The sequence below is a fragment of the Streptomyces profundus genome (genome assembly GCF_020740535.1).
Taxonomy (GTDB): domain Bacteria; phylum Actinomycetota; class Actinomycetes; order Streptomycetales; family Streptomycetaceae; genus Streptomyces; species Streptomyces profundus.
Genome location: NZ_CP082362.1, coordinates 3595520 through 3652042, shown reverse-complemented (window position 1 = coordinate 3652042; position 56523 = coordinate 3595520). Strand labels below are relative to the sequence as shown.

Here is a 56523-nt window from a genome sequence, read left to right as displayed (position 1 = left end):
CCGCCGCTCGGGCCGCTTCGGCCGCTCGGGGTGCTTCCGGGGCGTGCGGGGCCCGCGACAGCGGCTCGCGGCCGGCTGCGGTCGGGTCGCCGGGGATCGGGCCGCCGGGGATCGGGTCGCCGGAGCGGGGCGGGGGAACGGTCACGGCCGGGCCTCGTTCCTCGACGCCGCGGTGTCGTCGGAGTTGGTGGCGTCGGCCTCGCCGGGCCCTGGGACCCCTTCGGGCCGGTCGTCGGCGGTCACCGTCCACCACTCCAGCTCCTGGGTGACGGGCGAGGTGTCGTAGTCCTCCGTGCGCCAGCTGGGCGGCGGGACCCGGGTGGTGACCACGCGCAGCTGGATGCGCTCGACGCCGCCCAGATCCATCCGCTCGTCGAGCCGCTGGAGGGCGATCCGGTGCAGATAGCTCGCGGCGACCTCGCCACGCATCCCGATCGGCTCCCCGTCGTCGTTATGGACCTTGTCGTAGAAGTCCCAGCTGCGACGCAGCATGTTCAGATGTGAATGGCTGGGCAGCGGGTTGTGCCGAATCTGCTCGATATCCATCGCGGTGAGGTCGATCCACTCCGTGATCTCCGGGTCCTGGCCCCACTCCTCACTCACCTCGGCGCGGGCCTCGACAACGGTGTCGCGCTGCATCGGGTTGGGCGCGAAGAGCTTCCAGTTCTGCTCGAACTCCGGGTACATATAGCCGCCCACGACGCCCCAGTGCTCCTCGCGCACGGTGTTGGACGGCGCGACGAAGAGAAAGATCATCGCCAGGTGCCAGCAGGCGAAGACACCGATCCCGCTGATGGCCACCGCGAGGACCGCCCGCGCCCTGAGCGACAGCGCGCCCAGGTTGACGGACTCAAGCTCCCCCTCGGGCGGCGCGGTGTCCGCCCGCTTCCCGTCGTCGGCCGCGCCGGCCGACCCGGCCGCTGTGTCGGATGGCAACATCTCGGCCCGCTCCCCCGCGCCGCCACCACGGCGGCGCCACTCACTCGCTCTGACCCGAGCACCGTATCGCCTTCGGCGCGCGTCCTGACACCTCGGCCGCCGACCCGCGGCCGGCCCTGGGCCACCGGGCGGCGGGTCCCTATCGTGTGGGGATGAGCCGAGCGACCGAGACCTCGATCTTCACCGAGATGACCGAACTGGCCCGCCGCACCGGGGCGGTCAACCTCGGCCAGGGCGTGCCCGACCTGGACTCGCCGGGGGCGCTGCTCTCCGACGTGGCCTCCGCCGTGCTCGCCGGCGCCAACCAGTACCCGCCGGCCACCGGCCACCCGGCGCTGCGCGCGGCCGTCGCCGAACACCAGCGGCGACGCTACGGGATCGCGCTCGACCAGGACGCCGAGGTGCTGGTCACCACCGGCGCCACCGAGGCGCTGGCCGCCGCCGTCCTGGCGCTGACCGGCCCCGGCGACGAGATCGTCACCTTCGACCCCTGCTACGACGCGTACGCGGCGGACGCCAGGCTCAGCGGGGCGACGCTGGTCACCGTGGGGCTGGCCATCGACGGCGACGGCTTCGCCCTGGACTCCGACGCGCTGCGCGCCGCGCTCACCCCGCGCAGCCGGCTGCTGCTGCTCAACTCGCCGCACAACCCGACCGGCAAGGTCTTCACCCCCGACGAGCTGGGCCGCATCGCGGAGCTGTGCCGGGAGCACGAGCTGACCGTGCTCACCGACGAGGTCTACGAACACCTGGTGTACGACGGCGCCCGGCATCTGCCGATCGCCACGCTGCCCGGGATGCGGGAGCGCACCCTGACCGTCTCATCGGCCGGCAAGACGTTCAACGTGACCGGCTGGAAGGTCGGTTGGATCAGCGGCCCGGCCGAGCTGGTCGCGGCCGTGGCCGCCGTGAAGCAGTGGCTCACCTATGCCTCCGGCACCCCCTACCAGGAGGCGATCGCCGGCGCCCTGGGCGGCGTCGAGGAGTGGGCGAAGGAGCTGCGCGGCGTGCTCGCCTCGGGCCGCGACCTGCTGGCCGGCGGCCTGACGGCGGCGGGGCTGCGCCCCTACCGCGCGGACGCCGGCTACTTCCTCCAGGCCGACATCCGCCCGTGGGGCTTCGCCGACGGGCCGCGGTTCTGCCGGGAACTCCCCGAGCTGGCCGGCGTGGTGGCGATCCCGACCAGCGCGTTCCAACAGGGCGTCGACACCGCGCCCTGGCTGGTGCGGTTCTCCTTCTGCCGCCGGCCCGACGCGCTCCGCGAGGCCGTGACGCGTCTGTCGGCGCTCACAGCACCGTCGGCTCGCCCCGATCGCTGACCAACGGCCGGCCGGCGGCCTGCCAGGCGTGCATCCCGCCGTCCACGTTGCGGGCCGTCACGCCCTGCTGTTCGAGGAAGGCCGTCACCTGCGCCGAGCGCCCGCCGGCCTTGCACACCACGTGCACCGGCCGCTCCCCCGCCAGCTCCACGATCTCCGGGAGCCGTTGGACGACCTCACCCATCGGAATGTGCACGGCCGCCTCGGCATGCCCGGCGGCCCACTCGTCCGGCTCCCGGACATCGATCAACAGGCCGTCGTCCGGCACCTCACCCGCGCCCACGGCGGGAACCCCAAAACTCATGCCCCAACCCTGCCACAACCCGCTGGGCGGCGGCCGGTTCAGGCCGTGAGGCGGGTGAGCTCGGCCTCCTTGGTGGCGATCTGCCGGCGCAGCCCCTCGGCGACCTCGGTGAGCAGTCCGTCCGGATCGTCGTCGGCCATGCGCAGCATGGCGCCGACCGCGCTGTCCTCCAGCGCGGCTGCGGCGTCCGCCAGCAGCTCCTTCCGCTGCGCCAGCCACTCAAGGCGGGCGTACAGCTCCTCGCCGGCCGAGGCGGGCTTCTCCTCGGGCCCGGCGCCGCCGGCCTCCCACTCCTCGGCCAGCTCGCGCAGCGCGTCCGCGTCGCCGCGCGCGTACGCCTGGTTGACGCGGGACAGGAAGGCGTCCCTGCGCTCCCTCTCCGTCTGGTCGGTGACCAGGTCGGGGTGGCAGCGGCGGGCCAGCTCGCGGTAGAGCGCCCTGGCCTCCTCGCCGGGACGGACGCGCGGCGGCTGGCGCACGGACTGGTCGGTCAGCATGGCGTAGCCCTCGGGCGAGAAGCCGTCGCCGTCCAACCAGCCCTGGAACAGCTCGGAGACCAGCGGCATCGGGGTGACGGCGGCGCGCGCCTCCTGGGCGCGGCGCTGGTCCTCCGGATCGCCGGTGCGGGCGGCGACCGCCTCGGCGAGCTGGGCGTCCAGCTCCTCGACGCGGGCGTAGAGCGGGCCGAGGCGCTGCTCGTGCAGCCGGGAGAAGTTCTCCACCTCGATCCGGAAGGTCTCCACCGCGATCTCGAACTCGATCAGCGCGTCCTCGGCGGCGCGCACGGCGCGGGCCAGCCGCCGCGTGCCCTCGTCCGCATCGCCCGGGGCTTCGCCCGTCCGGTCCTGCCCGTTGCTCGTCGCCTCGTCCGCCGCATCGCTCACCTGGTCAGCCTAGGGCACCTCTGCCGGATGGACGGTTGGCCACCCGGGCGGTCAGCCGTCGATGCGGGGACAGGCGGCGCCGGCGGCGCCGAGGTGTCCCTCGGCCCAGCGGGTCAGCTCGGCCAGCGCGGGCCGCAGGTTCTCGCCGGCCTCCGTGAGCCGGTAACTCACGCGCAGCGGGGGCCCGTTGTGCACGTCCCGGTGGACCAGGCCGGCCTCGACCAGCTCGCTCAGCCGGTCGGAGAGCATCCGTTCGCTGATCCCCGGCACCGAGCGGCGCAGCTCGGCGAAGTGTCCGGGGCCTGACATCAACGAGGCGATCAGCAGGCCCGTCCAGCGCTTGCCCAGCAGCCCGAAGACATGGTGCACGGCGTTGGCCGGCGCCGCGCACCCGCCGTCGGGGTGCCGCGCACCGGCGGCCGGCGGCATCTCGTCCCTGCTTCCTCGCATGTCCTCCAGACTACTTGCACCCCACCAAAAAAGAGTTACTGTAGAAAAGTAAGCAGCTGCGTTTACGCTTGCCACTTCTTCTGCCGCACCCACTCACCTCAGGTGAGCTCCCACACCCACCGTCCCCGGAACCCCGTGGACCCGCCCCGGAGGCATCACCCTCATGGCCACACTGCTGCACATCGACTCCTCGCTGAACGGGGAGAACTCCGTCTCCCGCGAGGTGACGAGGACATTCCGCGAGACCTGGGAGAAGCAGCACCCGCGGGGCACCGTGATCTACCGCGACCTCGACGCGGAGCCGCTGCCCCATCTGACCCGGGTCAGCCACTACGCGGCGGCGGTCCCCGCCGAGGAGCGCACGCCGGAGCAGCGGAGCGCCTTCGCCGAGCGCGAGCGGCTGATCGTCGAGCTGGAGTCGGCCGACGCCGTGGTCATCGGCGCGCCGCTGTACAACTACGGCGTCCCGACGACGCTCCGCTCCTACCTGGACCACGTCATCGTGGCCGGGCGCACCCTCGGCCCAGACTCCACCATCGCCGGCAAGCCGGTCACCGTGGTGACCAGCCGAGGCGGCTCCTACGCCGCCGGCACCCCACGCGAGGGCCAGGACTTCAACGCGCCATACCTCGAACACCTGCTGGGCACGGCGCTCGCGCTCGACGTCCGGTTCATCGTCCCCGAGCTGACCCTGGCCAGGATCATCCCCGCCATGGCGGACCTGGTCGGCCTCGCCGACACCTCCCGCGCCCAGGCCCACGAGGCCGCCAGAACCCACGCCACGGCCCTGGCCGCCGCCCACCACGCGTAGCCCTACGCGGGCGGCGGGCGCCGCGCGGGCGGCGTTGGCCGAAGCGCGGTACGGAGCAGCGTCGGGTACCGGACGGGGGTCAACGGACGGTGGGGGTGCGGCGTGGCGGCAGCGCCCCCGCCCCGGTGAACGTGTTCGCGGCCGGCGCCTCGCCAGTCCGGCTCGGGGAGCGGGGCCCCGTCCGGCCGTCGCGAACGGCCGGGCCCGACGAGCGATGAGTTTCGGCGCCGGGATCGGTCCACCCGGTATGACTGATGCCGATGCCACTGACCGTACCGCGGTCCAGCCGCTCGATCTGCGGCCCGTCGCCGACCGGCTCGCCGCGCTGCTCGACGGCGTGCCGGACGACCGGCTCGACGCGCCGACGCCCTGTCCCGGGATGCCGGTGCGCCGGCTGCTGGAACATCTGCTGGCGCTGACGACAGCCTTCCGCGACAGCGCCCGCAAGGATCTTGGCCCGCTGACCGACACCGACCCCGACGACCCGAACGCGGCCACGCCCCCGCTCCCGGACGACTGGCGCCGCCAGCTGCGCGACCAGCTGGCGGAGCTGGCCGAGGCATGGCGGGAGCCCGCCGCCTGGCGGGGGGCGACCAGGGCCGGCGGGGTCGACCTGCCCGGCGAGATCGCCGGCGTCGTCGCCCTCAACGAGGTGCTGCTGCACGGCTGGGATCTGGCCCGCGCCACCGATCAGCCGTATGTCGCCGACCCCGCCTCGCTGCGGGCGTCGATCGATCTGCTCTCCCAGGACGCCGACGACCCCGACGCCCGCGCCCAGGGCCCGTTCGGGCCGCCGGTCCCGGTGCCGGCCGACGCCGCGGAGCTGGCCAAGGCGGTGGCGCTCAGCGGCCGTTCACCGTCCTGGACGCCACCCCCGGGGCCGTGATCGACTGCCCGTTGTGCAGGCGATCGTGGCAAGCGTGATAGCGGTGCTCGGCACCCTGCTCGGTGCCGGGGCCAACCACCTCTTCCAGCAGCGCGTCGCCGTGCGCGGTCAACTCCTCGCCCGCGAGGAGCGGTTGCGCGAGGAGCGGCTGGACGCGTACACCGCCTACGCCGCCGCGCTGGTCAACTACCGTCGCGCGCTGGTCCATCGGTGGTTCTGCCTGAACGAGGACCCACCGCCGGGAGACCCCGTCGAGGCACGCGCCCGCTCCTATGAGCGGCTCAACGAGGTCGAGGAGGCGCTCTTCCGCTGCCGCCTGCTCGCCGACCGGCCGACGGTCGGCGAGCGGGCGGCCGAGGTCCTGACGGAGGTCAAGAAGCTGCACGAGGCCACCGACCGGGCCGACCTCGACGCGCTCAGGGACCGCACCCGGGAGGCAATCGACGCCTGGGTCGACGACGCGGCCACCGCGCTCCGCCACCCCGCCCCACCCTCGTCCGACTGAACACGGCCACCACCCGAACCGACCCCGACCAGCCCCGTTCGATCCCGTTCGGTCCCGCTCGATCACCAAGGGTCCAACCGGGTCACGAACTCCAGCCGCGTGCGGTCGCCGGGGAGGGTGACCTCGGAGAGTTCGACCACCCGGTCGTCGACGTCCAGGCACCGCTGGCGGAGGTCGATCACCGCCGTGCCGGGGGCCATGGCCAACGCGCTCGCCTCCTCGTCGGTCGGCGGGCGCGCGGCGGTGATCTCCTCCACGATCCGCGCCACCTCGATGCCGACCGTGCGCAGCTGGCTCTGCGTGCCGCCGGGCCACGGCTCGTTGGCCGCGTCGAGCAGCTCGGGGTTGGCGGCCACCTGCTCGGTCACCAGGTAGGAGCGCGTGAGGTTGAACGGCGCCGGCTCCTCGACATGGCGGGTCCGGTACGACCGCTCGACCAGCGGCGTTCCCGTCGGCACCGCGAAGGCGGCGGCCAGTTCGGGGCCGGCCTCCACCGGCAGGTAGACCGCGCTGAACACCAGGTCGCCGACCGCGAGACCGGTGTCGTGCTCCGTCACCCCGGTGCCGGCCCGCACCGTGTGGCTCAGCCGGGCGCGGTTCTTCTCCCACTGGTGCCGCTCGTCCGCCCGCCGCACCAGCCGGCGCCGCGCCCGGACGGCGGGGTCGCCGTGCCGGGTCCGCCGCGGATCGTCGGGGACCTCCTCGTACCGCTCCGCCATCGCGCCTCGCACCTCTCGCTCGCCGGCTCCCGAGAGGACCACCCCTACCGGGGAGCGGCGGCCGATCCACGACGGCCCGCCGAACGTTCCCACCGCCGGCGGTCGCCCAAGGCCGAACCACGACGAAAAAGCCTCCGCCCAGCCTGGTCAGGACTGGGCGGAGGCCACGGGAACCGAGACCGCGCGGGGCGAACCCGCCCGTTTCCCACTCTCGGTCGTGCGCTTCGGATGTGGCGGTTACGGGTACAGACTGAACCGGACCGAAGGGGCGTGTGTGCGGGATGAGCCCTGCCGTGGTGGTTCTCACGGCAGGGGCCACCTCGTTCAACCGTCCTGAACGTCCCCCGTGGATCCAGGCCGGTGCCAGCCCGAGGCGCCAGGCCCGAAGACCGCCCGAAGAGCCGTAGACGCCTTGACTGCGGACGGGTACGACGCTACTCACGACAGGCACCCGTCAGCTACTCGCGAAACGCGGCGCTCGGCCGGAAAACGAGAAGCGAAGGAGACGTGGCCGATGGCACAGCTCAGCGTCACCACGGGCGACCTGAGCAGGCTGACGACGCTCGTGCGCAGCAGCGATCTCGAAGAGACCCAGGAGATCATCAGCCACGCCTACAGCCCGTACCAGCTGGACTGCCTGGGCGATCCGGACGAGTTCTCCGCCTGGTACGCGGAGAGCGGCTTCCCGGGGATCACCGTCTCCGGGCTGAGCTACGGACGCCGGGGCGGCCGGGCGGAGACCCTGATCCGACCGCAGCCGCTCGGCAGCTACCTGCTGGTCTGCGAGGTCACCCACGGCCGGGTGACGGTGAGCTCCCCCGGCCGGGAGGAGTACCGGGTGGGCCCGGGCGAGACCTATGTCCTCGACCCCTACCGCGGCTTCCAGGTGCACTGGTCGCCCGGCGCGCGGATGTTCACGGTGCGGCTCGACCGCGAGGTCGTGGAGCGGGCGGCGGCCGACTCCCTCGGCGTCGACGGGCCCGTCCGGGCCAGGTTCGCGCTGGGGAAGGCCATCTCACCGCAGGCGGCCCGCAGCTGGTCCACCATCTCGGGCGCGGTACGCCAGGAGGTGCTCGGCGACGGCGTCGCCCGCACCAACCCCCTGGTCGCCACCCAGCTCACCCAGGCCACGGCCAGCCTGCTCGTCGCGACCCAGCCACTGATCACCCGGGGCGTCCACGCGCGACGCGGCGGCACCGTCTCCCATGCGGCGCTGCGCCGCGCCATGAAGCTGATCGAGGAACACCCCGACCACCCCCACACCCTCACCGACCTGGCCACGGCGGCCCGCGTCAGCCCCCGCGCCCTCCAGGAGGCGTTCCGCGCCCATCTGGACACCACCCCCCTCGGCTACCTCCGCGAGGTCCGCCTCCGCCACGCCCACCAGGACCTCCTGACCGCCGCCAGCGACCGCTCCGCCACCGTCTCCGACATCGCCCACCACTGGGGCTTCTCCAACCTCGGCCGCTTCGCCGCCCAATACCGCCAACGCTACGGCCACCCCCCATCCGAAACCCTGACCGGCTGAGGCCCCGAACACCCCGGCCCGGCCTCCCTCGTGGGGGGCCGGGCCGGGGTGGTCCGGGTGCGGGTGCGGGTGGGTCAGACGAGGTCGTAGCGGTCGAGGTTCATGACCTTGGTCCAGGCGGCGACGAAGTCCGTCACGAACTTCTCCTTCGCGTCATCGCTCGCGTAGACCTCGGCCAGCGCGCGGAGTTCGGAGTTCGAGCCGAAGACCAGGTCGGCGCGGCTGCCGGTCCACTTGACCGCGCCGGTGGTGGCGTCGCGGCCCTCGAAGGTGTTGGCGTCCGCCGAGGTGGCGTGCCAGGTGGTGCCCAGGTCGAGCAGGTTGACGTAGAAGTCGTTGGTCAGCGAGCCCGGGGTGGTGGTGAGGACGCCGGTCGACGACCCCTGGTGGTTGGCGCCCAGCACGCGGAGGCCGCCGACCAGGACGGTCAGCTCGGGCGCGCTCAGGGTGAGCAGATTGGCGCGGTCGAGCAGCAGGTACTCGGCCGGCAGCCGGGTGCCCTTGCCCAGGTAGTTGCGGAACCCGTCGGCGGTCGGCTCAAGCGCGGCGAAGGACTCCACGTCCGTCTGCTCCTGCGTGGCGTCCACGCGGCCGGGCGTGAAGGGGACCTCGACGTCGAACCCGGCGTCCTTGGCGGCCCGTTCGACGGCCACGCCGCCGGCGAGCACGATCAGGTCGGCCAGCGAGACCCGCTTGTCCCCGGCCTGGGCGGCGTTGAAGGACTCCTGGACGCCCTCAAGGGCGCTCAGCACCGTCGCCAGCTGGTCCGGGTCGTTGACCTCCCAGCCGCTCTGCGGCTGGAGGCGGACGCGGGCGCCGTTGGCGCCGCCACGCTTGTCGCTGCCGCGGAAGGAGGCGGCAGACGCCCAGGCGGTGGAGACGAGTTGGGCCACCGAGAGGTCGGCGGCGAGGATCCGCGCCTTGAGGTCCGCGACGTCGTCGGCTTCGAGCGGCTGGCCGCTCGCCGCCGGCAGCGGGTCCTGCCAGATCAGCGTCTCGCTCGGCACCTCCGGGCCGAGGTAGAGGGCGGTCGGGCCCAGGTCGCGGTGGGTCAGTTTGAACCAGGCGCGGGCGAAGGCGTCGGCGAACTCGGCCGGGTTCTCCAGGAAGCGGCGCGAGATCCGCTCGTAGGCCGGGTCGAACCGGAGCGAGAGGTCGGTGGTGAGCATCGTCGGCGCGTGGGTCTTCGCCGGGTCGTGGGCGTCCGGCACGGTGCCGGCCCCGGCGCCGTCCTTCGGCCGCCACTGGTTGGCGCCCGCCGGGCTCTGGAACAGCTCCCACTCATAGCCGAAGAGGATCTCGAAGAAGCTGTTGTCCCAGGTGATGGGGGTGTCGGTCCAGATGCCCTCAAGGCCGCTGGTGATCGCGTCGCCGCCCTTGCCCGTGCCGTGGCTGTTCTGCCAGCCGAGGCCCTGCGCCTCGATCGGCGCGGCCTCGGGGTCGGGACCGACGGCGTCCGCCGGGCCGGCGCCGTGGGTCTTGCCGAAGGTGTGGCCGCCGGCGATCAGCGCGACGGTCTCCTCGTCGTTCATCGCCATCCGGCGGAACGTCTCGCGGATGTCGCGGGCCGCGGCGATCGGGTCCGGGTTGCCGTTGGGGCCCTCGGGGTTGACGTAGATGAGGCCCATCTGGACCGCGCCGAGCGGGTTCTCCAGCTCGCGGTCGCCGGTGTAGCGCTCGTCGCCGAGCCAGGTGGTCTCGGGGCCCCAGTAAACGTCTTCCTCGGCCTCCCAGACGTCGGCACGGCCGCCGGCGAAGCCGAAGGTCTCAAAGCCCATGGTCTCCAGGGCGACGTTGCCGGAGAGGATCATCAGGTCGGCCCAGGAGAGGCTCTGGCCGTACTTCTTCTTGACGGGCCAGAGCAGCCGGCGGGCCTTGTCGAGGTTGCCGTTGTCCGGCCAGCTGTTGAGCGGGGCGAACCGCTGCTGCCCGGCGCCGGCGCCGCCGCGGCCGTCGCTGATCCGGTAGGTGCCCGCGCTGTGCCACGCCATCCGGATGATGAAGGGGCCGTAGTGGCCGAAGTCGGCCGGCCACCAGTCCTGCGAGGTGGTCAACGCCTCGGCTATGTCCCGCTTCACGGCCGGGAGGTCGAGGGAGGTGAACGCCTCGGCGTAGTCGAAGTCCTCGCCGAGGGGGTTGGCCACCGCCGGGTTCTTGGCGAGGATCCGCACGTTGAGCCGCTCCGGCCACCACTGGCGGTTGCCGCCGCCCTGCGTCGGGTGCGGGGCGCGTCCATGCGCGACCGGGCAGCCGCCGGCGCCCTCCGTCTTCGCGTCGGTGACGATTGCGTCGGGATTCTCAGCCATGGGAAACCTTCCGGACTAGCGGATCACATTGCTCGGAAATGCGGGGGGAACGCTCGGCGAACTGGACGCGGTGAGGTGTCCGGGGCCGGGCCCCGGGGGTCGCGGCGGCCTCGCCGGCCGGGGCGCACGCGGGCGAGGCGGGGCCGGGGGTTCCGGGACGACCGGACCCCGCGGCGCGCGCATTCCCGTGCTGAACCGTCACGCCTTTTTCCCCAGTTGGTGTCCTGTGTCTAGGTTCCTCACCGGAACTGATCCTACAATGGACCAAGTCCAGGTCAATACGACAGCCAGACTGTAGCCAGAGCGTACGATTCATCCCATAGCCGAAGCACGATGAGGTTGGTGGCCATGAGTGACCTGCTGGAACGGCTTCGCGGACGTGGCTGGCGGATGACCGCCCAACGCCGCGTCGTCGCCGAGGTGCTCGACGGCGAGCATGTCCACCTCACCGCCGACGAGGTGCTCGAACGCGCCACCGGCCGACTGCCCGAGATCTCCCGGGCGACCGTCTACAACACCCTGGGCGAACTCGTCTCGCTCGGCGAGGTGCTTGAGGTGGCCACCGACGGCCGCGCCAAGCGCTACGACCCCAACGCCCACCGGCCGCACCACCATCTGGTCTGCTCGGGCTGCGGCGCCATCCGCGACGTCCATCCGGCCGGTGATCCGCTGGCCGACCTCCCGGACTCCGAACGCTTCGGCTTCACCATCTCCGATGTCGACGTCACCTACCGGGGCATCTGCCCGGACTGCGCCTGAACTACCGCCCCGCCAGCGCGGTGGCGATCGCCGCGCCGGTCTCGCGCGCCGTGAGATAGGGGCGCACATCATGGGCGCGTGCGCCGTTGTGCACGGTAACGTCCCGCACCCGCTCGCCAAACGTCGGGGCCAGCTCCTTGACCAGGGCCACCACATCGCCCCGGTCGACGATATTCGTCCAGTCCCGCACCGCCACCGGCCACCGCGCCGCCCCGCCCACCGGTGCCGGTTCGAGACGGTCGAGAACGAGGCCGCGGACGCCGAGCGGCGTTGGTGTGCCCCCGCAACGGCGGCCCGAGGGGTGTCCCGGTCAGCGCGGCGTCGACCGACCAGTGCCGCAACTTCTGCCGCACCCGCTCGGCGGCGTCGTCCTCACCGGGTGCGTTCGCCCACCTGGCCGGCGTCGCGCCGATCCCGGCATCCTCCGGCCGCACCCACCGACACCACCTCAACCGGGGCGGTGACGGTGGGTGCGAACAATGCCCTGCACACCATCGTGCTGGTCCGCATGCGCTACGACGAACGCACCCGCGCCTACGCGAACGCCGAACGCCGAACCAGGGAAGGACTGTCGAAGAAGGACATCATCCGCTGCCTCAACCGATTCGTCGCCCGCGAGATCTACCGCGCCCTGACCAGCACACCAACCGAACGAATCACTCAAACCGACCTCGCTCCTGTGGCAGGACATCCATGAGAGCATCCCACCCCTTCCCCCCCCGGCCCGGCTACCCACGCGTCGGCCCGGCCGGGGCATGGGGGGAGAGATCTCAAAGGCAGGGATCTTCCTCGGAGCACGCGGTGCGCTCCCCGTTTCCTCACCGACTTCGTCATCGCGGACCGAAACGTCCTCGGGAGATAGGACACTGGGACCATGCATGCTGCGCCGCCCTCCAGCCCTCAGGTCTCGGCACGCATGAGTCGGCAGGCCAACCGGGATACCGGAGCGGAGCGCGCGGTACGACGGCTCCTTCATGCTGCGGGGTATCGCTATCGGATACACCATCCGGTGCCGGGTATGCGCAGGCGCAAGATCGATATCGCCTTCACCGGCATCAAATTGGCCGTCCTCATAGATGGCTGCTTCTGGCACGGCTGTCCCGAGCATGCCACCAGCCCGAAGACGAATGCCGGCTGGTGGCGGCAGAAGCTCGATCGCAACGTTCAGCGGGACCGGGAGACGGACACACAGCTAAGGTCCCAGGGGTGGACGGTCCGGCGCTTCTGGGAGCATGAGTCTCCGGAGGTCGTCATGCGCCAGGTGGCCTCAGTCGTTGATCGCCGGAGGGCGACCCGGGATGGGCGGGCGGAAGGCGGTGAGGAGTGAGCGGACTTCGATGTGTCGATGTCTGCGCGGGAGCCGGGGGAATGGCCCTGGGACTGGAGCAGGCCGGCTTCGACCCCGTGCTGCTCCTCGACCGGAAGCCGGTGGCCTGCGACACCCTGCGGAGGAACCGCTCGGCGTGGCGGGTTCTCCAAACGGACTTGCTGGACTTCGCTCCTTCGAGGCACAGAGACATCTACGACGTGGACCTGCTGTCCGCCGGACTCCCTCGGGTGAAGGCCGGCGCGGTCGCTGCACCGAGCGGAGCGGCCCCCGAACTGCGCCTGGTGGAGGCAACCGTCTACCTGGTGCACGCAGTTCAGCCGCGTGCTCTGGTGATCGAGAACGTACCGGGTCTGGTGGACGCACCCGACCTGGAGCCGATGCGGGACTTCATCCGCGAGGAGTTGCATCATCTCGGATACCGACTCCTATGGTTTCTGCTGAACGCAGCCGACTTCGGGGTTCCGCAGCATCGGAGACAGGGCTTCCTCGTCGCCCTCAAAATGCCCTGGTTCGACGCCTTCCGGCCACCGGCCCCGACGGTTCGCGAGTCTTTCTCCGTCGGACGTGCTCTGCATCGCTCGATGGCCGCAGGGGGCTGGCCGGATGCGACCCGATGGGCTGGGCAGGCGGCAGGAGTGGCACCGACTCTGGTGGGCGGTTCGGAGAGCCGAGGGGGTGCGGATCTCGGGCCCACCGGAACGAGGAGGGCATGGGCCAGGATGGGGGTCGACGGGGGAACGGTGGCAGACGAGGTTCCCGGCCCGGACTTCCGCTGGGCGCCGGAGGCGGGGCGGCAGGGGATGGTTCGCATCACGACCGGGCAGGCGGCGCTCCTCCAGGGCTTTCCGGAGGACTGGGTATTCGCAGGGAAGAAGACCGCTCGCTATCGCCAGATCGGACATGCTTCCCCGCCACCGGTTGCCAGGGCGCTGGGCTGCGCGATCCGAGCCGCATTCGTGGGTCCTGAAAGCTCCCTCGACGGATACACTCCAACCCTATGAACAGCCCGGGAACACACGTTCGTCACCCTGACGGAATCAAGATGCTGGACCTCTTCGCTGGTCCCGGTGGACTCGACGTGGCGGCACGTTTCCTGGGATTCGACAGCATCGGGATCGAATGGGACCGGAGTGCTTGTGAGACCCGCTATGTTGCCGGCTTGCATACGATTCATGCAGATGTGAGCGTTATGCGCGAGACGCGCTTCGAGGAGATCCCCAAGTCCGTGGATATCCTCGCGGGAGGGCCACCCTGCCAATCCTTCTCTGTTGCCGGGCGAGGTGCCGGGCGACAGGCACTGGATACAGTGAAGGAATTCATTCATCGCCTGGTGTACGGAGAGGCCGAAGCCGAGATCGACAAGGATTTGCAGGCCATCGGCATGGACCCGCGTACAGCGCTGGTTCTGGAGCCGCTCCGCTGGTTGCTGAAAGCTATCGAAACAGAGGGCCGCGACCCGTACAGGGTGATTGTCCTGGAACAGGTGCCAGCGGTTCTTCCTCTCTGGGAAGTCTATGCTGAAGTGCTGCGCGGTGGTGAGGGGCGGCTTCGAGGCGTTAAGTATGAAGCTGCGTGCTGGGAGTTGAGGACCGAACAGTTCGGGGTTCCGCAGACACGCAGACGGGCGATACTCGTGGCCCGGCGGCCCGGAGAAGGTGCGATCGAGCCCTTGGAAGCAACGCATTCACGATTCAACGTGCATCGGGACAGGCGTGGTGTCGCACAAAGGGAGATCTTTACGAGTGATCCTTCGACTAATGGGCCGAAGCGCTGGCTTTCTATGGCGGAGGCCCTCGACGCGGCGAGCAGGTTGAGTGACTCGCCCGTTGACGTGGCCCGGCTCCGAACAAGAGGCGCGATAGATTTTTTCGTGGTTTCGAATTACGGCTCCGGGGGTGATCCGAAGAAAAGAGGGCGACGACTGTCCTCCGAGCCAGCCTTTACCGTGACCGGAAAAATCTCCCGGAACAAGGTCTACAGGAACAGTGAGGAATACGAGGCGGGAAAGCCCGATCGGTTCACGATCCCCGAGTCCGGCGTGCTACAGACGTTTCCGCACAACTTCCCCTGGTCGGGATACGACCAGGCACAGCAGGTGGGCAACGCGGTTCCGCCTCGGCTGGGGATGCACGTACTCAGCAAGGCCCTTCGCGGTACACCTCCCACGAAGGAGGAGTTGGCAGCCGCCACCACATGGCCGGCTGTGCCTGCGAGCACCACCGAGAATTTGCGGGTCATCGGGTGCGGCGATCACAGCCGATGCCCTCCGGACTCGCACAAGGTCAGCGGGGCTCGTCGGAAGCCTGCCCCCTGACCGGTGCATCGGCGAAGAGTTCCTCGAAGTGGGCGATCAGGCGCTGCACGGCGTCCTCCGGAACACGCTCCTCCTCCGGACCCTCCGGCAGCTCGTTCCTGGGAGCGGGGAGAGCCGACGCGGCTCCCGCGATCCACTCCCCCAGAGGTTCTCCATCGGGCTCCACGTCCGGGGCGATGACGTCGTACAAGAGGGTCGCAGCGGCCGCGTTGACCGCAGGTGTCAGCGCGTTGACTTCGCGACCGGTGCGGACGGCACCTCGCTCCAAGAGGCCGACCAGAGCCTGGGCGGTTGGGCGATGATCGACGATATCCAGTCGAAGTGCGGAGTTGAGCATGTCCTGGTTGCCACAGGCCACGACCACGGGTCGGTAGTCCGACCCGTTGCGGAACAACTCGGCCGCCCACCAGAGTCGGGCGAACGCCTGCTTGTAGTGCGCGCCGACGAACCTTTCGCGGGCCACCCGTCGGGGCCGACCCTCGGTCTTCGACTCCGGCATGTGCCGCCAGGCGACGTAGTCGGGTGCAACCCCCAGGGCCATATACGTCCAGAACCGCTTCTCGGCCGCTTCTCTGCGTGTCAGCCGTAGGGTCTCGTGCAGGCGCGGCGCCAGCCATGCGTCTGCCGTTGTCGGGCGGTCGTCCTTGAACTTGTTGAGGGCATCGTCGATCAGGTCTCGGACCCGGTGCAGTCGCATGCGCTCGTCGTCGCCCGCCACTGGCTCGGCCACCTTGTTGAGCGCGATGGAAGGGATGTCCTCGCGCCCCTCCAACAGCCCGGCCGAGATGTACTCGGCAGCCTGCGTGTCGGAGAGCAGGGCCAGCCGTTCCGGCAGGTGCTCGGGGCGGGACGTCATGGGTGCATCTCCTGATCGAGCCGTTGGATGTCGCGGACGGTGGCCGCCAACGCCTTCGGGACCTCGGCACGGCGGGCGGCCGCGTAGTGGACACGGGGTTGAAGGTCTGTCCAACTTCCCTCGCCGGTACGCCGGTTGTGCACCTCGCGGAGAGCATCCTCCACCGATCGCCCGGGGAGGATGTCGGGGAGCATTTCCCTGAGCACCGCACCCCGCCAGTCGGGCGGGAAGAGCGGAGTGCCGTCGTCCTCGATCTCCAGGTCGCCGATGGCGGAGTGGAAGACCGCGGTCCACACGTCGGCGCACATCTGGGCCAGCAGCATCTCGCCCATGATGTTCTCCGCCTTCGAGCCTCGGCCTTCCACCAGCGCCACAAGACCCTCGAAGTCCGAGTTCAGGCGCACGGTGGGCATCCGCCCGGAACTGTCCACCACCCAGGGCGCGTCCCGGAAGGCCCGCAGCCACTCGGGGCCCCGGGCGAAACTGACCGTGCTCACGTCGAGTTGTCGATCCCTGAGCGGGGCATCGGAAGTCAGGTCGATCATCCACTCCCGAGCAGTGGATGCGATGATTCGGCCTGCTATGCCCCCGACCGTTGCCACCACGTGGACGGCAAGGGAGGCCCGATCCAGATGACTGTCCCTTGTGAGTTCGATCTCTCCGCCCCAATCCCTGCCGCCGCCCGCATCGGGGCTCAGGCGCGCCACCGTTCGTGCGTTGGTGGCGCCTTCCGTCAGAACGGCTACAACCGTGACGTCGGACCAATGCCCCTTGGCCTCGATCTCGCGAGTGGGCACGGACACGGACAGCGTGAGCCGTGTGGTCTGCCAGTCGTGGCGCTCGGCTCTCCCCAGCGCCACGACTTCTTCGACAGCGGAGTACGCCCTGATGTCCAACTGCTCACGGTGATCGCCCGGCCCCCGCAGACGGACGGCAGTGACCCGTGCCGTCACGGGACCGGTCGGACGGGGGTACGGGTAGACCCTCACGCCAATCCCCCTCTTCTCTCCTGCAGCTCGACGACGAGCCCGGTCAGCGCTGCGCGGACCGGATGGGTGGTCACATCGGTGGTGCCTCGGAACACGGCGCGTCGTGTCCCCGAGGTGAACCGCAGCGCGTCATCCACCAGCTCACAGTTGCTCACGGGGACGAGTTCGGCCCATTTCACAACCGGACGAGGGCCGGAGCGCACCTCCAGCTTGGCAACCGGGTTCATCAGCCAGAACTCTCCTCCGGACGACACCTTGACCTCGGCGGTGATCTGCCACGCACCGGAGGGGGCGATCACCGCCTCGAGCTCGTCCAGCTTCGGAGCGATGACCGTCCCTCTGACCTTGGAGGGGCGCCTCCCCGAGATCTTGAGCCGCTTGCCGACTCTGCTCGCGCCGCTGGGGCTCTTCTCCTCGGGGAGCGCGACGAGCCCGTGCACCGCTCGGTTGGTCTCGGTCGTCAATGCCGCAATCCTCCGGTGGGCCGAGGGCGAATAGCGCAGCCGCAGTTCCTCGGTCCTGCCCCACTTGTTGTGCTCCGGCGGTTCGGAGGAGCGAAGAAACTCTTCGGCCTCGGCGGCGAACGACGCGGTGTCCCCGGCCGCCCGGCCGGCCAGCAGGACCGCCTGGAACGGATTCGTTCCCACGGGGAGGTTGGGCACCCGGCTGGTCCTCACGGTCATCCGGTTGCCGCGCATCGCGGTCACCTGGTTGATTCTGCCATCAGCGTCCGTAGCCTCGGTGACCAGCAGCACTGCCCGATGTTCACCGGCCGTGCCGGCGAGGCCATCCCGTTCGGGAACTTTCAACGGCACCGTGGTGAGGGCGACTTGCCCGGCTTCTGTGATGCGGTCCACTGTGCTGCCGCTCAGGAATGCGCGAAACGCACGCGTCCGCGCGGGCTGGTGGGTGTCCGGATCGACCCGCTCCTCTGCAAGATGCTCCACACCGTTGCGCAGAGTCCATACCGATGCCTCCAGCAGAGGCGTGTGGTCGCCTCCGGCGGTCATCGCGGCCCAGAAGTTTCGTCCGAGCGCACGAACCAGCCTCCGGTGCATACGCTCAAGGGAGTCCTCGTCGTCCCCGACGTCGCCGTCCTGATGTTGCCCGGCATCGGCAAGGCCAGCCACGTCATGCGCTCCGACAATCAAGAAGGACGTGCCGGGTTCGTCACTGTCACGGGTGAGATGGAGATTTTCGACAGTTTCCTTGTCCGCCCACCAGGAGCGCGCGATCTCGGGGTTCTCCGCGTGCACATCCGGTCGCCCAAGCCAGGCGGGACCGGCGAACCTTTTGCCGTCGACCTCCCGCCACGGCAGATCCAGCCGCCCGATCAGCCGCCGCCGGGTTCGTCCCTCGTGGGGTTCGGACAGCGTGGAGTTCATGAGGACGAGCCCGAGGCGGCTGGTTGCCCAGAGCGTCGCCTTTCCCAGACCGTACGAACCGCCCGCGCCGACATCCGACTTACGGCTCTCGAGTTGGCGGCGGACCACGGCGGCGAATCGACCGTCCTCGTAGTCGTCACCCGTCAACCCGTTCGCGTTGTAGTCGTCGACACGAAGGAGAACCAGCCGATCCTGGTCGAACATCTCCCGCAGCCCGGCGCCGATGACGCGCCCGACCTTCTGGTCCTGCACGGCGGCTGCCTCGTGATGCCGCTGGAGGTCGTCCCAGTGGATGGCAACTCGGAACCGGGCAAGGGCGTCACCGGTCAACTCGTGGAGTGTGTAACGGACCCTCACAGGGTGATCGTTGCGTCGGTCGCGCTCGTCGAGGCTGTTCTGGGTCGCCTCGCGAGCCAGAACCTCCAGATCCGCTTCGAAGGCGAAGGCGGCGGCATTGCCGAACTCGCGTCCCCCGTCGTCGTGCGCCGGTCGGTGGTACCAGGCGATTGGGAGTTGAGGGGATCGGTCCGCCGGTTCCTGATCGTCGGGTGGATCGGAGGGGGGCTCCTCCAGAGAAGCGAGGATCTGCCGTAGTTTCGCCAACTGTTCACGACGAGGAACGGAACGCCCCTCGAGCCAGGCCCCGATGAGTGCCGGTGTCACCTCCAGACGGTGTGCCAGTCGCCCTTCGTCCGTGCCGATTTTCTTCATCCGGTCGGCCAACCACGGACCGAATTCTGCTCCCTGCGAGTCCACCACGCCCTCTTTCCCATCGGCGTCACCTGCTTTGTTCGACGAGTCGTAACTCGACAACGAATCGCTGTCTCTCGCCTTCCTGCGCTCCACCCGATCTTTATGGAGTGAGGTTCTTCCAGCAGCCTCCCGGGCGATCTTTCGGGCCGCTCTCTTCCGGCGACGTTCCGTTTCAGGGTCCTCGGGATCGATCCCCGTATGGACTCTCAGGTCTTTCAGGGCGCGCTTCTCTACCTGCCGGATGCGTTCACGTGTGACCCCCAGCCGTTGACCGATTTCCTCCAAGGTCCAGGGCTTCCCGTCGACAAAACCGTGACGGAGTAGTAAAATCTCTCGGATCCTTTCGGTGAACATGCATTCCTCGAACAGCTGAAGCAGCCGCTCGCGCTCGAACACGGGCCACAATGCCTGTTCCGGCCCGACTACTTGGCCGACGTCCTTGATGAGCAGCTCTCCGGGGGGCGCATTCGGACCAGCGGGTTGATCCAGGGACAGCACGGTCTGCCGACCGAGGCGCAGGCACTCCTGCACCTTCTCAGGACTGAGCTCGCTGTGCAGCGCGAGGTCGTCCAGCTCCGGGATTTTGCCCTTCTCGCGAAAGGCGCGGTCCGCCTTTCGAACCTTCTCCATGTCCGTCCGGACATGGACCGGGATACGAATGGCCGAACCTTCGTTGATGATGGCCCGTGCGATTCGTTGCCGAACCCACCAGGTGGCATAGGTGGAGAACTTGCAGCCCAGGGTGACGTCGAACTTTTCCACGGCGCGAATGAGACCGATCACGCCGTGCTGAACGAGGTCGTCGTACATCGGGCTGTCCGGCGGATGTCCGGTTGCCTGGAGGATCTTGTGAACCAGACGCTGGTTGTGGACGATCATTGCGGTCAGCGCTTTGCTCTCCTCGCTGCCGGGTGGGAGAGCCGCAGAATATCCGTCCGGCAACGGCTCCGACGAGCCTCGGGAGCCTCGGAACAACAGACAGAGTCCGACTTCCTCCTCGGCGCTCAGCAGAAACCGATCCGGATTTCTCCGCCATCTATCTGCTTCCAGGAGCCGTAGGGCCGCACAACGAGCAGTTTGCATGTCGTCGATGCGGACCGTCCCTCGGAGGGATTCGAGATCGGGATGCCCCTCCTCCTCTTCTTCCTCCTCCCGCCGGCGCTCCGACTCCTCGGGGTCAGGATCGTGCTCGCCTGTCGCAGTCCGCGCGGAGCACTCGTCTTCTCCGCTGTGCTCGTCCTCCGGGCCGGCTGCGGTCACGGCTTCGCGCAGCGCATCCGCGTGCCGAGCATCCAGACGGGCGGCCCTCAACACCTGAAGCAGAGCGGTACGGCGGTCGATGCCCTCGGCCGTGAAGCGACGCACGAGGCGGACGAGGATATCCCAACCGGCCCTCCCCGCCCTGCTGTCGGAAGTATCCTCCGGTTCCGTTGTCATCTCGCCCCCGCGCCCACACCTCGTCCCTGTTCGTCGTAGTCCATCACTCATCGGCCGGTGCTGCCAGCAGTTCTCGCCAGAGGCTGTGCTCCGAGGGGCCGTCACTAGGTATGTTGAGGCCGTGTCGGTGTGACCATGGGGAGGGTGGATGCGGATCATTCCGAGTGAGATCTCGAGCAGTACCAAGAGCCGGGCGGAGCGCAGTGTGTTCACTGCACTCAAGGAGATGCCCGACACCCGGAGCGTCGCCCTGCACGCCGTTCATCTCCCCAAGCACGAGAGGAAGCGTGTCGGCGAGATCGATTTCGTTGTCATCATGCCCGATCTCCTGCTCTTCATCGAGGTCAAGGGCGGTCGGGTCGTGCACTGCGACGGGAAGTGGTACTACGGCCCGTCCGGCCGGGAAAGAGGGCCGAGCGAGAGCCCGTTCGCGCAGGCGAGCGGCGGCATGCACGAGTTCGATCGGATGATCGGTGATCGAATCGGCAACCTGCGAGACCATGGCGTCCCCAGCGGCTATCTCGTGATCACCACGGATGTGGATATACCGCGCACAACCGAGTTCGAGCCCGAACAGTATCTGGGTGCCAGCGCCTACGACGGTGGACGCGGGCTCTCCAAGGGAATCGAACGAACCACTCGATTCTGGCTGAAACGCAACAGGTGGGCCGATACCCCTGTCTCTGCCTCGCTGCGCGAGAAGGTGCTGCAGGCCGTCCGCCCGGACTTCGATCTCGTGCCCAACCTCCGCGCCCGGCTGTCACATCTCGAGGTGACCTTCGAACGGCTCACCAATGAGCAGCTCGACAGGCTCGACGAGTTGGAGACCAACGCGCGACTTGTCTGGACGGGAGGAGCCGGCACGGGCAAGACGTTCCTGGCGGCCGAAGCCGCTCGCCGGAAGTCCGCCAACGGCAGTGTTCTGTTCACGTGTTCGAGTGTCACGCTGGCCGCCCATATGGATCGGCTCCTCTCCGGTGAAGGGATCACCGTTCTGCCTTTCGACCGGTTGGACGAGGTGGTGGGCCGCCGCACCTTCGACCAGTTGATCGTGGACGAGGCTCAGGACCTGATGACGTTCGACAGCCTCAACATGCTGGACGAACTGGTAGCAGGTGGTCTTGACGGCGGCAGCTGGATCTTCATGCTGGACCAGAACAATCAGGTGCTCGCCCCGAATACCTACGACGATGAGGCATGGGGCTACCTGCGTAGTTTGGGCTTCGTGTACGGGCCCATGAAGCGCAACTGTCGCAACACCGCGCAGATCGTCACGCAGGTCCGCCTGTACACGGGGGCCGACCTGGGCGTTGCCTCCGCGGGCGAGGGCGAACCGGCGCGGTACGTCGAGGTGGCCACTCCTGCGGAGGAAGCAGCTCAGCTCGACAGCTATGTGCATGAACTGGTGGGCCAGGGAATCCCGTTGCGGGACATCGTGTTGCTGTCCGCCTCCGGGGACTGGACCACGAGCTCGGCCGCCCTCTCGCAGCGCGCATCCAGGATCGAGCGCTTCACCGATGTGGTGGGGACCGACCGGTCCAAGCAGCGTCTCACCTGGTCGTCGATTTCGGACTTCAAGGGCCACGAGAGCCAGGTGATCTGCCTGACGGACCTCGGACCCGAGCATCTTCAGGGGCGCCTCGATGCGCTCTACGTGGCCTGGACCAGAGCGCGCGCCCAGCTGTGGGTCGCCTGCCGGCCGGGCACACGACGGATATTGAGGAACCTGGGAGTCTCTGCAATGACACGGGAGGGGCGTCGCAGTTGAACGAGCTCGAACCACGACTCGATCGGCATCGAACGGAGTTTGTGCAGTACCTCCGCCGGCAGTTGGTCGGCCCGGCCCAGGCGGAGGACGAAGTTCTCGTCGACCCCCCGGACCGGCGTTATCTGATGGGCACGTTGTATCCGCGCGGCCCCTCCACTCTGGAGCACATGGGCGACGACGGCGGCCAGGATTCGCAGGGAGCGACGCCCGGAAACGGGGACGAGGACAGCTTCGCCGACGATCCGGTGGCGGAGGCGAATGCGTGGCTCCCGTCGTCGCTCGGCTTCTCCTTCTTCACCAACGCACGGCAGATCGAGGTCTGCTGCGCAGCCTCCCGATACGTGACGCACCGCGAAGGAGGTCGGCGCAGCTGGCGGCGGCAGCCGCGACTCGTCACGACGGAGACCGTCACCGTGGAGCTGGGGGATGCGCTGTCCGTGTTGGACGGACACGGGAGCCTTCACGTTCGGTGGCGTCCTCTCGGCAGCGGTCACCTCGTCACATGCGTGCTTTCGAACAAGCACCGGGAGGACGAGAGCGCGCACAAGGACCGAGATCTGATGCTTTTCCAGGTCGAGCTGAGCGCATCGACCGTCGACGGCACGATTCTCGAGTATCCAAGCACCCGTCTCAGCAGCCGTGACGAGGAGGAGCAGGAACTCCGCGTCCAGTACCGGCATATCGTGACCAGAGCGGTGGGGCACGGCTGTGCCGTCGAGTGGGACCACGACTTCGAGCGGGTCAACTCCGTGCGGGCCGAGGTGATGCCCCAACAGGTGGTGGAACGCATCAAGCCGGGTGGGCCCATCGACCTGCCGGTCCTCAAGCTGGCACACCTGTCCCGCGCGGGCCGGCCGGTGGGCGAGCTGCAGGCTGAATTGCACTCCTTCGTGAACGGCTATCGCGACTGGTTCGAAGCCCAGTGCTCGGCCGCAAGCGACCTGGGCTCCTGGGCCGGCGCACCCGCCGGGCGCATCCTCGGGCGCATCAGGACCGCGGTCGACCGTATGACATCGGGGGTGGAGGCACTCACCGCGCCCACCCCCGGCGGGGAAAAGGCACGTGAGGCCTTTCGCCTTGCCAACAGAGCCATGGCTCTCCAGATGCTCCACAGCGGATCGGAGTTCGCAGGAACTCGGCGCAGCAGGCGGGCCCCGGCCCTCGAACCGGGTGAGCCCAGCGATGCCTATGCCTGGCATCCTTTCCAGCTCGCCTATTTCCTGCTCGTGGTCGAGGGGTTGATGAACCCTCAGCACGAGGACCGGAAGACCGTCGATCTCATCTGGTTCCCCACCGGCGGGGGTAAGACGGAGGCGTACCTCCTCACCGCCTGCTTCGAGATCCTATGGCGTCGACTGCGGTTCGGCGCCGCGGGGGGCGGCACCGCGGTGCTGAGCCGATACACCCTGAGTCTGCTGACCACCCAGCAGTTCCAGCGCACGGCGACAGCTGTCTGTGCTCTGGAGCACATCAGGAGAGGTCATGACATTCCGGTCTCCCACGAGCTGGGAGAGGAGCCCATCACCATCGGGCTCTGGGTGGGCCAGGACACGACCCCGAACAGAATCGCGACCGCGCAGGAGAAGCTCGCCGAACTGAAGCAGCTGAGCCCACCCGATGGCCGCTTCCTGTTGGAGCGCTGCCCTTGGTGCGGTACCGAGATCGTTCCGGAACGGCATGGCCGGGACCGCGACTTCGGAATCCGCGCGGACGGCGTCAGCACCTCGTTCTTTTGTCCCCGCAGCACCTGTGCGTTCCACGAAATCCTTCCGGTGTCGGTTGTCGACGAGCAGATCTACAGCGAGCCCCCGACGTTTCTTCTCGGCACTGTGGACAAGTTCGCGAGGCTGGCATGGGAGCCGAAGGCGGGAAGCCTGTTCGGCGGATCGGGGAGGCGTGCGCCTTCCCTGCTGATCCAGGACGAGCTGCACCTGTTGGCCGGCCCGCTGGGGACCATGGTGGGCCTCTACGAGGCGGCTGTTCTCGAGTTGTGTTCATGGGGTGGTACGGTGCCGAAGGTCATCGCGTCGACGGCGACGATCAGACGTTCGCAGGAGCAGATCCGCGGCATCTACGGTCGCCCCGCCCAGTTGTTCCCCCCGGCCGGAATCAAGGCTGGCGACTCCTATTTCGCCGCGCCCGACAAGGAGCGGCCCGGACGTCTCTACGTGGGTGTCATGGCGCAGGGACATACAGCGTCGACTGCCACTGTTCATGTAGGTGCCGCCGCGTTGCAGGCGTCGGAGGAGATAGGTGACGACGAGGTCCGCGACTCGTACTGGACAACGGTCGCCTACCACAACAGCCTGCGGGAGCTCGGTCGGACCGTCACCATCGCCAGGGACGACATTCCCGCACGCCTTGAGCACCTGACTCAGGACGATTCCCGGCGTCGCAAGTTGAGCGACGAATCGGTGGTGGAGCTCACCAGCAACATTTCGCGATCCGCCCAACCACGACTCCTTGAGCGCTTGGGAAAGCGGTTCGACGACCGGGACGGTGTTTCGTTCCTCGCCACGACCAACATGCTGTCGGTCGGTGTCGACGTGGCACGCCTGGGCCTCATGCTCATGAACGGTCAGCCCAAGACGACATCGGAGTACATCCAGGCCACCAGCCGCGTGGGCCGGAGCGGAGTGCCTGGGTTGATCGTCACCATGTTCCGTTCGACCAAGCCTCGCGACCGCTCCCACTACGAGTCCTTCGGCGTGTACCACCGCTCGCTCTACCGACACGTGGAACCCACCAGTGTCACGCCGTGGTCCGTGCCCGCCCGTAAGAGGGCCCTACATGCGGTGCTCACCATCCTGGTGCGGCACGGCATCGGTCTCCGGGCAGAGAACAAGGCCGGGGACATTCTCGATCATCCGGACGACGTCGTTCGAATTCGAGATCTTGTGGTGGATCATGTGCGCCGGGCAGATCCAGAGGAGGCCGATGCCGCTGCGGTGTGTCTTGAAACGCTGATCGAAGCCTGGCAGCAGGAGGCCGAGATCGCGCGCGGAGACGGTTCACGTCTCTATTACCAGCCTCAGGGGCGGCAGCACAGTTCGCTCCTCGTCGATTTCGGCAAGCAGGGCGGCCTCTGGGAGACACCGCAGTCGATGCGCAATGTCGATCGAGAGTGTCTGATCGATGTGAGAGGAGTCTGATCGCCATGAGGGACACTCGGCGCAAGGTGCGCAGGGCACAGACCATCGTTCCTTTCGGTGTCGGTGGGATTCTCGACCTGCGGGGCGAATCGTTCGTGGCCGCCGATATCCGCAGTTGGGCGCTGCGAGCCACAGGGGTGGAGTCACCGAGGCTCGCCAGGAAGCTGAAGGTAGAGGGATTCCGTTCGCCTCCCGTCATCCCTTCAGGAAAAGCCGCTTTCACGGCTCGCAGCGGTCCTGTGTACGTGCGATTCCCCAAGTGGCTCTTCTGTCCGCAGTGCAGAGAGATGTTTCTTTGGCGTTCCGAGCTGGAAGTCAGGGACACGCAACCGACCTGCGGGCGTTGTCCGGGCAAGCCGCAGCTCGCGCCGATGCGTTTCATTCAGATCTGCGCGGCAGGTCATATGGCCGACATCGACTGGAAACGGTGGGCTCATTCGAGGAGCGACAGTCACGAGCAACGGCAATGTCAGCTTCGTCGGCTCCGGTTCGCCGCCACCACCGAATCCTTCGGTCTTGACGCCCTACGCGTAGTCTGCGTTTCATGCAGAGCCGGACGCAGCTTGGAAGGGATCAGTCAGAAGAATATTCTCAAACAGATAGGGTTGCGATGCGCCGGGACTCATCCCTGGCAGACGGATGCCGACGACGCCGCATGTGAAGAAACAGCACGAGCGGTCCAACGGGGTGCCTCAAATGTGTATTTTCCGATCACTCACTCCGCAATCGATATCCCAGCTCCCGCCGAGTTCGCTCTCAATGACGAGCGGGTGCAGAGGGTTGTCGACGATCGATTGTGGCCGGTTCTCACCAGTGAGGACGACGGTCCTGCATCCGAGGATCTGAGGGATCTGATCGCCAAACGATGTGGTGTTTCCGAGAACTTCGTGGACGCGTTGCGCCGGCGGTACGCGGACGGCTCGGCTGCGATTCCTTCCGCAGTTGACGACGACCTCAGTGTGGCCGAGTGGGCCGCGTTCTCCGCCCCGGAGTCCGTTGCCGATTCCGACAACTTCGCCGTGCATCGGACGGAACTCCGACTCCTTGCCTCGGACATGCGCTCGGAGCAGGAGTTGGATGCTGCGATCTCCGCGGTGGTCGTCGCTGACCGGGTACGCGAGGTCCGTGCGCTCGAAGGGTTCTCGCGGTACGAGCCCAGTTCGGGCGACGGCGACGATGACGGGGGCGGGCGCATCGTGTCCGTCAACACGGCGGGGCGAGCGAGATGGCTCCCCGCGGTGGAGGCCTACGGCGAAGGAATCTTCATCGCCGTGGACGAGGAACGCCTGAGTGCCTGGGAGGCGCAGGAGCCGGTTCGCAGTTGGACGCGGCGGATCGAACACAACCTCGACGCTTCCTTCAGGGCCGATCACCTGAGGGACAAGTCGGGTCCGGAGCTTCTCCCGCGATTCGTGATGCTGCACACCCTGGCCCACCACTTCATCCGGCAGCTCTCCTACGACAGTGGGTACAACGCCGCCTCGTTGAGGGAGCGTGTCTACGCCCGAAGCCACCTTCCCGGGAGCGAACTTCCCCCGCAGGCCGGTGTGTTCGTCTACACAGCCGCAGGCGATTCGGAGGGAACACTTGGTGGGCTGGCTCGCCAAGGGCGACCGCCGTACCTCGCCGAGACATTGATCCGGCTGCTCGAATCGGCGCAGTGGTGTTCCCAGGACCCGTTGTGTGCCGACTCGGCCGGCAGGTCTCTGGCCAACCTCAACCGGGCTGCCTGCCATGCCTGTACCCTGCTGCCCGAGACATGCTGCGAAATCGGCAATTCCCTCCTGGACAGAACCCTGCTGATTGGCGACGGTGAGGTGCCGGGATTTTTCCGAGACGTCGTTCAAGCTGCACTCGAGGAATCGGCCGAAGTCGTCGATATCTCATGAAGGTCCCGTCTCTTCTCGACCTGGGAGGCGAGCAGCAGGCGGTCCTCGACCTGCCCTTCGACGGCAGTCACGTCATCACCGGGTCCGCCGGCAGCGGGAAGACAGTCATGGCCCTGTACCGCGCGTGGTCGATCGCGACCGCCGGCCGCGAGGTCGTCCTTCTGACACATTCCAACCTGCTCCATCAGTACCTTGCGCAGCTGGCACCCGGTCTCACCGAGGCGCTCAAGGTGACCACTTACCATCGATGGATGAGGGCCTTCTGGGACAGGCATTTCCGGTGCGACCCTCCGCAAACCGACGAGGAAGGGTGGAGCTACGATTGGATCGCAATCCAACGGGATTGCATCCTGGGGCGGATACGATCCACCACACACCTGGTGATCGATGAGGGACAACAATTGCCGGTCGGCTTCTACGAGTTGTGCCGTGTCCTCGGAGTCGATGTCAGCGTGTTCGCGGACGAGAGTCAACGGATCGGAGAAGATGAAAGCACCCTCTCCGAGATATACCATGAACTGGGCCTGGAGACGGCATCACTCGTGCTTCTCGGCAATCGGCGAAACAGCAGGGAAATCGCCATGCTGGCACACGAGTTCGGCGACCCGATTCGTGCGGAGCCACCCCTTCCGGAACGCACGGGCCGGGCACCCATGCTCTTGAAGGTTCCCTCCCTGAAGATCCTCGTCACCGGGGTCGCTCGGTACTTCAGTGCTCATCCGTGGCGAAGCATCGGGATCATCTGCCTGTCCACCCACGTGGTGCGAGACATGCAGGGCAGGCTCACCCGAAGCGGACTGGCGAAACACACCCAGACTTATGTCGGCGCCGATCCGTACCGAAATGCCGTCGACTTCTCGACACGCCCCATCCGGATCGTGAGCACCGCCAGCATGAAGGGTCTGGAGTTCGACAGCGTCTTCGTGCCAGACCTCGACGCATACACCGAGGACCCGACCGGCGTCGAGGCATCACTGCGCTTCTTCGTGCTGTGCACGCGAGCTCGCGAGGACCTCCACCTCGCCTACCGGGGGTCGGCGGAGCCCGCCATTGTCTCCGGCGTCCCCGAAGCCCTGTTGGGCCGTCACGTCCTCTGAATCCCCGCCTTCCTCAGCCGGTCAGGGTTTCGGATGGGGGGTGGCCGTAGCGTTGGCGGTATTGGGCGGCGAAGCGGCCGAGGTTGGAGAAGCCCCAGTGGTGGGCGATGTCGGAGACGGTGGCGGAGCGGTCGCTGGCGGCGGTCAGGAGGTCCTGGTGGGCGTGGCGGAGGCGGACCTCGCGGAGGTAGCCGAGGGGGGTGGTGTCCAGATGGGCGCGGAACGCCTCCTGGAGGGCGCGGGGGCTGACGCGGGCCGCCGTGGCCAGGTCGGTGAGGGTGTGGGGGTGGTCGGGGTGTTCCTCGATCAGCTTCATGGCGCGGCGCAGCGCCGCATGGGAGACGGTGCCGCCGCGTCGCGCGTGGACGCCCCGGGTGATCAGTGGCTGGGTCGCGACGAGCAGGCTGGCCGTGGCCTGGGTGAGCTGGGTGGCGACCAGGGGGTTGGTGCGGGCGACGCCGTCGCCGAGCACCTCCTGGCGTACCGCGCCCGAGATGGTGGACCAGCTGCGGGCCGCCTGCGGTGAGATGGCCTTCCCCAGCGCGAACCTGGCCCGGACGGGCCCGTCGACGCCGAGGGAGTCGGCCGCCGCCCGCTCCACGACCTCGCGGTCGAGCCGCACCGTGAACATCCGCGCGCCGGGCGACCAGTGCACCTGGAAGCCGCGGTAGGGGTCGAGGACATAGGTCTCGCCCGGGCCCACCCGGTACTCCTCCCGGCCGGGGGAGCTCACCGTCACCCGGCCGTGGGTGACCTCGCAGACCAGCAGGTAGCTGCCGAGCGGCTGCGGTCGGATCAGGGTCTCCGCCCGGCCGCCCCGGCGTCCGTAGCTCAGCCCGGAGACGGTGATCCCCGGGAAGCCGCTCTCCGCGTACCAGGCGGAGAACTCGTCCGGATCGCCCAGGCAGTCCAGCTGGTACGGGCTGTAGGCGTGGCTGATGATCTCCTGGGTCTCTTCGAGATCGCTGCTGCGCACGAGCGTCGTCAGCCTGCTCAGGTCGCCCGTGGTGACGCTGAGCTGTGCCATCGGCCACGTCTCCTTCGCGCCTCGCTTCGCCGCCACCGCCGACCAGGTGGAACTGGCGGAGGGCGCCCGCCGGTTGGGTGCCGCACTGGCGGACCTCGACCCGGGGGGAGAGGCGCGCTGCTTGTGACAGGAGCTGTGCGGCCATCAAATGTCCTCCCTGGCAAGGGCGTTGTTGTGTGCCGTGAGCGAGGTCTCGCTACCGTGCCTCTGGCCGGTGTGACGGCGGGCGAGCCGGGTCTGTGGTGCGGTTCGGCTGATGCGGCGGTTCTTTGTCGGGTTCGGGGGCGGGTACCGGCATCTGGAGGAGGACGAGCAGTCGCGGTCGGTGCCGGCCGATCCGCGGTCCATGGCGGGGCTGTTCGGCGGCTTCAGCTATGAGGCGGTTGCCGGGGCCTCCGAGCGCATGCGCTCTGGGTTGCCCCGGCTGAGGCCAGCAGTTGGCCGGCGGTCTCGGGGCCGACACCGAACAGCGCGAGCAGTTCCGGGGCGGCCTGCTTGACCAGGGGCCGGCCGAGAGAGTCGATCACGGCCACGTGGTGGGTGAGGCCGTGGGTGTCGACTCTGCCGGTGATCTGCGGGCTGTCGTGCGTCATGCTGGTCATGTCCGTCCTTGCGAGTCCGTACCGAGGGCGGCACACGCGGGTCGGGCGGGTGGACAAGACAGTGACGGGGCTTCTGGACCAAGCTCCTGTGAAGTCACAAACGCCCGTCCGGCCGCAGGCACGGTGCTCCCGCCGACGAGCCGACAAGTCCCAAACAGGACAGTCCAAGACGTCAGTCAGGAGGCGAGTCAGGCTCATCAGCACAACTACCAGTCACATGATCACTGCTCGCTCCTGACGATCGCCTGCGCCGTCAGCGTCGCCTCGGTGCTGTTGACGTGAGCTGGATGTCACATGTAACCACCCTGGTCCGCGACCCCAGACACTATGTCGAGGCCAGCGCCAAGATGGGCATGAGTCCCTCGGCGACCGACGTGGCGGCTCGGCCTCGTCTACCTCGTCGTCCAGTCGGCCATCCTCGTCGGCCCGACGCTGATCGTCCTGGCCACCGGGCCCCGACCGGTGATGGTGGGGATGTTCGTCCTCTCCTTCTTCAACAGCCACCTCGGCCTCGGCATCGCTGGCGTCATCATCGTCAGCGTGCGCCAGGCGAGCACCCCCGGTACCTGATGGACCGAATGACGGCGGCCTTCCGCACCCCGCTCTTCGGCGGCGGCGCCCTCGGCGGCCTCTCCGCCGGCCTGCTCTCCGGCCGCCTGGGCGCCCAGCACGCGCTCACCGTGGCAGCCATCACCTCCGCCACCGTCCTGCTCCCTCTCGCCCTCTCCCCCGTCACCCGCCTCCCCCCCTTCCACCGACACCGACACCGGACGGGCGGGAGCGCGCGCTGAACGGGAGACCGACGAAGGCGCCTGGATGAGTCCGGGACGGCCGACCGCGCTGCTGAAGCGCGCTCCAGCGAACCAGTCCACGCGGGCGGGGTGTTCTCGTTGGCTCCGGCAGGCGCTGCAGAGATGGGCGATCAGCCTTCCGGTTCGCGGCGCGGTGAGCGACTGTGTCGAAACCCACGCACACAGGCTGGGGATCTGCCCGAGAGGCACCGACGATGCCCCGACCGGCGAGCCGGTAGGGGCATCGTGACAGCCCGGTGAAGGCTGGGCGGAGGATGCGAGATTCGAACTCGTGAGGGCGTGAACCGAACACGCTTTTCAAGTTCTCGTCTGGGGATCCGGAGCGATCCGTGGGAGTCCTTACTTGCGGCAGAGCGTTCGGGGTGGCTTGGTCTGTACGGTCCCGGACGGGGGTGAATGAGACCAGAACTGAGACCAGTGGACACCCTCTTCTTGTTCGGTCATGCCGCTACGCGTCCGACACATTCTCGCCGCGATAGTAGCGGAGGGCGTTGGGGTAGTCGTGTTTCTTGTAGAGGATCACGCGCCCCTTGAGCGCGCTGCTCTGCCAGGATTCGGCCATATTCCGCGCAAGGAGCCGGAAGGCTATGTCGGGGCCCAGATGACCTTTGGGGATCTCTAGCGAGACATCCTCGGCCCGGGGGCGTTCCAACGCCTGCCTGAAGGCGTAGGGCAGCTCTACCTTAAAGTAGGCGGCAAAGTCCCTTGGAGACAACAACTGCCTGCGCCCGTCGTGATGGAGCGACCAGTCCAGGTCGATGGGGTGGGCCACGTCAAAGTGCTGGGGGTTGTAGCTGTGCCTGGCCCCGCCTGCGCCCTGGATCGTTGTTGCTGAATCCGTTGTGGTTCCACAGGAGGCTGACGCCGCGCTCTTCCTCCAGGTGCTTGATGACGAGGTTCTTGGGGGCGACTGAAGGCAAGTCATCCTCGACGTAGACGTACGTGAAGTACATGTCGTCCAACGAGATCTACTTGCGGCCCAGGATCCTCAGACGGGCGAAGTCCAATCGCTGCGGCACTGCGCGGTCAGCCTTCCCCACGTACATGCGCTCCTTTGGCTGGCTTGGGCCACCGCGAAGGAGCTGATAGATCCCCGACCGGCCAAGTACCTTCCGCAGGTGCGCCTCGGCTAGAGCCAGTGGCACTTGCTCGTCGAGAGTCCGCGCGAGTCGGACCCCGGCCTCCCGGGTGATGCCGAGGTGGACGCTCACCCCCGGGCTGATAGTGGCCTCCGAGGTCGCCGTATTCGTGAAGGTGTCCACATCCGCCTCGGCCTCGCGCACGCGACGTTCGGCTTCCGCCAGCTCTGCTGTCAGCCGGATCAGTGTCTCCTGGAGCTCGTCCCGCTCGGCTCGCAGGGAATCGAAGTCCGCGGTCCGCTGGTCTAGTTCGGCGCGGGTGCGAGCCGGGTGGCCGCGCCAGCCTGTTCCAGCTGACGCAGCCGGGCCTGTTGCTCATCGAGATGCTCATACGCGCTGCAGACCATCTCACAAAGGAGCCGCGCCTCTTGGTGCAGATGACGGCTTTCCCGGTCGGCCTCCGCGAGCTTGTCCCGTAGATCCTGCAGGTCGGCGGAGTGGGGACTTGTGACGCGCAGGGCGGTCCGGGTGCAGCATGCGTACTGTGTCCCGGGCGGCCAAGGTCAGCTCGGTGCCCGTCTCTCGGTTGCCGTCGTCAATGAGCTGCTCGACGAACTCCGCGGGCGGGACCAGGGCGCCGCTGAAGTACCGAGAAAGCGTCGAGCGGTCCCAGGGAACACGTACGGAGTAACGGCCGAGGGGCACCACCAAACACTGAGCCAGCTCGCGTAGCGCGAGCGCGAGCGCGTATCGGTCAGGCTCGATCTGCGTCCCGTCGATGTCCTTTGCAAGACCATCGTGCGTGGTCCGCGCGGAACCAGCTCCCCTTGAGTCATTCGTTCCCCTCCGTTGGATTCCCTGCCTTGTTGCGCTAGGGGTCGTCTTCAAAGGTGATCAAGTGATGAGGGATCATGCTTGTCGTGGTGCGTCGTCATGAGCTTTCGGATGCTGAGTGGGCTGTGTTGTCGCGGTTGCTGCCGAGTTCGGGGACTGCGGGACGGCCCCGTTCGGACGACCGGGTGGTGCTGAACGGGATTGTGTGGAAGCTGCGGACCGGTCGGCCTGGCGTGATGTGCCGGAACAGTACGGCTCCTGGCAGACCTTGTACACGCGTTTCCGCAGGTGGGCCCTGGACGGCACTTTCTCGCGCATGCTGCGGGCCATCCAGGCAGAGAAGGACGCGGCTGGGGATATCCAGTGGCTGGTGTCGGTCGACTCCACCATCGTGCGAGCCCACCAGCACGCCGCCGGCGGTAAAAAGGGGCGGTCGACCGGGACGAAGCGGGTGATCACGCCCTCGGCCGATCCCGAGGTGGGCTGAGCACCAAAGTCCACCTCGCCTGCGACGGACTCGGCCGCCCTCTCGGCTTCGTCCTCTCGGGCGGCAACGCAAACGACTACACCCGTTTCGAGCAGGTGATGGACTCGATCAACCTGCCCAGGATCGGGCCCGGGCGTCCGCGGACCACGCCCGAACACGTGCTCGCGGACAAGGGATACAGCTCCCGAAAGATCCGTTCCTACCTGCGCAGGCGCGGCATCCCGCACACGATCCCCGAACGCGTTGACCAGGCCCTGGGCCGGCTGAACCGCGGCACACGCGGCGGACGGCCACCCGGCTTCGACCGGTCCGCCTACCGCCGCCGCAACGTCGTCGAGCGCTGCTTCAACCGCCTCAAGCACTGGCGTGGACTGGCCACCCGCTACGACAAGACCCGCGAATCCTACCAGGCCGCCCTCACCATCGCCTCAATCCTGCTCTGGATCTGACTATTGAAGACGCCCCCTAGGAGTCGCGGACGTGCGTGGAAGCAGGCCCGCAGGGGAGCCGCTCCCACGAAGTCGGCTCCCAGATGGCTCCCAAACTGGCCCCCCAACACACATCAGGCCCGGTACTGATCTCTCAGTACCGGGCCTGACCTGTACCTCTACCGTCGGGGTGGCGGGATTTGAACCCACGACCTCTTCGTCCCGAACGAAGCGCGCTGCCAAGCTGCGCCACACCCCGGTGGAGCGTGAACTACTTTAGCTGACCAGCGGGCGTTCACGAAATCAGGTTGGGGTGGGGGTGAGGGTGAGCAGGGTCGCCTCGGGGGGGCAGGCGATGCGGACGGGGGTGTAGCGGTTGGTGCCGCAGCCCGCGGAGACGTGGAGGTAGGAGCGGTTGCCGGCGGTCTCGTGGTGGGAGAGGCCCTTGACGCGGTCGGTGTCCAGGTCGCAGTTGGTGACCAGCGCGCCGTAGAAGGGGACGCAGAGTTGGCCGCCGTGGGTGTGGCCGGCGAGGATCAGGGGGTAGCCGTCGGCGGTGAAGGAGTCCAGCACGCGGAGGTAGGGGGCGTGGACCACCGCGAGGGAGAGGTCGGCGTCCTTCTCGGGGCCGCCGGCGACCTCCGCGTAGCGGTCCCGCTTGATGTGCGGGTCGTCAAGACCGGTGAGGGCGATCTCCGTGCCGGCCGTCTTGACATGGCCGCGGGTGTTGGTGAGGTTGACCCAGCCCGCGTCGTCGAAGGCGTCGCGCAGCAGCCACCACGGGTTGCGCGGGACGTTCTGGCCCGGGGTGTTCCCGTTGAGGCCATGGCGTCCCGAGACGCGTTCGGCCAGGTAGCGGCCCGGGTTGCGCAGGCGCGGCGCGTAGTAGTCGTTGGAGCCGAAGACATAGGCGCCCGGGAACTCCAGCAGCGGCCCGAGGGCGTCCAGCGCCTCGGGGACGGCTTCGGGGTCGGAGAGGTTGTCCCCGGTGTTGATCACCAGATCGGGCCGGAGGCCGGCCAGGGACTGGAGCCAACGGCGTTTCTTGTTCTGCCCGGAGACCATGTGGATGTCGGAGACCTGGAGGACCCGCAACGGACGGGCGCCGGGCGGCAGGACGGGAACGGTGACGCGGCGCAGTCGGAAGGAGCGCGCCTCGAAGCCGGCGGCGTAGACGAGGGTGCCGGCGGAGAGGGCGGTGACGGCGAGGGCTGCGTTCAGGGGGATGCGGTATCGCGCGCGCATGCACCCCATGGTCGCAGAGCCCTGGGGCCACTCGCGGCACGGCTGTCACAATGGTCGGCATGACCACGTTCAAGTCCCGGCTGCGGGGCGATCTGACGGCAGCGATCAAGGAACGCGACGAGCTGCGGTCCGCGACTCTTCGGATGGCGCTGACCGCGATCACCACGGAGGAGGTCTCGGGCAAGACCGCCCGTGAACTCTCCGACGACGAGGTGCGGAAGGTGCTCGCGCGCGAGGCGAAGAAGCGTCGCGAGGCGGCCGAGGCCTTCGACAAGGGAGGCCGCGCCGACCGGGCGGATCGGGAGCGGGCCGAGGGCGAGGTCCTGGCCGAGTACCTGCCCAAGCAGCTGACCGACGAGGAGCTGACGTCGCTGGTCGAGGAGGCCGTCGCCGAGGCCAGGGCGCAGGGCGCCGAGGGGCCCCGGGCCATGGGCGCGGTGATGAAGATCGTGAACCCGAAGGTCGCCGGGCTGGCCGAGGGCGGCCGGGTGGCCGCCGCGGTGAAGAGGACCCTGGCCGGCTGAACGTCGCCCGGCCTGCCGTGCCGTGACGGGAACAGTCGCGTCATGACAAGCACAGCGGGGCGCCCCGGCCGGTAGGTCGGGGCGCCCCGCTGTGGTGTCTCCGGCGAGGGGGGCGCGGTCAGTCTCGTTCGGTGCCGACGCCGTCCCTGAAGGTGCCGGGCGGCAGGTCGAAGTCGGCCCAGTCGTCCGGCAGCTCGGGCAGGCCCGCGTTGTTGCCGTCGTCCCCCGGGGCCGGGGTGAGCCGGTTCTCCGGGCGGTCGTCGTCCCGATCGCGATCGCGGTCCCTGTTCCGGTCGCGGCCCCGGTCGCGGTCGCGGTCGTCGTCCTCGTCCTCGTCGTCCCCGTCGTCCGCCCGTGGCACGTCGACCTGGGTGAAGTTGGTGGCCGGGACGCCTTCGAGGGCGCCCGTCATCGCCTGTCGCCAGATGGGCCCGGCGACGCCGGCGCCGCTGGCCCGCTCGAAGTACTGTCCGCCGATCGTGATGTTCTCCATCGGCATCAACGTCTGGTCGCCGCCGACCCGGACCGCGGTGGCGAGCTGCGGTGTGTAGCCGACGAACCAGACGTTCTTCCGCTCGTCGGTGGTGCCGGTCTTCCCGGCGTTGTCGCGGTCGGTGAGGCCCACGGCCTGGCCGGTGCCGTCCTCGATCACACCGCGCAGCATCATGTTGATGGTCTGGGCGGTCTGGGCCCCCATGACCTGGGTGCACTCGGAGCCGGGAACGCTCAGCTCCTCGCCGTCCGCGTTGGTCACGCCGGTGATGGAGATCGGCTCGCAGTAGGTGCCCTCGTTGGCGAAGGCCGCGTAGGCGCTGGCCATCATCAGCGGCGTGGTCTCCTGGCCGCCGAGGGTGACGGAGGGGTTGGCCTCAAGCGGCTCGTCGCTGCCGCGCTCGACGCCGAGCCTGGCGGCCATGGTGATGGTCTCGCAGAGGCCGGCCTCGCGCTCCAGCTCGGCGAAGTAGGTGTTGATGGACTGACCGAGCGCGTCGGTCATATCCCATTCGCCCTCTTCGTCCTCGCGCTCGTTCTTCAGCGTCCACTCGGTCTCGTCGGCGGACCCGCGCGGCACCCCGTCGCAGTCGCGGAAGTCGGCCATCGGCAGCGTGATCTCGTGGTCGGTCTCATAGGTCTGCGCCGGGGAGATGCCCCGTTCGAGGGCCGCCGCGGCGGTGAACGGCTTGAACGTCGAGCCCGGCTGGAAGCCGTAGGCGGTGCCGCCCATGTTGGACGAGACATTGAGGTTGATGCTGGTCTCGTTCTCGCCGTGCCCATAGGGGCGGCTCTGCGCCATGGAGACGATATGACCGGAGCCGGGCTCGACCTGGACGACGGCCGCCGTGACCGGCTCGGACGCGCTCGCGCCGTCCCGCGCGGCCTGGGCCGCCGCCTGCTGGGCCTGGGGCCGCAGCGTGGTCCTGATGGTCATGCCGCCGAGCGCCCACTGGGCCTGGCGCTCCTCGCTGGTCTCGCCGAAGACCGGGTTCTTGAGGAACTCCTGGTGGACGTACTCGCAGAAGAAGCCGGCCTCGTTGGTGGCGGTGATGCAGCCGTTGCGGGCCTCGCTGACGGCCAGGCCGAGGTCGGCCGCCTGCGCCTCCTCGGCCTCGGCCTCCGTGATGTCCCCGACCTCAAGCATGCGGTTGAGCACGGTGTTGCGTCGCTCTATCGCGGCCTGCTCGTTGTGGACCGGGTCGTACTGGCTGGGCGACTGGACCAGACCGGCCAGCAGCGCGGCCTCGTGCAGGGCGAGATCGGCGGCGGACTTGGAGAAGTACCGCTGGGCGGCGGCCTCGACGCCGTACGCCTGCTGGCCGAAGTACGTGATGTTGAGGTAGTTCTCCAGGATCTGGTCCTTGGACAGCTCCTGTTCGAGCTGTATGGCGTACTTCATCTCGCGGATCTTGCGCCCGAGGCCGGCGGCGCCCGACTGCGTGGTCGCCTCGGCGACCGCCTCCGCGTCCTCGCCGGCGGCCTCGACGAAGACGTTCTTCACATACTGCTGAGTGAGCGTCGAGGCGCCCTCGGAGACGCCGCCCGACTCCAGGTTCCGGTTGAGGGCCCGCAGGATGCCGCGCAGATCGACGGCGCCGTGCTCGTAGAAGCGGGCGTCCTCGATGGCGACGATGGCGTTCCGCAGATCCTCCGCCATGGCGTCGAAGGGGACCACCGTGCGGTCCCTGAAGTAGACGTCGGCGATCTTGTTGCCCTCGGCGTCCAGAATGGTGGTCTTCTGGCTCAGCGGCGGGCGCTTCATCATGGCGGGGATCTCGTCGAACCCCTCCGCGGTGCCACGGGCGGCGAGGCCCAGGGCTCCGACGGCCGGCAGGGCGAGCCCCGCGAGCACGCCTCCGGCCAGCACGCTGACTCCGAGGAACTTGGCCACCTGCTGAATCGCGCTCAGCCCGCCACCTGGACGCTTCCTACCCATGGGGCCAGCCTACGTTCTCAAACGCCGGACAGGGCCCCGGGTGTTCGCCTAGGCTTCTTACAGCTCACACAAAGCGCCACCAGTCAAGCGCGGCTTCACCCGTAGGGGTGACATCGCAAAGAGGTTGTGCCGCATCTCCACATCTCTCTCCGGTGCCCTGACCTGCCGCTCTGAACATTCACCCAGTCGAGTGACTTCAGGCTTCCCATAGTCCGATCGGGCCATTCAAGATTAGACCCACTGGGGGTGTTGTGGTCTGGCAGCCTTCCGTAACGTCCTCAACTGGCAAGGGTGAATATGCCACTTGCCGCCGTGGGGGAGCCTCGATTCGGGAGAGGACGGCACCGGCATGGGCTGGGTTACCGACTGGAGTGCGCAGGCGGCCTGTCGCACAACAGATCCGGATGAGTTGTTCGTTCAGGGTGCGGCGCAGAACCGCGCCAAGGTGGTCTGCACCGGTTGTCCGGTGCGCACCGAGTGTCTCGCCGACGCGTTGGACAACCGCGTGGAGTTCGGCGTGTGGGGTGGCATGACGGAGCGCGAGCGGCGTGCGCTGCTGCGCCGGCGCCCCACGGTCACCTCGTGGCGCCGCCTGCTGGAGACCGCGCGCACGGAGTACGAGCGCAGCGTGCGGTACAGCCAGGGCGCTCGCTACGAGGACGCCTTCGACGAGCCCTTCGAGGAGTGGGCCAACGTGGGATAACCAACGATGGGGGTGGCGAGAGCGGGAGCGGATAGGCGCGAATGTGCGTTTGCGTGTTCAGCTCTTGCGCGTTCCGTTCAGTAATGTGTGATCCCGCCCATTCGCCGTAAGGAACTGTTGGCACGCGGGAAACGCGAGTGACGCCTGGGGTGGGTCAGGTGGGGTGGGTCAGGTAAAGCCGACGATTGCGTTCGGCATGGCACCCACACTCCTCGGGGCGCCGGGTCGGGGTTCATTCGGGGCTGCTTCGCGCCCTGCGTCAGCCCAGGAGATCGCCTATGGCGCGCAGCCCCGCCAGATCGTGGACATCGCCCGGCAGCGCCGCCACCTCGGCCACGGGCACCTCCGGGTGCAGCGCGGTGAAGCGCGCCCGCGTGCGGCTTTCGCGCGCCAACTGGCGCATGTGCTCGGCGTGGACCCGCAGCAGGCCGGCGGCCACGGCGTCGGCGGGGGGCGCCGTCGAGGAGGAGCGCCGGGGGGAGTGCGCTTCGGGAGAGCGACGGCTGGGCGGCTGAGCCAGCTCAGGGCCGGATGTGTTTGTCGGCCCGGTCTCTGTCTGCCCGGTCGGATCATCCGCCATGCCGTCGGAACCAAGATTCTTTGCCGCCCGGCCCCCGGCCTCGGAGCCCGCCGTCCCCCCGTCGCCGGCCTCCAGCAACTCCGCGGCGGCCAGCGCGCGTTCGGCGCTCAGCCCGGCGGCGTCCGAGGTGTGGACCCGGTTGAGCACCAGACCGGCCAGCGGCATGCGGTCGGCGGCCAGCCGCTCGACGAAGTAGGCCGCCTCGCGCAGCGCGTCCCGCTCGGGGGCCGCCACCACGAGGAACGCGGTCCCCGGCGCCTGTAGCAGCTGGTATGTCGCGTCCGCGCGACTCCGGAAGCCGCCGAAGGTGGTGTCCAGCGCGGCGACGAAGGTCTGCACGTCGCGGACCAGGCCGGCCCCCACCACCTTGTCGATGGCTCCGGTGAAGCGGGACAGGCCGGCGAGGCCCAGGTCCATCACCTTGCGCCCGGCGCGACCGCCGGCCTTCGCCGGGCCCATCAGGACCCGGATGAACCGTCCGTCCAGGAACGAGCCGAGCCGCTGGGGCGCGTCCAGGAAGTCGAGCGCCGAGCGGCTCGGCGGCGTGTCGACGACGATCAGGTCCCACTCGTCCCTGGCCACCAGCTGGCCCAGCTTCTCCATCGCCATGTACTCCTGGGTGCCGGCGAAGCCCGCGGAGAGGGACTGGTAGAAGGGGTTCTCCAGAATGGCGCGGGCCCTGGCCGGTTCGGCGTGCGCCTCGACGGTCTCGTCGAAGGTGCGCTTCATGTCCAGCATCATGGCGAACAGCTCGCCGCCCGCCGCCCCGTCGATGCCCGGCACCCGGCGCGGCACGTTGTCCAGCTCGGCGAGCCCCATCGACTGGGCCAGGCGCCGCGCGGGATCGATCGTCAACACGACGACGCGCCGGCCCCGTTCGGCCGCGCGCAGGCCGAGGGCGGCGGCCGTGGTGGTCTTGCCGACGCCGCCCGAGCCGCAGCAGACCACGATGCGGGTCTCCGCCTTGTCCAGCAGCGGATCGAGGGTCAGCGGCGGAACGTCGGCGACCAGGGCGTCCTGGCCCGTCGGGCCGCTCTTCGTCGGGTTCATCGGGCTCCTCCTCCACTCGGCGCACCGCTGGGGGCCCGGCGGGCCCTGGGCCAGGTCACCACGGGTGTTCCCGCAGGCGACGGGCCTGTCGGTAGAGGCCGGCCAGATCCGCGCCGTCCACGAGCAGCGGCAGCTCGCGCACCGGCAGGCCCAGGTCGGCCAACTCGGCGCGCTGGCCCGCCTCCAGGGCCAGCCGCTCGGCCTGCGCCGCGCCCTCGGCGAGCAGCGGTCCGACCAGACGCTCCGCGTCGCGCAGCCCGGCGGCGCGCAGCGAGCCGGCCAGCGCGTCCCGGTCGACATCCGCTGGGGCGCGCGCCTGGACCGGCGTCGGCGGGCGGACCATGTTGACGACCACGGCGCCGACCGGGAGCTCCGCGGCGCGCAGCTCGGCGATGCCGTCGGCGGTCTCCTGGACCGGCATCTCCTCCAGCAGGGTCACCAGATGGACGGCGGTCTCGGCCGACTTCAGCACCCGCATCACGGCCTGCGCCTGGTGGTGGATGGGCCCCATCCTGGCCAGCCCGGCGATCTCGTGGTTGACGCCGAGGAACCGGGTGATCCGACCGGTCGGCGGGGCGTCCATCACCACCGCGTCGTACACGAAGCCGCCGTCGGGCCCGCGCCGCCTGGCCGCCTCGCACGCCTTGCCGGTGAGCAGCACGTCGCGCAGCCCCGGGGCGATGGTGGTGGCGAAGTCGATGGCGCCGATCCGGCGCAGCGCCCGGCCGGCGCCGCCCAGCTTGTAGAACATCTGGAGGTAGTCGAGCAGGGCGCGTTCGGCGTCGATGGCCAGCGCGTACACCTCGCCACCACCGGGGCCGATGGCGATGCGGCGTTCCTCGTAGGGCAGTGCCTCGGTCTCGAAGAGCTGGGCGATGCCCTGACGGCCCTCGACCTCGACGAGCAGCGTGCGCCGCCCCTCGTCGGCCAGCGCGAGCGCGAGCGCGGCGGCGACGGTGGTCTTCCCCGTGCCGCCCTTCCCGCTGACCACATGCAGTCTGCGTTCTGGGGTCACGTCGGCGAGCCTAGCGACCCGAGGTGGCGTGCCCGCTCGGGGAACCCGTTCGCGGGGCTGTTGTCGGTGGCGGTGGCTAGAGTGTCGGCCATGAAGAAGTGGGAATACGTGACGGTGCCGCTCCTGGTCCACGCGACCAAGCAGATTCTGGACAACTGGGGCGAGGACGGCTGGGAGTTGGTGCAGGTCGTGCCAGGGCCCAACTCGGAGCAGCTGGTGGCCTACCTCAAGCGTGAGAAGCAGGCGTGAGCGGGGTCGAGGAGAGGCTGGCGGGTCTCGGTCTCGCGCTGCCGCCGGTGGTTCCGCCGGTGGCCGCCTATGTGCCGGCCGTGACCAGCGGCGACTACGTGTTCACCTCGGGGCAGGTGCCGCTGGTCGACGGCGAGCTGCCGGTGGCGGGGAAGGTCGGCGCCGAGGTCACGCCCGAGCAGGCCAAGGACATGGCGCGGATCTGCGCGCTCAACGCCCTCGCCGCGGTGAAGTCGGTGGTCGGCGATCTGGACCGGGTGGCCAGGGTGGTCAAGGTGCTGGGCTTTGTGGCCTCCGCCCCCGGGTTCACGGGGCAGCCGCAGGTGATCAACGGCGCCAGCGAGCTGCTGGGGGAGGTCTTCGGCGAGCGCGGCCGGCACGCCCGCAGCGCGGTCGGGGTGGCGGTGCTGCCGCTGGACGCGCCGGTCGAGGTCGAGGTGCAGGTCGAGCTGATCGCCGGCTGAGCCGTCGGCGCCGGCCGGGGCGCCACGGGCTGACGTTCCGCTTCGCCTCGGTGTGCCCCGGGGCGCCGGCGGCGCCGCGCGCTGCCGGTGCCTTCGGGTACAACTGATCGCATGACTGATTCCGTGCCCGAGGACCCCGCGAACGAGCCCATCTCCGCCGTCCCGTCCGAAGTCCCCGACTGGGAGCTGCGGTTCAGGGCGCCCCGGGTGAGCCTGCCGCGCTGGGCCCGCGAGGCGCCCGAGCGCTCGCTCTTCGTCTCCGACGCCACCGGCACCTTCGAGCTGTACGCCTGGGACCGCGCCACCGGCGCGCGGCGGCAGGCCACCGACCGGCCCAACGGCACGGTCTCCGGCGGTCTTTCGCCGGACGGCGAGTGGATCTGGTGGTTCGACGACACGGACGGCGACGAGTTCGGCGTCTGGCGCCGGCAGCCGTTCCAGGGCGGCCCCGACGAGCCGGCCGTCGCCGGGCTCGCCGCCGCCTACCCGAGCGGCCTCGCCCTCGGCCGCGACGGCACGGTGGTGGTCGGGCGCGACACGGAGGAGGAGGGCACCACCCTCCATGTGCGGCTTCCCGGCGCCGCCGAGCCCACCGAGATCTACCGCCACCGGCAGTCCGCCGGCGTCGGTTCCCTCTCCTACGACGCCTCGCTGTTGGCCATCGAGCACACCGAGCACGGCGACGCCATGCACTCGGCGCTGCGGGTGACCCGGCTGGACGGCTCCCCCGTCGCCGAGTTGGACGACACGGCGGGCGGCACGGTCGAGTCGGGCCTCTCCGCGTTGGGCTTCGCGCCGCTGGCGGGCGACAGCCGGCTGCTCGTCGGCCATCAGCGGCACGGCCGTTGGGAGCCCCTGCTGTGGGATCCGCTCACCGGCGAGCAGCGGGAGCTCTCCCTGGGGCTGCCAGGCGATCTGCACGCCGAGTGGTATCCGGACGGCTCGGCGCTGCTGGTCTCGCACAGCTATCAGGCCCGCGACGAGCTGTACCGCTACGACCTGGCGGCCGGCGAGTCGACCCGCCTCGACACCCCGGCCGGCACCATCTCAGGCGCCGCAGCCCGCCCGGACGGCGAGGTGGAGTTCCTCTGGTCGTCGGCCGCCGAGCCGCCCCAGGTGCGGTCGACGACGGGGCGGACGGTGCTCGATCCGCCCGGCATCAAGGCGCCGAGGTCGGTGCCGGTGACGGACGCCTGGGTCGAGGGCCCGGGGGGCAAGGTCCACGCGCTGGTGCAACAGCCGCCGGGCGAGGGCCCGTTCCCCACGGTGTTCGACATCCATGGCGGCCCCACGGCGCACGACAGCGACGCGTTCGCCGCCGCGATGGCGGCCTGGGTGGATCACGGTTTCGCGGTGGTCAGGGTCAACTACCGGGGCTCCACGGGCTATGGCCGCGCCTGGACGGACGCGCTCAAGCACCGGGTCGGCCTGATCGAGCTGGAGGACATCGCCGCCGTCAGGGAGTGGGCCGTCGCCTCGGGGCTGGCCGATCCGGAGCGTCTGGTGCTCACCGGCGGCTCCTGGGGCGGCTATCTCACCCTCCTCGGCATCGGCACCCAGCCGAAGAGCTGGGCGGTCGGCGTCGCCGCCGTTCCGGTCGCCGACTATGTCGCGGCCTACGAGGACGAGATGGAGGCGCTCAAGGCGATGGACCGCACGCTGCTCGGCGGCTCCCCCGACGAGGTGCCCGAGCGCTGGGCGGCGTCCTCGCCGATCACCTATGTGGACGATGTGCGGGCCCCGGTCTATGTCTCGGCGGGGCTCAACGACCCGCGCTGCCCGATCCGTCAGATCGAGAACTACGTGGAGCGGCTGACGGAGCGCGGCCACCCGCACGAGGTGTACCGCTATGACGCGGGGCACGGATCGCTGGTGGTGGAGGAGCGGATCAAGCAGGTGGCGCAGGAGATCAGGTTCGCGCGAGATCATCTGCCTGGCGGTCGGGCGGCTGCTCGCTAGCCGGCCGCTCCGGGCCCTCGGGGCTCCTGGGACCCCCGGGAGCCCCGGGGCCGGCCGCCGTGGCCGGGCCGTCGTCGGTCAGCCCCAGCTCGGCGTCGCGCAGCGTCTCCACCTCGCGACGGAAGAAGCGGAACCACATGAAGAGCGTGAAGCCGGCGAAGACGAACCACTCGGCGGTGTAGCCGAGGTTCTGGAACGCGTCCAGGTCCAGGCTCGTCCCGGCGGGCGCCGTCGCCGGCACCGCCACCAGCGGGGCCTCGGGCTCCCGCACGGTGATCCAGGAGTCCTCGACCGGGTAGGGCAGGATGTTGATCAACGAGGCGGCGCCGATCACGCCCAGCTCGCCGGCGGCGAGGCCCTCGGTCTTGCCGCTGACCTTGCTCGGCGACTCCGCGGCCTGGAGGGCCCCGACGACGGTCACCTCCCCGGCCGGCGGCTCCGGTCCGGCCGCCGGATCGGCCGCCCCCGGCAGCCAGCCGCGCACCACCGGCACGGCGGGCGAGCCGTCGGCGGGCAGCAGCGGCGTCAGCACGAGGAAGCCGCGCCGCCCCTCGATCATCCGCTCCGGCACCAGCAGTTGGTGCTCCGGATCGAAGGTGCCGGTGGCCTCGGCCTGCCGGCCCACCGTCTCGGTGGTCAGCGGCAGCAACTCGCCCACGGGCCGCACCTCGCCCGTCCCCTCGGCCAGCTTCTGCTGCTCGCGGTGCGAATCCACCTGGCTCTCGAACCGCCCCAGCTGCCAGATGCCGGCGATCAGGCAGATGGGAACGGCGAGCATCACGAAGATGTTGATCGTCCACCAGCGAGGAGTCAGCAGAAACCGGTACACGGGGTCAACGGTACTTCCGCTGGTCGCCGGGCCGTGCGCCGGGGCGGCCGGCGGCCAGGCGTACGGGCCCTCGGCGCCGCCCGCGCTCCCGGCCGCTCAGCTGGCCGCCGCGGTCAGCACGCCGGTGCGGTAGATCGTGCCCGAGCAGGCTCCGTCCAGCTGGATCCTGGCCGCCTCCGGCTCCCCCGCCTCGGGGGTGTAGCGCAGGACCACGCCGTCGCCCTCGCTGCCGCCGCCCTCGATCGGCGGTGAGGTGCCGGTGTCGCCGCTGGCGCCCCCGTCGCCCTCGCCCGGGGAGGAGGAGCCGCCGTCGCCGACCGCGCCCTCGTCGGTGCCGCCGTTCTCGTCGCCGCCGGCGCCGGCGTCCCCGCTGCCGCCGTTCCCGCCGTTGCCGCCGTCGTTGCCCGAGTTGCCGTTCCCGCCGCCGCCGTTGCCGTTGCCGTTGTTCGAGCCGTCGGAGCCGTCGGGCCCGCCGGCCCCCTCGGATCCGGCCGGTCCCGAGCCCGTGCCGTCGCCGCCGCTGGCCGAGCCCTCCGGGTCGACCGGGTGCAGCTGCGTCGTGTAGGAGGGGCCAGGGGTCGGTGTGGCCGCGACCGCGCAGCCGCCCACCGCGTTGTCCGGGACCCAGGCGAACCGCACCTCGTACGCCTCGCCCGGCGGCAGGATCAGCTCCGGATGTGCCTCGGCCGGCGCCGGCAGGCCGGTCGCGCGGTCTCCCTCGGTGCGGTCGACGACCCGCACCCGGGTGGTTCCCGAGGCGTCCGAGAGCACCGCCAACTCACCCTCACCGGTGACACGGCAGGGCTCGGACGAGATGTTGGACAGCCGGATCAGGCCGTAGATCCGCCCCTCCTGGTCCGGGGTCTCCGTCCAGGTGGCCACCCGGCCGAGTTGCTCGCGGGCGCAGCTGGGCGAGGTGACGCCGAGCGTCTCCCGGGAGTCGCTCGTCCCGTTGTCGCTCGGCTCGCCGCTGGGGAACGGGGAGCCGCCGTCGTCCGGATCGCCGCCGCTGTGCTGCTCGCCGAGGCCGCCGCCGGTGAGGTGGGGCGCGCCCGGCTCGCCGGAGCCGCCGTCCTCGGTCCAGCCGCCGAGGTGGCCCTGGCCGCTCTCGGTGTCCATGGCGGCGCCCTGGTCGCCGTCCCCTGTGGAGGCCACGCTGGCCATCAGCGGTGCGCCGATCCCCAGCAGCGCCACCGACGCCGCCGTGCCCAGCAGCATCTGCCGCCGCCGCCTGCGGCGCATCGGCACCGCCTCGTGCAGCGTCGCCAGGGCGTGCGCGTCCGGCTTCAGTTCGCTGACCGCGTCGTGCAGCAGGAGGCGCAGCCGCTCCTCCTCGATCGACCCCAGCGGGTCGAGGTCGACCAGGTCCTGTGGGGCCGACGGCTCGGGCGGGGCCGTGGCCTGTTCGTCGGCCGGCGCCGTGCCGGGCTTCGGGCGCGCGTCGGCCCGTTCGTGGCCGTCGGCCGGCTGGGCCGGCGGCGCGTCCGGGGGGGCGTGCCCCCGCCCCGGCGGCTCGTCGCGGGCATCCGTCGGCGCCCGGTCCGGCTGATGCCGGAAACCGGGCTCGTGTGGTGTCATCTGGCGGCCTCCATGGCGACGCGCAGCGCCGCGATGCCACGCGAGCCGTATGCCTTGACCGACCCGGCGGAGATGCCCAGGGCCTTGGCCACCTCGGCCTCCGACATGTCGGCGAAGTAGCGCAGTACGAGCACCTCGCGCTGTCTGCGTTGCAGTCCGCGCATCGCCTTGATCAGGTCGGCGCGCTCCAACTGCTCGTAGGCGCCCTCCTCGGCGCTGGCCATGTGGGGGAGCGGCTTGCTGAGCAGCTTCAGGCCGATGATCCGGCGACGCAGGGCGGAACGGGAGAGGTTGACCACGGTCTGGCGCAGGTACGCCAGCGTCTTGTCCGGGTCGCGGACGCGGTTGCGGGCCGAGTGGACGCGGATGAACGCCTCCTGCACGACGTCCTCACAGGACGCCGTGTCGTCGAGCAGCAGCGCGGCCAGGCCGAGGAGCGAGCGGTAGTGCGCCCGGTAGGTCTCGGTCAGGAAGTCAACGGTGGTGCCCTCAGCCATCGCGTCGTCCGCACCCTCGCCGGCGGCGGGGATGCGACTCGGTCGCGCCGCGGGCAGCGGCGCGGTCACGGCCCCGCTCCCGGCTCCTGCCGAGCTGGGACGAGGGAAAGGACGAGCGGGCGTTGCCATGAATTCGAGGACCTCTGCCACGCCTGTTGGACACGTTCTCCCCCGCGAAGGTTGTACGGCGCGGGCAGACTGATAGGTATCGGGTGCATTGCCCTCATCTATGCCGCCCTGCCGTCGATGCCCTGGTCCGGTCGGTGCCTCGCGCCGATGGAGAGGCGCGCCAAAGACTCTCCCCGCACCGCTGGTGTTGTGTTGCGGTGCGGGGAGAGGAAATCGTCTCTCGGGCGCTCGGTCCGTAGCAAGCCGTCCCAGCCTACGAGTTGGTCACGAGAGATTCACAACCAACCAACCTCGGACAACTCTCATTAGCCATCGGTGGGCGGCCGATCAGCGGCGGACACCGGATGGCGAGCCGGAGACCACCGAGGACGCCCGCGATCGGACGCGGGAGGGACGGAACCGTTCGACACCGTTCGGCGTACGGGCGGTTCAGCGTCCGGTTCCCCCGTAGACCACGGCCTCGTCGCTGTCGCTGTCGAGACCGAAGGCGGTGTGCACCGCCCGGACCGCGGAGTTGGCGTCGTCCTCGCGGGTGACCACCGAGATCCGGATCTCGGACGTCGAGATCAGCTCGATGTTGACCCCCGAGTTGGACAGCGCCTCGAAGAAGGTCGCCGTGACTCCGGGGTTGGTCTTCATCCCGGCGCCGACCAGCGAGATCTTGGCGATCTGGTCGTCGTAGCGGAGCGCGTCGAAGCCGATCAGGGAACGTTGCCGCTCCAGCGCCTCGATGGCCTTGCGGCCCTCCGTCTTGGGGAGCGTGAACGAGATGTCCGTCAACCCGGTGGACGCGGCCGAGACGTTCTGGACCACCATGTCGATGTTGATGGTGGCGTCCGCGATGGTCCGGAAGATCTTGGCGGCCTCACCGGGCTTGTCGGGCACGCCCACCACGGTGACCTTGGCCTCCGAGGTGTCGTGGGCGACCCCCGAGATGATTGCCTGCTCCACCGGTTCCCCTTCCTGCTGTCGGCTTCCGACCCATGTCCCCGGCTTTCCCGAGAACGACGACCTGACATGGATCGGGATGTTGTAACGGCGGGCATACTCCACACAGCGGTGGAGCAGCACCTTGGAGCCGGAACTGGCCAGTTCCAGCATGTCCTCGAAGGAGATCCAGTCGATCTTCCTGGCCTTTTTCACCACCCGGGGGTCGGCGGTGAAGACGCCGTCGACATCGGTGTAGATCTCACACACCTCGGCGTCGAGGGCGGCGGCGAGGGCGACGGCCGTGGTGTCGGACCCGCCCCGGCCCAGGGTCGTGATGTCCTTGCTGCCCTGAGACACTCCCTGGAAGCCCGCGACGATCGCGATATTGCCCTGATCGACCGAACTCTTGATCCGACCCGGCGTGACATCGATGATGCGGGCCTTGTTGTGTACGGCGTCGGTGATGACGCCTGCCTGACTTCCGGTGAACGATTGCGCCTCGTGCCCCAACGATGTGATCGCCATCGCCAACAGGGCCATGGAGATCCGTTCCCCGGCGGTCAACAGCATGTCCAGTTCCCGCCCGGAGGCGACGGGGGACACCTCCGCGGCGAGATCCATCAGCTCGTCCGTCGTATCGCCCATCGCCGAGACCACGACCACCACCTGGTGGCCGTTCTTCTTGGCCTCGACAATTCGCTTGGCGACCCGCTTGATACCTTCGGCATCGGCAACGGAGGAGCCGCCGTACTTCTGCACGACAAGGCCCACGTGTGCTCGCTCCTCGTGTAAGTCACTCTCCGCAGTCACTGTGGGGACTGCGGCCGGCTGAATACTACCGAGCGAAGCGAAGACCCCGCCCGTCCAGCGACGACCCCTGCCCGCTGGACGGGGGAACACACCGAAACAAGCACGAAACGTAATCGACCTCACATCGGCAGTAGATGGCGGAAATCGATCACGATGGTGTGGTCGGTCCAAGGCGTTCACGGCACAGACAAGGCACAGATATGGAAGCGCGTGGCCTGGAAGAACTGACCGAAGTGTCCGAGCCGGCCTGGCCCGAACTCGTCAGCAAGGTGTCCTCGGCCCCCCTCCCGGTGGAGATCGTCCCGGCGGATCCCGCGCTCGGCCGGGCCACCCTGCTGCAACTCCAGGTGACCGCCCGCTCCTACCTGGGCGCCTTCGCCCTGCACTGCGGCGGCCTGCTGGTGGACGACGGCTGGCTGCGGGTCTTCGGCAGCGCCACCCCGCGCAACCCCGGCGGGATGCCGGGACTCGCCGAGGTGAACGCGTTCCCCGAGCACTTCGCCCCTGACTGGCGCCCGAGCCCCGGGCTGGTCGTGGCACAGGACGTGCTCGGCGGGACCTTCGCCGTCAACGGCGACCACGAGAGCGACCCGGCCGCGACCGGCCGCCCCGGAGGGCCGGGCGAGGTGATCTACTTCGCCCCCGACACCCTGCGCTGGCAGGCGCTGGAGCTCCCGTACGCGGGCTGGCTCGACTGGGTGCTCTCCGGCGGGACGACCGACTTCTACCAGAGGCTGCGCTGGCCGGGCTGGCGCGCCGACACCGGCGCCCTGGAGACGGCGACCGACGGGGTCTCGCTGGTGCCACCGCTCTGGTCGCTCGAAGCCCAGCGGGACCTGGCCTCCACCGCGCGGCGGCCCGTCCCCATGGCCGAGCTGCTGGGGCTCCACCACCGGTACGCCCGGCAACTGACGAACGCCGACCCGGGCTTCATCGGCCGCACGGAGGGGCTGGACTGAGCGCGGCGGGGGCGGGGCCCCGCCCCCCTTTCCGCCGCCCGTCTGGGCAGGGGACGCATCCGGGCATATCGTTTGATCGTGGGTGTTTCTCGGCATGGTTCAGGGCTCTCCTCGCTCGGCCCGCCGCTGCTCGACGCCCTGGCGGAGACCGGCGCCTACGGGGGCAAGGTGTATCTGCTGCGGCCCGGCTCCGACACCCTGCGGCTGGCGATGATCTGCGGCGTTCCCCCCGAGCTGGCCTGGCCGTGGCTGCGGGTCAGGCTGGACGCCCGCCAGCCGGTGGCCGAGGCGGTCAGGGAGCGACGGCTGGTCTGGCAGGACGTGCAGGGACGCGGAGAGGTCGCGGGCGACGACCGCCAGGCGGCGATGGCCATGCCCTACGCCTTCGCGATGGGCTCCGCGCCCGTCATGGACGAGTCCGGGGGCGCGCCCCGCTGCCGAGGCGCGGTCTCCCTGCTCTGGCCCGCGTCCCACCCGCCCTCGCCCACCGAGGGCGAGAAGGCCGCACTCCACCGGCTCTGCCGACGGACGGCGGACGTCATCCGGATGGCGGACGGCACCGGGGCGCCGCTCCTGCCCGGCGCCGAGCCCCGGGTGCTGATCCGCCCCCGGGCACGCACCCCAGGCCATGACGAGGCGCTGGCCGCCGTCGACCTGGTCGACACCCTGTCCGACGGCTGGTGCGCCGTCGACCTGGCGGGTGTGGTGACCCACGCCAACGAACGCGCGGCCGAACTGCTCGGCACCACGGTCGACGAACTGGTGGGCGGAAGGCCGCACCGAGCCCTGCCCTGGCTGCGCGATCCGATCGTCGCCGATCGGTACCGAACGGCGATCTTCAGTCGAGAGCCGGTTTCGCTCACCGCGCAGAGGTCACCTGATCAGTGGATCTCATTTCTGGTCTATCCGGGGCCACGCGGCATGGCCATCCGGATCAGCGAGACCGCCGAGCCGGAGCCCGACACCCAGGCCCAGGAGCGGGAGGGCGGCCGGCTTCCCACGTCACCCGCCGAGGGCGGCGCCCTCTACCAGCTGGTTCAACTCGCCGCTTCGCTCACCCAGGCGGTGGGCGTCAGGGACGTGGTGGAAACGGTCGCCGACCAGATACTTCCCTCGTTCGGCGCGCAAGCGCTCATTCTCTTCGTCGCCGAAGGCGGTCGTCTGCGGTCCGTCGGCTATCGGGGCTTCGCCCCCGAGGCCATCGAACGCTACGACAACCAGCCGCTGTACCCGCCGCCCTCGCCAGCGGGTCACGCCCTCGTCAACCGCGCGCCGGCGTTCTACGCCTCGACCGAGGCGATGCTCCACGACCACCCGCACCTGCGCCCCTCGCCCGATCTGCACGCCTTCGGCTTTCTGCCACTGATCACTTCTGGCCGATCTGTTGGTTGTTTCGTACTGGCCTACGACCGGGAGCATTCCTTCTCGGCCGAGGAACGAGCGATGCTGACCTCGCTGTCCAGCTTGATCTCCCAGGCGCTCGACCGGGCCAGGCTCTATGACGCCAAGCACGAGCTGGTCCTCAGCCTCCAGGCCGGGCTCCTCCCGCACCGCCTGCCCGAACTCCCCGGGCTCACCGTCGCCGCCCGGTATCTGCCGGCCACCGAGGGCATCGAGATCGGCGGCGACTTCTACGACGTGATCCCGCTCGACGAGCACAGCACCGCGCTGGCCATCGGCGACGTCCAGGGCCACAACGTGACGGCCGCCGCCCTGATGGGCCAGGTCAGAACGGCCGTCCACGCGACCGCCGGCGTCTCCCCGGGGGAGGTGCTCAGCCGGACCAACCGCCTGCTCACCGACCTCGACCCCGGCCTCTTCACCAGCTGCCTCTACGCCCAATACGACCGCGCCACGCACCGCCTTCGGCTGGCCAGCGCCGGACACCCACCGCCCGTGCTGCGCCACCCGGACGGCCGCATCGGCCTGCTGTCGGTGCCTCCGGGGCTGCTGCTCGGCATCGACCCGGCCGCCGAGTACCCGGAGGTCGAGATCCCGCTGCCGCCGGGATCGGTGCTGGTGATGTACACCGACGGGCTGATAGAGACGCCGGGCGAGGACCTGGAGGAATCAGCCCTCCGGATGGCCGATCAACTGCTCGGCGCCGAGGACCAGCGGCTGGACGCCCTCGCCGACCGGCTGCTGCACGGCACCGACCACGCGGAGACCAGAAACGACGACATCGCGCTGCTGCTCCTCCGCATCGGCCCCTGACCACTCACCGGGGCGCACAGCGGCCACTCACCGGGGCACACGGCGGTCCAGGACGCTCGTCAACCCCGGTCGGCCGTGTTGAGACCGAGCGGGGCGCCGATCTCGGCGGCCATCACCCGGCCCGCCTGGCGCTCCAGGTCACCGTCCTCGGCCGCGCTGTCCGTGTCCAGACCGTTCAACTCGGCCAACGGAGTGTTCAGTCGAACGTGCGCCACCAGGGACTGCAACGCGCGGAGCGTCGCGCTGGCCGTGGGCCCCCAGTTCGTCAGATAGGAGAACTGCCACCACCAGAGCGCCTCGCTGACCCGGCCCTCGCGGTAGTGCGCCATGCCATGCCGCAGATCGCTGATGATGTTCGCCAGATCATCGGATATCCGCGCCGCGACCGGCTTGCTGTGCGGCACATAGGGGTCGAAGACCTCGGAGTACACGTCAACGGGCGTCAACAGCGCCGCCAACCGCTCGCGCAACTCGTCCATATCCGGCTCGGGGCCCGTGTCCGGCTCGTAGCGCTCATCCGGAACGATGTCCTCGTGGGCGCCCAACCGACCGCCGGCGAGCAGGAGTTGCGAGACCTGCAACAGCAGATACGGCACCGCGCTGTCCGGATCGTCCCCTCGGGCGACCTCGGTGACCGCGACCACGAAGCTCTCGACGTGGTCGCAGATCTGCACCGAGAAGCTGTCGGGCCCCACGGCCATCGCCGGCGCTCCCTCCCCGCGGTCCAGCCGACCGGCCTGCTCGATCTGGTCCATCGGCGTCTGATCGATCCCGGTTCCGCTCGTCGCGTCGGACATCAGCCGGTCGCCTCCCCAACGGTCCCTACGTCTGCGCGCCCCGCGTCCAGGAGAGCGGCCGTCCCCATCGCCCGCGCCGCGGGCGCCGCTGTCACGTTCGTCGCGCCCATGGCGCCCATCGCGTTACACATCGAGCAGGCGCCTACCCTCGAAGGCGCGGCCCAAGGTGACCTCGTCGGCATACTCCAAGTCTCCCCCCACGGGCAGCCCGCTGGCTAGCCGGGTGACCCGAAGGCCCATGGGGCTTACCATGCGCGCCAGGTAGGTGGCGGTGGCCTCGCCCTCAAGGTTGGGATCGGTGGCCAGGATCAGCTCCACGATCGAGCCGTCGGCCAGCCGGGCCAGCAACTCCCGGATCCGCAGGTCGTCGGGGCCGACCCCGTCGATCGGGCTGATCGCCCCGCCCAGCACGTGGTAGCGGCCACGGAACTCGCGGGTGCGCTCGATGGCCACCACGTCCTTGGGCTCCTCGACCACGCAGATCACCGAGAGGTCGCGACGGGGATCGGCGCAGACCCGGCAGTGCTCCTCCTGCGCGACGTTGCCGCACATCGCGCAGAACCGCACGCGCTCCTTGACCTCGGTCAGGGCATGCGCGAGCCGGCGCACGTCGGCCGGCTCGGACTGGAGGATGTGGAAGGCGATCCGCTGGGCGCTCTTCGGGCCCACGCCCGGCAGCCGGCCCAGCTCATCGATGAGTTCCTGGACTACGCCCTCGTACACGGGATGCCTCTTCCCCTTCTCCCGTTGCCCGATCCACCGCTGTCGGCCATGTCAGAGGGGGAGGCCGGGGATGCCGCCGCCGGCGCCGCCGAGCCCCTGGGCGAGCGGGCCCAACTTGGCCTTGGCCAGCTCCGAAGCGGCGTTGTTGGCGTCCCGCACCGCGGCGATCACCAGATCCGCCAGCGTCTCCGTGTCCTCCGGATCCACCGCGGCGGGCGAGATCTCCAGGGCGGTCAACTCGCCGGAGCCGGTGACCGTGGCCTTGACCAGGCCACCACCCGCACTCCCCTCGACCGGGGTCTCGGCCAGCTCCTGCTGTGCCGTGGCGAGGTCCTGCTGCATCTTCTGGGCCTGCTGCAACAACTGCTGCATATCGACCCCACCGCCACCAGGGAACACGGGCTTCACTCCTGGGCTATCGACAACAATTCCGTACCCCTGAGCGTACGGGCTCCCGCCCTCCGGGTCTCACTCGTGGTGAATCTCCTCAAGAACCGTCGCTCCCAGCTCCCGGACGATCAACTCATAACCACTGAGCGCGGTGTCGTCGAGATCGGCGTCATCCTCGCCCGGCATGTCGTCCTCGGCGGCCACCCGGGGGCGCGGCGGGCTCGGCGCCTCGGCGACCGGGGGGGGCGCCGGGCTCTCGGGCGGAGCCGCCGGCCGGGACTGCTCGGGGCCGCCCGGGCGCTGCCCGGGCGCCGGCGCCGACTGGGCGGCGGGCGGTGGCGCGGCGGGACGGGGGGACGGCTGGGGCGCCGCGGGCGCCGGCGGGGCCACCGGGCCCGGGGGGCCGGGACGCAGGCCGCCACCGCCTCCGCCGCCCTGGTCGACCACCGCCTCGATGCGCCAGGACACGCCCATGCGGTCGTTGAGCGCCTGGCGCAGCACGTCCTCGCTGCCGCTGTTCACGAAGTTGTCCTTGGCCCCCGGGGAGGCGAAGGAGAGCCGCAGCGTGCTGGTGGCGCTGTCGAAGCCGGCGACCTCGGCGTTCTGGCTCAGCAGGATCCAGCTGTAGCGGCGGCGGCCCTTCACCGCCTCCAGGATGTCCGGCCAGAGCTGCCGCACCTGGGCGGGATCGCCGGTGCCGCCGGCGGGCTGCTGGGGCGCGGGCCGCTGGGGCGCCGGGGGGGGCTGCTGCGCCGGCGGCGCGGCCTGGGCTGCTTGGGCGGCCGGCGCGGCTTGGGCGGCAGGCGCGGCGGCGCCGGGCCAGGCCCCGGGGCGGGCCCCGCCGCCCCCGCCGCTCGGCCACGCGCCGGGGGCGGGGGCCGGCGCGGCCGGCGGCGCGGCCTGGGTGGGCTGCGGGGCTTGGGCGGGCGGCGGGGCTTGGGCGGGCGGCGGCTGGGCGGGGGGTGCTTGGGCGGCGGGGGGTGGCTGCTGTGCTGCCGGGGGCTGGGCGGCGGGCGGCGGCGCTTGGGCGGGCTGCGGCGCGGCTTGGGCGGCCAGCGACACGCCCCGTTCCAACCTGTCCAACCGGCTCTGGAGGGAGCGTTCGTCGCCGTAGGCGGCGGGCAGCAGCACCCGCGCGCAGATCAACTCAAGCTGCAACCGGGGCGAGGTGGCCCCCCGCATCTCCGTCAACCCCGTGTTGACCAGATCGGCGGCTCGGCTCAGCTCGGCGGCGCCCATGCCCTGCGCCTGCCCACGCATCCGATCCAGCACGTCGACGGGGGCGTCGATCAGGCCCTTGTCCGCCGCGTCCGGTACCGCGGCGAGAATCAACAGGTCGCGGAGCCGCTCCAACAGGTCCATCACGAAGCGGCGCGGATCGTGACCGCCCTCGATCACCCGATCCACCACGCCGAAGGCGGCGGCACCGTCGCCGGCGGCGATGGCGTCCACCACGCCGTCCAACAGGGCGCTGTCCGTGTAGCCGAGGAGGGCGGTGGCCATCTCGTAGGTGACGCCGGCGGCGTCCGCGCCGGCGAGCAGCTGGTCCATCACGGACATGGAGTCCCGCACCGAACCCGCGCCGGCCCGCACCACCAGCGGCAACACCGTCTCCTCGACCGGGATCTCCTCGCTGGCGCAGACCTCGGCGAGGTACTCGCGCAAGGTGCCGGGAGGGACCAGCCGGAAGGGGTAGTGGTGGGTGCGCGACCGGATGGTGCCGATGACCTTCTCCGGCTCCGTGGTCGCGAAGATGAACTTGAGGTGCTCGGGCGGCTCCTCGACCACCTTCAGCAGGGCGTTGAAGCCCGCCGAGGTGACCATGTGCGCCTCGTCGATGATGTAGATCTTGTAACGGCTGCCTGCCGGGCCGAAGAACGCCTTCTCCCGCAGGTCCCGCGCGTCATCGACACCACCGTGCGAGGCGGCGTCGATCTCGATCACATCGATCGAGCCCGGACCGTTCCGCGCCAGATCCTGGCAGGACTGGCACACCCCGCAGGGGGTGGGCGTGGGGCCCTGCTCGCAGTTGAGACACCGGGCGAGGATCCGCGCGCTGGTGGTCTTACCGCAGCCTCGCGGGCCACTGAACAGATACGCGTGGTTGACCCGGTTGTTCCGCAGCGCCTGCTGCAGGGGGTCGGTGACATGCTCCTGCCCGATGACCTCGGCGAAGGTCTCGGGTCGGTAGCGGCGGTACAGCGCGAGGGAGGACACAACAACGACGATATAGGCCCCCACTGACACACAAGGGCCCCTCACGCACCCACCAGAGCCCACCTACCCTTGCTGCCTTCCGGCCCTGGGGGAGTTCAGTGAGATAGCGCCACGTGAGGGGCTGACGCCAACCCTACCGGATGCCACCCCCCACCCCCACCCCCGCACGCGGTTCGCGACCACTCACCCAAGTCTTGTATCGTGTCCGGCGGAGGATTCGCCTAGTGGCCTAGGGCGCACGCTTGGAAAGCGTGTTGGGTTCACACCCTCACGAGTTCGAATCTCGTATCCTCCGCCCAGCTCTCACCGGGCTGAGCGAAGCCCCCGACCGCGCGAGCGGCCGGGGGCTTCGTCGTTGGTCCGGCGCCCCGTTGTCCTGGATCGTGTCCACGGCGGGTGCGGCCGGGGTTCCCCCGGAGGGAGTTCGTCCCAGACGGTGAACGCCGCGCGTGGCTCGATGCCCCGAGTCCGCCGTGTGTCGATTTCTGTGCCGGGCACGGTCATTCGGCGTTATGGTGCCTCGACACAACGTGAGGGCGTGGGTAACGCCGCAGCAGCCTGGGGGGTCGTATGCGCGAAAT

General features: G+C 69.6%; 50 protein-coding genes, 2 tRNA genes, 1 other RNA gene and 2 pseudogenes (2 of these 55 only partly in view). 26 read left to right on the top strand and 29 right to left on the bottom strand.

All coding sequences use genetic code 11. The features are described 5' to 3' along the window. A protein-coding gene (locus tag K4G22_RS16090) for an HTTM domain-containing protein (RefSeq protein WP_425336795.1) crosses the window boundary here: on the bottom strand, nt 1–61 show its start. The gene continues 1268 nt to the left of window position 1, outside the view; 61 of the gene's 1329 nt are visible here — the first part of the coding sequence; it begins with the start codon at nt 59–61; its stop codon lies beyond the left edge, outside the window. Nucleotides 62–141: 80 nt separating this feature from the next. Continuing rightward, entirely contained in the window at nt 142–939 is a 798-nt protein-coding gene (locus K4G22_RS16085; protein ID WP_228080924.1) for a DUF5819 family protein, read from the bottom strand. A gap of 152 nt (nt 940–1091) precedes the next feature. Here K4G22_RS16085 and K4G22_RS16080 point away from each other — a divergent pair, with 152 nt between their 5' ends. Further along, the gene (locus K4G22_RS16080; RefSeq protein WP_228080923.1) at nt 1092–2258 is read left to right on the top strand and encodes an aminotransferase class I/II-fold pyridoxal phosphate-dependent enzyme; all 1167 of its coding nucleotides are present in this window, start codon (nt 1092–1094) and stop codon (nt 2256–2258) included. Here the strand turns inward: K4G22_RS16080 and K4G22_RS16075 are convergent. The 3 genes from K4G22_RS16075 to K4G22_RS16065 are packed head-to-tail and all read right to left on the bottom strand — an operon-like array spanning nt 2227 to nt 3896. Then, a complete protein-coding gene (locus K4G22_RS16075) occupies nt 2227–2562 on the bottom strand; it encodes a rhodanese-like domain-containing protein (protein WP_228080922.1) in 336 nt (111 codons plus the stop codon). The genes K4G22_RS16080 and K4G22_RS16075 overlap by 32 nt on opposite strands. A 38-nt stretch (nt 2563–2600) precedes the next feature. Continuing rightward, complete coding sequence (locus K4G22_RS16070) at nt 2601–3446, bottom strand: hypothetical protein (protein WP_425336695.1); 846 nt, start codon at nt 3444–3446, stop codon at nt 2601–2603. A 51-nt stretch (nt 3447–3497) separates the two neighbouring features. Then, on the bottom strand, nt 3498–3896 hold the full coding sequence (locus K4G22_RS16065; RefSeq protein ID WP_228080921.1) for a winged helix-turn-helix transcriptional regulator: 399 nt from the start codon (nt 3894–3896) through the stop codon (nt 3498–3500). Between the two features lie 163 nt (nt 3897–4059). On the opposite strand from K4G22_RS16065, the gene K4G22_RS16060 reads away from it, so the two are divergent. From K4G22_RS16060 to K4G22_RS16050, 3 genes are all read left to right on the top strand, one after another. Next, nucleotides 4060–4707, top strand: a complete 648-nt coding sequence (locus K4G22_RS16060) for an FMN-dependent NADH-azoreductase (protein ID WP_228080920.1) — start codon at nt 4060–4062, stop codon at nt 4705–4707. Nucleotides 4708–4954: 247 nt separating this feature from the next. Next, on the top strand, nt 4955–5593 hold the full coding sequence (locus K4G22_RS16055) for a TIGR03086 family metal-binding protein (protein ID WP_228080919.1): 639 nt from the start codon (nt 4955–4957) through the stop codon (nt 5591–5593). Nucleotides 5594–5618: 25 nt separating this feature from the next. Beyond that, nucleotides 5619–6098 carry a hypothetical protein gene (locus K4G22_RS16050; protein WP_228080918.1) on the top strand — a complete coding sequence of 160 codons (480 nt, stop codon included), beginning with the start codon at nt 5619–5621 and terminating at the stop codon, nt 6096–6098. A 62-nt stretch (nt 6099–6160) separates the two neighbouring features. Here the strand turns inward: K4G22_RS16050 and K4G22_RS16045 are convergent, their stop codons facing one another. Beyond that, nucleotides 6161–6817 (bottom strand): UTRA domain-containing protein, encoded by a 657-nt coding sequence (locus K4G22_RS16045; RefSeq protein WP_228080917.1) that lies wholly within the window; start codon nt 6815–6817, stop codon nt 6161–6163. A 514-nt stretch (nt 6818–7331) separates the two neighbouring features. Between K4G22_RS16045 and K4G22_RS16040 the strand changes: the two genes are divergently transcribed. Beyond that, complete coding sequence (locus K4G22_RS16040) at nt 7332–8345, top strand: AraC family transcriptional regulator (protein WP_228080904.1); 1014 nt, start codon at nt 7332–7334, stop codon at nt 8343–8345. A 74-nt stretch (nt 8346–8419) separates the two neighbouring features. Here the strand turns inward: K4G22_RS16040 and katG are convergent, their stop codons facing one another. After that, nucleotides 8420–10651: a catalase/peroxidase HPI gene (katG, locus tag K4G22_RS16035; RefSeq protein WP_228080916.1), complete on the bottom strand. Its 2232-nt coding sequence runs from the start codon at nt 10649–10651 to the stop codon at nt 8420–8422. A gap of 348 nt (nt 10652–10999) precedes the next feature. Between katG and K4G22_RS16030 the strand changes: the two genes are divergently transcribed. Further along, nucleotides 11000–11410 (top strand): Fur family transcriptional regulator, encoded by a 411-nt coding sequence (locus K4G22_RS16030; RefSeq protein WP_228080915.1) that lies wholly within the window; start codon nt 11000–11002, stop codon nt 11408–11410. Between the two features lies 1 nt (nt 11411). On the opposite strand, the gene K4G22_RS16025 is transcribed toward K4G22_RS16030, so the two are convergent. Then, nucleotides 11412–11606: a hypothetical protein gene (locus K4G22_RS16025; RefSeq protein ID WP_228080914.1), complete on the bottom strand. Its 195-nt coding sequence runs from the start codon at nt 11604–11606 to the stop codon at nt 11412–11414. Nucleotides 11607–11791: 185 nt separating this feature from the next. On the opposite strand from K4G22_RS16025, the pseudogene K4G22_RS16020 reads away from it, so the two are divergent. The 4 genes and pseudogenes from K4G22_RS16020 to K4G22_RS16005 all read left to right on the top strand — a co-directional run. Next, nucleotides 11792–12107 (top strand): annotated as a pseudogene (locus K4G22_RS16020) (transposase); the annotation flags it as partial. 177 nt (nt 12108–12284) lie between these two features. Next, nucleotides 12285–12737, top strand: coding sequence for a very short patch repair endonuclease (locus tag K4G22_RS16015; protein ID WP_228080913.1), 453 nt, complete (start codon nt 12285–12287; stop codon nt 12735–12737). Next, entirely contained in the window at nt 12734–13741 is a 1008-nt protein-coding gene (locus K4G22_RS16010) for a DNA cytosine methyltransferase (RefSeq protein WP_228080912.1), read from the top strand. The genes K4G22_RS16015 and K4G22_RS16010 overlap by 4 nt, the downstream gene beginning before the upstream one ends. Before the next feature lie 41 nt (nt 13742–13782). Further along, nucleotides 13783–15054, top strand: coding sequence for a DNA cytosine methyltransferase (locus K4G22_RS16005; protein ID WP_265590234.1), 1272 nt, complete (start codon nt 13783–13785; stop codon nt 15052–15054). Here the strand turns inward: K4G22_RS16005 and K4G22_RS16000 are convergent. The 3 genes from K4G22_RS16000 to K4G22_RS31825 are packed head-to-tail and all read right to left on the bottom strand — an operon-like array spanning nt 15023 to nt 20402. After that, nucleotides 15023–15910 (bottom strand): DUF6339 family protein, encoded by an 888-nt coding sequence (locus K4G22_RS16000; RefSeq protein WP_228080910.1) that lies wholly within the window; start codon nt 15908–15910, stop codon nt 15023–15025. The genes K4G22_RS16005 and K4G22_RS16000 overlap by 32 nt on opposite strands. Beyond that, entirely contained in the window at nt 15907–16899 is a 993-nt protein-coding gene (locus tag K4G22_RS15995) for a hypothetical protein (protein ID WP_228080909.1), read from the bottom strand. Before K4G22_RS15995 ends, K4G22_RS16000 begins: the two co-directional genes overlap by 4 nt. Continuing rightward, a complete protein-coding gene (locus K4G22_RS31825; RefSeq protein ID WP_322785103.1) occupies nt 16896–20402 on the bottom strand; it encodes a sigma-70 family RNA polymerase sigma factor in 3507 nt (1168 codons plus the stop codon). The genes K4G22_RS15995 and K4G22_RS31825 overlap by 4 nt, the downstream gene beginning before the upstream one ends. Before the next feature lie 220 nt (nt 20403–20622). Between K4G22_RS31825 and K4G22_RS15980 the strand changes: the two genes are divergently transcribed. The 4 genes from K4G22_RS15980 to K4G22_RS15965 are packed head-to-tail and all read left to right on the top strand — an operon-like array spanning nt 20623 to nt 28380. Next, the gene (locus K4G22_RS15980; protein WP_228080908.1) at nt 20623–22242 is read left to right on the top strand and encodes a nuclease-related domain-containing DEAD/DEAH box helicase; all 1620 of its coding nucleotides are present in this window, start codon (nt 20623–20625) and stop codon (nt 22240–22242) included. After that, nucleotides 22239–25394: a helicase-related protein gene (locus tag K4G22_RS15975; RefSeq protein WP_228080907.1), complete on the top strand. Its 3156-nt coding sequence runs from the start codon at nt 22239–22241 to the stop codon at nt 25392–25394. The genes K4G22_RS15980 and K4G22_RS15975 overlap by 4 nt, the downstream gene beginning before the upstream one ends. A 5-nt stretch (nt 25395–25399) precedes the next feature. After that, on the top strand, nt 25400–27283 hold the full coding sequence (gene drmB / locus K4G22_RS15970) for a DrmB family protein (protein WP_228080906.1): 1884 nt from the start codon (nt 25400–25402) through the stop codon (nt 27281–27283). Further along, complete coding sequence (locus K4G22_RS15965) at nt 27280–28380, top strand: DEAD/DEAH box helicase (RefSeq protein ID WP_228080905.1); 1101 nt, start codon at nt 27280–27282, stop codon at nt 28378–28380. Before drmB ends, K4G22_RS15965 begins: the two co-directional genes overlap by 4 nt. A 13-nt stretch (nt 28381–28393) precedes the next feature. Here the strand turns inward: K4G22_RS15965 and K4G22_RS15960 are convergent, their stop codons facing one another. Continuing rightward, the gene (locus K4G22_RS15960) at nt 28394–29407 is read right to left on the bottom strand and encodes an AraC family transcriptional regulator (RefSeq protein ID WP_228080904.1); all 1014 of its coding nucleotides are present in this window, start codon (nt 29405–29407) and stop codon (nt 28394–28396) included. Here K4G22_RS15960 and K4G22_RS15955 point away from each other — a divergent pair. After that, on the top strand, nt 29388–29534 hold the full coding sequence (locus K4G22_RS15955; RefSeq protein WP_228080903.1) for a hypothetical protein: 147 nt from the start codon (nt 29388–29390) through the stop codon (nt 29532–29534). The genes K4G22_RS15960 and K4G22_RS15955 overlap by 20 nt on opposite strands. Nucleotides 29535–29775: 241 nt before the next feature. On the opposite strand, the gene K4G22_RS15950 is transcribed toward K4G22_RS15955, so the two are convergent. Then, the gene (locus K4G22_RS15950; protein ID WP_228080902.1) at nt 29776–30009 is read right to left on the bottom strand and encodes a hypothetical protein; all 234 of its coding nucleotides are present in this window, start codon (nt 30007–30009) and stop codon (nt 29776–29778) included. A gap of 578 nt (nt 30010–30587) precedes the next feature. On the opposite strand from K4G22_RS15950, the gene K4G22_RS15945 reads away from it, so the two are divergent. Then, nucleotides 30588–30800: a hypothetical protein gene (locus tag K4G22_RS15945; RefSeq protein WP_228080901.1), complete on the top strand. Its 213-nt coding sequence runs from the start codon at nt 30588–30590 to the stop codon at nt 30798–30800. A 469-nt stretch (nt 30801–31269) separates the two neighbouring features. Here K4G22_RS15945 and K4G22_RS15940 read toward each other — a convergent pair whose 3' ends face one another. Next, nucleotides 31270–31593 carry a hypothetical protein gene (locus tag K4G22_RS15940; protein ID WP_228080900.1) on the bottom strand — a complete coding sequence of 108 codons (324 nt, stop codon included), beginning with the start codon at nt 31591–31593 and terminating at the stop codon, nt 31270–31272. Between the two features lies 1 nt (nt 31594). Further along, entirely contained in the window at nt 31595–31783 is a 189-nt protein-coding gene (locus K4G22_RS15935) for a GIY-YIG nuclease family protein (RefSeq protein WP_228080899.1), read from the bottom strand. A 1028-nt stretch (nt 31784–32811) separates the two neighbouring features. Here K4G22_RS15935 and K4G22_RS15930 point away from each other — a divergent pair. After that, nucleotides 32812–33670: pseudogene (locus K4G22_RS15930) on the top strand (IS5 family transposase). Nucleotides 33671–33834: 164 nt separating this feature from the next. On the opposite strand, the gene K4G22_RS15925 reads toward K4G22_RS15930, so the two are convergent. Further along, a tRNA-Pro gene (locus K4G22_RS15925) sits at nt 33835–33908 on the bottom strand. Between the two features lie 44 nt (nt 33909–33952). After that, a complete protein-coding gene (locus K4G22_RS15920; protein ID WP_228080898.1) occupies nt 33953–34894 on the bottom strand; it encodes a metallophosphoesterase in 942 nt (313 codons plus the stop codon). A 59-nt stretch (nt 34895–34953) separates the two neighbouring features. Here K4G22_RS15920 and K4G22_RS15915 point away from each other — a divergent pair, with 59 nt between their 5' ends. After that, a complete protein-coding gene (locus K4G22_RS15915) occupies nt 34954–35418 on the top strand; it encodes a GatB/YqeY domain-containing protein (protein WP_228080897.1) in 465 nt (154 codons plus the stop codon). Between the two features lie 118 nt (nt 35419–35536). Here K4G22_RS15915 and K4G22_RS15910 read toward each other — a convergent pair whose 3' ends face one another. Then, nucleotides 35537–37849: a transglycosylase domain-containing protein gene (locus tag K4G22_RS15910; protein ID WP_228080896.1), complete on the bottom strand. Its 2313-nt coding sequence runs from the start codon at nt 37847–37849 to the stop codon at nt 35537–35539. Between the two features lie 349 nt (nt 37850–38198). On the opposite strand from K4G22_RS15910, the gene K4G22_RS15905 reads away from it, so the two are divergent. After that, nucleotides 38199–38552: a WhiB family transcriptional regulator gene (locus tag K4G22_RS15905; protein WP_228080895.1), complete on the top strand. Its 354-nt coding sequence runs from the start codon at nt 38199–38201 to the stop codon at nt 38550–38552. Between the two features lie 259 nt (nt 38553–38811). Here the strand turns inward: K4G22_RS15905 and bagB are convergent, their stop codons facing one another. Both bagB and bagA read right to left on the bottom strand, forming a co-directional pair. Further along, entirely contained in the window at nt 38812–40182 is a 1371-nt protein-coding gene (gene bagB, locus K4G22_RS15900; RefSeq protein ID WP_228080894.1) for an ArsA family ATPase, read from the bottom strand. A gap of 55 nt (nt 40183–40237) precedes the next feature. After that, entirely contained in the window at nt 40238–41329 is a 1092-nt protein-coding gene (gene bagA, locus K4G22_RS15895; RefSeq protein ID WP_265590233.1) for an ATPase BagA, read from the bottom strand. On the opposite strand from bagA, the gene sp36 reads away from it, so the two are divergent. From sp36 to K4G22_RS15880, 3 genes are all read left to right on the top strand, one after another. Further along, nucleotides 41288–41446, top strand: coding sequence for a Sp36 family protein (gene sp36 / locus K4G22_RS15890; RefSeq protein WP_228080892.1), 159 nt, complete (start codon nt 41288–41290; stop codon nt 41444–41446). The two genes, bagA and sp36, sit on opposite strands and share 42 nt — an antisense overlap. Next, nucleotides 41443–41910, top strand: a complete 468-nt coding sequence (locus K4G22_RS15885; protein ID WP_228080891.1) for a RidA family protein — start codon at nt 41443–41445, stop codon at nt 41908–41910. Before sp36 ends, K4G22_RS15885 begins: the two co-directional genes overlap by 4 nt. Before the next feature lie 111 nt (nt 41911–42021). Further along, entirely contained in the window at nt 42022–43869 is a 1848-nt protein-coding gene (locus tag K4G22_RS15880; protein WP_228080890.1) for a S9 family peptidase, read from the top strand. Here the strand turns inward: K4G22_RS15880 and K4G22_RS15875 are convergent. The 4 genes from K4G22_RS15875 to K4G22_RS15860 all read right to left on the bottom strand — a co-directional run bounded on the left by K4G22_RS15875 (nt 43820) and on the right by K4G22_RS15860 (nt 48603). After that, entirely contained in the window at nt 43820–44698 is an 879-nt protein-coding gene (locus tag K4G22_RS15875; protein WP_228080889.1) for an SURF1 family protein, read from the bottom strand. The genes K4G22_RS15880 and K4G22_RS15875 overlap by 50 nt on opposite strands. 96 nt (nt 44699–44794) lie before the next feature. Beyond that, nucleotides 44795–46276, bottom strand: coding sequence for a hypothetical protein (locus tag K4G22_RS15870; protein ID WP_228080888.1), 1482 nt, complete (start codon nt 46274–46276; stop codon nt 44795–44797). Beyond that, nucleotides 46273–46902 (bottom strand): SigE family RNA polymerase sigma factor, encoded by a 630-nt coding sequence (locus K4G22_RS15865; RefSeq protein ID WP_228080887.1) that lies wholly within the window; start codon nt 46900–46902, stop codon nt 46273–46275. The genes K4G22_RS15870 and K4G22_RS15865 overlap by 4 nt, the downstream gene beginning before the upstream one ends. A 429-nt stretch (nt 46903–47331) precedes the next feature. After that, the gene (locus tag K4G22_RS15860; RefSeq protein WP_228080886.1) at nt 47332–48603 is read right to left on the bottom strand and encodes an aspartate kinase; all 1272 of its coding nucleotides are present in this window, start codon (nt 48601–48603) and stop codon (nt 47332–47334) included. 239 nt (nt 48604–48842) lie between these two features. Between K4G22_RS15860 and K4G22_RS15855 the strand changes: the two genes are divergently transcribed. Next, nucleotides 48843–49601, top strand: a complete 759-nt coding sequence (locus K4G22_RS15855; RefSeq protein WP_228080885.1) for a DUF2625 family protein — start codon at nt 48843–48845, stop codon at nt 49599–49601. A 78-nt stretch (nt 49602–49679) separates the two neighbouring features. After that, nucleotides 49680–51815 carry a SpoIIE family protein phosphatase gene (locus K4G22_RS15850; protein ID WP_228080884.1) on the top strand — a complete coding sequence of 712 codons (2136 nt, stop codon included), beginning with the start codon at nt 49680–49682 and terminating at the stop codon, nt 51813–51815. Nucleotides 51816–51874: 59 nt separating this feature from the next. Here K4G22_RS15850 and K4G22_RS15845 read toward each other — a convergent pair whose 3' ends face one another. The 5 genes from K4G22_RS15845 to ffs all read right to left on the bottom strand — a co-directional run bounded on the left by K4G22_RS15845 (nt 51875) and on the right by ffs (nt 56067). Continuing rightward, the gene (locus K4G22_RS15845) at nt 51875–52516 is read right to left on the bottom strand and encodes a DUF5063 domain-containing protein (RefSeq protein ID WP_228084102.1); all 642 of its coding nucleotides are present in this window, start codon (nt 52514–52516) and stop codon (nt 51875–51877) included. Nucleotides 52517–52735: 219 nt separating this feature from the next. Next, nucleotides 52736–53335, bottom strand: a complete 600-nt coding sequence (gene recR, locus K4G22_RS15840; RefSeq protein WP_228080883.1) for a recombination mediator RecR — start codon at nt 53333–53335, stop codon at nt 52736–52738. A gap of 51 nt (nt 53336–53386) precedes the next feature. Then, the gene (locus tag K4G22_RS15835; RefSeq protein ID WP_078856762.1) at nt 53387–53734 is read right to left on the bottom strand and encodes a YbaB/EbfC family nucleoid-associated protein; all 348 of its coding nucleotides are present in this window, start codon (nt 53732–53734) and stop codon (nt 53387–53389) included. Nucleotides 53735–53803: 69 nt separating this feature from the next. Beyond that, nucleotides 53804–55942, bottom strand: a complete 2139-nt coding sequence (locus K4G22_RS15830; RefSeq protein WP_228080882.1) for a DNA polymerase III subunit gamma and tau — start codon at nt 55940–55942, stop codon at nt 53804–53806. Nucleotides 55943–55972: 30 nt separating this feature from the next. Continuing rightward, nucleotides 55973–56067, bottom strand: an RNA gene (gene ffs / locus K4G22_RS15825) — signal recognition particle sRNA small type. An 85-nt stretch (nt 56068–56152) separates the two neighbouring features. Here ffs and K4G22_RS15820 point away from each other — a divergent pair. Together K4G22_RS15820 and K4G22_RS15815 are read left to right on the top strand one after the other, a co-directional pair. Beyond that, nucleotides 56153–56237, top strand: a tRNA-Ser gene (locus K4G22_RS15820). Nucleotides 56238–56521: 284 nt separating this feature from the next. Next, nucleotides 56522–56523, top strand: a 2-nt sliver of a protein-coding gene (locus K4G22_RS15815) for a TerD family protein (RefSeq protein ID WP_228080881.1). It continues 2047 nt past the right edge of the window; only 2 of the gene's 2049 nt are visible here; its start codon straddles the right edge of the window (only 2 of its three bases are visible, at nt 56522–56523); its stop codon lies off the right edge, out of view.

What these genes read in the sequence shown, in the direction of transcription:
- K4G22_RS16085 (WP_228080924.1), bottom strand. Translation starts at nt 939, where the DNA reads ATGTTGCCATCCGACACAGCGGCCGGGTCGGCCGGCGCGGCCGACGAC.
- K4G22_RS16080 (WP_228080923.1), top strand. Translation starts at nt 1,092, where the DNA reads ATGAGCCGAGCGACCGAGACCTCGATCTTCACCGAGATGACCGAACTG.
- K4G22_RS16075 (WP_228080922.1), bottom strand. Translation starts at nt 2,562, where the DNA reads ATGAGTTTTGGGGTTCCCGCCGTGGGCGCGGGTGAGGTGCCGGACGAC.
- K4G22_RS16065 (WP_228080921.1), bottom strand. Translation starts at nt 3,896, where the DNA reads ATGCGAGGAAGCAGGGACGAGATGCCGCCGGCCGCCGGTGCGCGGCAC.
- K4G22_RS16060 (WP_228080920.1), top strand. Translation starts at nt 4,060, where the DNA reads ATGGCCACACTGCTGCACATCGACTCCTCGCTGAACGGGGAGAACTCC.
- K4G22_RS16055 (WP_228080919.1), top strand. Translation starts at nt 4,955, where the DNA reads ATGACTGATGCCGATGCCACTGACCGTACCGCGGTCCAGCCGCTCGAT.
- K4G22_RS16045 (WP_228080917.1), bottom strand. Translation starts at nt 6,817, where the DNA reads ATGGCGGAGCGGTACGAGGAGGTCCCCGACGATCCGCGGCGGACCCGG.
- K4G22_RS16040 (WP_228080904.1), top strand. Translation starts at nt 7,332, where the DNA reads ATGGCACAGCTCAGCGTCACCACGGGCGACCTGAGCAGGCTGACGACG.
- katG (WP_228080916.1), bottom strand. Translation starts at nt 10,651, where the DNA reads ATGGCTGAGAATCCCGACGCAATCGTCACCGACGCGAAGACGGAGGGC.
- K4G22_RS16030 (WP_228080915.1), top strand. Translation starts at nt 11,000, where the DNA reads ATGAGTGACCTGCTGGAACGGCTTCGCGGACGTGGCTGGCGGATGACC.
- K4G22_RS16015 (WP_228080913.1), top strand. Translation starts at nt 12,285, where the DNA reads ATGCATGCTGCGCCGCCCTCCAGCCCTCAGGTCTCGGCACGCATGAGT.
- K4G22_RS16005 (WP_265590234.1), top strand. Translation starts at nt 13,783, where the DNA reads ATGCTGGACCTCTTCGCTGGTCCCGGTGGACTCGACGTGGCGGCACGT.
- K4G22_RS16000 (WP_228080910.1), bottom strand. Translation starts at nt 15,910, where the DNA reads ATGACGTCCCGCCCCGAGCACCTGCCGGAACGGCTGGCCCTGCTCTCC.
- K4G22_RS15980 (WP_228080908.1), top strand. Translation starts at nt 20,623, where the DNA reads ATGCGGATCATTCCGAGTGAGATCTCGAGCAGTACCAAGAGCCGGGCG.
- drmB (WP_228080906.1), top strand. Translation starts at nt 25,400, where the DNA reads ATGAGGGACACTCGGCGCAAGGTGCGCAGGGCACAGACCATCGTTCCT.
- K4G22_RS15965 (WP_228080905.1), top strand. Translation starts at nt 27,280, where the DNA reads ATGAAGGTCCCGTCTCTTCTCGACCTGGGAGGCGAGCAGCAGGCGGTC.
- K4G22_RS15960 (WP_228080904.1), bottom strand. Translation starts at nt 29,407, where the DNA reads ATGGCACAGCTCAGCGTCACCACGGGCGACCTGAGCAGGCTGACGACG.
- K4G22_RS15950 (WP_228080902.1), bottom strand. Translation starts at nt 30,009, where the DNA reads ATGACCAGCATGACGCACGACAGCCCGCAGATCACCGGCAGAGTCGAC.
- K4G22_RS15945 (WP_228080901.1), top strand. Translation starts at nt 30,588, where the DNA reads ATGACGGCGGCCTTCCGCACCCCGCTCTTCGGCGGCGGCGCCCTCGGC.
- K4G22_RS15920 (WP_228080898.1), bottom strand. Translation starts at nt 34,894, where the DNA reads ATGCGCGCGCGATACCGCATCCCCCTGAACGCAGCCCTCGCCGTCACC.
- K4G22_RS15915 (WP_228080897.1), top strand. Translation starts at nt 34,954, where the DNA reads ATGACCACGTTCAAGTCCCGGCTGCGGGGCGATCTGACGGCAGCGATC.
- K4G22_RS15910 (WP_228080896.1), bottom strand. Translation starts at nt 37,849, where the DNA reads ATGGGTAGGAAGCGTCCAGGTGGCGGGCTGAGCGCGATTCAGCAGGTG.
- K4G22_RS15905 (WP_228080895.1), top strand. Translation starts at nt 38,199, where the DNA reads ATGGGCTGGGTTACCGACTGGAGTGCGCAGGCGGCCTGTCGCACAACA.
- bagB (WP_228080894.1), bottom strand. Translation starts at nt 40,182, where the DNA reads ATGAACCCGACGAAGAGCGGCCCGACGGGCCAGGACGCCCTGGTCGCC.
- sp36 (WP_228080892.1), top strand. Translation starts at nt 41,288, where the DNA reads ATGAAGAAGTGGGAATACGTGACGGTGCCGCTCCTGGTCCACGCGACC.
- K4G22_RS15880 (WP_228080890.1), top strand. Translation starts at nt 42,022, where the DNA reads ATGACTGATTCCGTGCCCGAGGACCCCGCGAACGAGCCCATCTCCGCC.
- K4G22_RS15870 (WP_228080888.1), bottom strand. Translation starts at nt 46,276, where the DNA reads ATGACACCACACGAGCCCGGTTTCCGGCATCAGCCGGACCGGGCGCCG.
- K4G22_RS15865 (WP_228080887.1), bottom strand. Translation starts at nt 46,902, where the DNA reads ATGGCAACGCCCGCTCGTCCTTTCCCTCGTCCCAGCTCGGCAGGAGCC.
- K4G22_RS15855 (WP_228080885.1), top strand. Translation starts at nt 48,843, where the DNA reads ATGGAAGCGCGTGGCCTGGAAGAACTGACCGAAGTGTCCGAGCCGGCC.
- K4G22_RS15845 (WP_228084102.1), bottom strand. Translation starts at nt 52,516, where the DNA reads ATGGCCGTGGGGCCCGACAGCTTCTCGGTGCAGATCTGCGACCACGTC.